This is a genomic window from Candidatus Magnetobacterium casense (assembly GCF_000714715.1).
GTDB lineage: Bacteria > Nitrospirota > Thermodesulfovibrionia > Thermodesulfovibrionales > Magnetobacteriaceae > Magnetobacterium > Magnetobacterium casense.
This window is the reverse complement of the sequence record NZ_JMFO01000014.1, coordinates 1-57,671: the sequence shown is the minus strand read 5'-3', so window position 1 is coordinate 57,671 and position 57,671 is coordinate 1. Positions and strand designations below refer to the sequence as shown.

58 protein-coding genes and 1 tRNA gene (1 of these 59 running past the window's edge) are annotated in these 57,671 nt (G+C 48.5%); 38 read left to right on the top strand and 21 right to left on the bottom strand.

The genetic code is table 11. From position 1 onward, the window contains the following. On the top strand, positions 1-459 hold the end of the coding sequence (locus tag Mcas_RS09045) for an FAD-binding oxidoreductase (RefSeq protein ID WP_040335201.1). 909 nt of this gene lie to the left of the window's left edge; 459 of the gene's 1,368 nt are visible here — the last part of the coding sequence; the start codon falls outside the window, past its left edge; it ends in the stop codon at positions 457-459. Positions 460-662: 203 nt separating this feature from the next. On the opposite strand, the gene lpxC is transcribed toward Mcas_RS09045, so the two are convergent. Next, positions 663-1,694, bottom strand: coding sequence for a UDP-3-O-acyl-N-acetylglucosamine deacetylase (lpxC, locus tag Mcas_RS09040; RefSeq protein WP_052567080.1), 1,032 nt, complete (start codon positions 1,692-1,694; stop codon positions 663-665). Positions 1,695-1,802: 108 nt separating this feature from the next. Further along, the gene (locus tag Mcas_RS09035) at positions 1,803-3,191 is read right to left on the bottom strand and encodes a TldD/PmbA family protein (RefSeq protein WP_040335200.1); all 1,389 of its coding nucleotides are present in this window, start codon (positions 3,189-3,191) and stop codon (positions 1,803-1,805) included. A gap of 220 nt (positions 3,192-3,411) precedes the next feature. On the opposite strand from Mcas_RS09035, the gene Mcas_RS16675 reads away from it, so the two are divergent. Together Mcas_RS16675 and Mcas_RS16670 are read left to right on the top strand one after the other, a co-directional pair. Next, positions 3,412-5,469, top strand: coding sequence for a PAS domain S-box protein (locus Mcas_RS16675; RefSeq protein ID WP_162176290.1), 2,058 nt, complete (start codon positions 3,412-3,414; stop codon positions 5,467-5,469). Continuing rightward, positions 5,448-7,319 (top strand): MASE3 domain-containing protein, encoded by a 1,872-nt coding sequence (locus tag Mcas_RS16670; protein WP_052567078.1) that lies wholly within the window; start codon positions 5,448-5,450, stop codon positions 7,317-7,319. The genes Mcas_RS16675 and Mcas_RS16670 overlap by 22 nt, the downstream gene beginning before the upstream one ends. Positions 7,320-7,449: 130 nt before the next feature. Here the strand turns inward: Mcas_RS16670 and Mcas_RS17640 are convergent, their stop codons facing one another. After that, positions 7,450-7,752: a DUF2335 domain-containing protein gene (locus tag Mcas_RS17640; RefSeq protein ID WP_162176289.1), complete on the bottom strand. Its 303-nt coding sequence runs from the start codon at positions 7,750-7,752 to the stop codon at positions 7,450-7,452. 46 nt (positions 7,753-7,798) lie between these two features. Beyond that, positions 7,799-7,999 (bottom strand): hypothetical protein, encoded by a 201-nt coding sequence (locus Mcas_RS09015; RefSeq protein WP_040335199.1) that lies wholly within the window; start codon positions 7,997-7,999, stop codon positions 7,799-7,801. Positions 8,000-8,180: 181 nt separating this feature from the next. Between Mcas_RS09015 and Mcas_RS09010 the strand changes: the two genes are divergently transcribed. The 8 genes from Mcas_RS09010 to Mcas_RS08975 all read left to right on the top strand — a co-directional run bounded on the left by Mcas_RS09010 (position 8,181) and on the right by Mcas_RS08975 (position 14,994). Next, the gene (locus tag Mcas_RS09010) at positions 8,181-8,618 is read left to right on the top strand and encodes a response regulator (protein ID WP_040335198.1); all 438 of its coding nucleotides are present in this window, start codon (positions 8,181-8,183) and stop codon (positions 8,616-8,618) included. A 43-nt stretch (positions 8,619-8,661) separates the two neighbouring features. Next, positions 8,662-9,543: a response regulator gene (locus Mcas_RS09005; protein WP_052567076.1), complete on the top strand. Its 882-nt coding sequence runs from the start codon at positions 8,662-8,664 to the stop codon at positions 9,541-9,543. Positions 9,544-9,576: 33 nt separating this feature from the next. Next, entirely contained in the window at positions 9,577-9,882 is a 306-nt protein-coding gene (kaiB, locus tag Mcas_RS09000) for a circadian clock protein KaiB (protein WP_353740388.1), read from the top strand. A 2-nt stretch (positions 9,883-9,884) separates the two neighbouring features. Then, on the top strand, positions 9,885-11,402 hold the full coding sequence (kaiC, locus tag Mcas_RS08995) for a circadian clock protein KaiC (RefSeq protein WP_040335196.1): 1,518 nt from the start codon (positions 9,885-9,887) through the stop codon (positions 11,400-11,402). 43 nt (positions 11,403-11,445) lie between these two features. Further along, positions 11,446-13,020: a hybrid sensor histidine kinase/response regulator gene (locus Mcas_RS16660; RefSeq protein WP_052567075.1), complete on the top strand. Its 1,575-nt coding sequence runs from the start codon at positions 11,446-11,448 to the stop codon at positions 13,018-13,020. 52 nt (positions 13,021-13,072) lie between these two features. Further along, positions 13,073-13,954 (top strand): ATP phosphoribosyltransferase, encoded by an 882-nt coding sequence (hisG, locus tag Mcas_RS08985; RefSeq protein ID WP_040335195.1) that lies wholly within the window; start codon positions 13,073-13,075, stop codon positions 13,952-13,954. A gap of 561 nt (positions 13,955-14,515) precedes the next feature. Next, positions 14,516-14,740 (top strand): hypothetical protein, encoded by a 225-nt coding sequence (locus Mcas_RS08980; RefSeq protein WP_200873670.1) that lies wholly within the window; start codon positions 14,516-14,518, stop codon positions 14,738-14,740. After that, entirely contained in the window at positions 14,737-14,994 is a 258-nt protein-coding gene (locus tag Mcas_RS08975) for a type II toxin-antitoxin system RelE family toxin (protein ID WP_040335194.1), read from the top strand. The genes Mcas_RS08980 and Mcas_RS08975 overlap by 4 nt, the downstream gene beginning before the upstream one ends. A 279-nt stretch (positions 14,995-15,273) precedes the next feature. Here Mcas_RS08975 and Mcas_RS18145 read toward each other — a convergent pair whose 3' ends face one another. Beyond that, positions 15,274-15,450 carry a hypothetical protein gene (locus tag Mcas_RS18145; RefSeq protein WP_156033287.1) on the bottom strand — a complete coding sequence of 59 codons (177 nt, stop codon included), beginning with the start codon at positions 15,448-15,450 and terminating at the stop codon, positions 15,274-15,276. Positions 15,451-15,906: 456 nt separating this feature from the next. Here Mcas_RS18145 and Mcas_RS16655 point away from each other — a divergent pair, with 456 nt between their 5' ends. From Mcas_RS16655 to Mcas_RS08960, 3 genes are all read left to right on the top strand, one after another. Then, the gene (locus tag Mcas_RS16655; protein WP_052567074.1) at positions 15,907-18,891 is read left to right on the top strand and encodes an HD domain-containing phosphohydrolase; all 2,985 of its coding nucleotides are present in this window, start codon (positions 15,907-15,909) and stop codon (positions 18,889-18,891) included. Between the two features lie 329 nt (positions 18,892-19,220). Then, entirely contained in the window at positions 19,221-20,210 is a 990-nt protein-coding gene (locus Mcas_RS08965) for an RpnC/YadD family protein (protein WP_040335193.1), read from the top strand. A 46-nt stretch (positions 20,211-20,256) separates the two neighbouring features. Next, positions 20,257-20,796: a macro domain-containing protein gene (locus Mcas_RS08960; RefSeq protein WP_040335192.1), complete on the top strand. Its 540-nt coding sequence runs from the start codon at positions 20,257-20,259 to the stop codon at positions 20,794-20,796. Positions 20,797-20,902: 106 nt separating this feature from the next. Here Mcas_RS08960 and Mcas_RS08955 read toward each other — a convergent pair whose 3' ends face one another. Together Mcas_RS08955 and Mcas_RS08950 are read right to left on the bottom strand one after the other, a co-directional pair. Further along, positions 20,903-21,598 (bottom strand): hypothetical protein, encoded by a 696-nt coding sequence (locus Mcas_RS08955; RefSeq protein WP_040335191.1) that lies wholly within the window; start codon positions 21,596-21,598, stop codon positions 20,903-20,905. A gap of 35 nt (positions 21,599-21,633) precedes the next feature. Next, a tRNA-Arg gene (locus Mcas_RS08950) sits at positions 21,634-21,707 on the bottom strand. Between the two features lie 496 nt (positions 21,708-22,203). Between Mcas_RS08950 and ispD the strand changes: the two genes are divergently transcribed. Together ispD and ispF are read left to right on the top strand one after the other, a co-directional pair. Beyond that, a complete protein-coding gene (gene ispD / locus Mcas_RS08940) occupies positions 22,204-22,905 on the top strand; it encodes a 2-C-methyl-D-erythritol 4-phosphate cytidylyltransferase (RefSeq protein ID WP_040335189.1) in 702 nt (233 codons plus the stop codon). Further along, the gene (gene ispF / locus Mcas_RS08935; RefSeq protein WP_040335230.1) at positions 22,896-23,399 is read left to right on the top strand and encodes a 2-C-methyl-D-erythritol 2,4-cyclodiphosphate synthase; all 504 of its coding nucleotides are present in this window, start codon (positions 22,896-22,898) and stop codon (positions 23,397-23,399) included. The genes ispD and ispF overlap by 10 nt, the downstream gene beginning before the upstream one ends. Here ispF and cobO read toward each other — a convergent pair. The 7 genes from cobO to Mcas_RS08900 all read right to left on the bottom strand — a co-directional run bounded on the left by cobO (position 23,371) and on the right by Mcas_RS08900 (position 31,432). After that, a complete protein-coding gene (cobO, locus tag Mcas_RS08930; protein WP_040335188.1) occupies positions 23,371-23,913 on the bottom strand; it encodes a cob(I)yrinic acid a,c-diamide adenosyltransferase in 543 nt (180 codons plus the stop codon). The two genes, ispF and cobO, sit on opposite strands and share 29 nt — an antisense overlap. A gap of 5 nt (positions 23,914-23,918) precedes the next feature. Further along, positions 23,919-24,302, bottom strand: coding sequence for a hypothetical protein (locus Mcas_RS08925; protein WP_040335187.1), 384 nt, complete (start codon positions 24,300-24,302; stop codon positions 23,919-23,921). 388 nt (positions 24,303-24,690) lie between these two features. Next, on the bottom strand, positions 24,691-25,161 hold the full coding sequence (locus Mcas_RS08920) for a cyclic nucleotide-binding domain-containing protein (RefSeq protein ID WP_052567073.1): 471 nt from the start codon (positions 25,159-25,161) through the stop codon (positions 24,691-24,693). A gap of 50 nt (positions 25,162-25,211) precedes the next feature. After that, positions 25,212-26,978, bottom strand: a complete 1,767-nt coding sequence (gene pilB, locus Mcas_RS08915) for a type IV-A pilus assembly ATPase PilB (protein WP_040335186.1) — start codon at positions 26,976-26,978, stop codon at positions 25,212-25,214. Positions 26,979-27,358: 380 nt separating this feature from the next. Beyond that, a complete protein-coding gene (locus Mcas_RS08910) occupies positions 27,359-27,643 on the bottom strand; it encodes a hypothetical protein (protein WP_040335185.1) in 285 nt (94 codons plus the stop codon). Positions 27,644-27,780: 137 nt separating this feature from the next. Next, entirely contained in the window at positions 27,781-29,697 is a 1,917-nt protein-coding gene (locus tag Mcas_RS08905) for a tetratricopeptide repeat protein (protein ID WP_162176288.1), read from the bottom strand. Next, positions 29,621-31,432, bottom strand: a complete 1,812-nt coding sequence (locus Mcas_RS08900) for a tetratricopeptide repeat protein (RefSeq protein WP_052567071.1) — start codon at positions 31,430-31,432, stop codon at positions 29,621-29,623. The genes Mcas_RS08905 and Mcas_RS08900 overlap by 77 nt, the downstream gene beginning before the upstream one ends. 455 nt (positions 31,433-31,887) lie before the next feature. Here Mcas_RS08900 and Mcas_RS08895 point away from each other — a divergent pair, with 455 nt between their 5' ends. Both Mcas_RS08895 and Mcas_RS16650 read left to right on the top strand, forming a co-directional pair. Then, entirely contained in the window at positions 31,888-33,414 is a 1,527-nt protein-coding gene (locus Mcas_RS08895) for a protein kinase domain-containing protein (protein WP_040335184.1), read from the top strand. Continuing rightward, a complete protein-coding gene (locus Mcas_RS16650) occupies positions 33,411-35,156 on the top strand; it encodes a Stp1/IreP family PP2C-type Ser/Thr phosphatase (protein ID WP_052567070.1) in 1,746 nt (581 codons plus the stop codon). The genes Mcas_RS08895 and Mcas_RS16650 overlap by 4 nt, the downstream gene beginning before the upstream one ends. 58 nt (positions 35,157-35,214) lie before the next feature. Here the strand turns inward: Mcas_RS16650 and Mcas_RS17635 are convergent, their stop codons facing one another. Both Mcas_RS17635 and Mcas_RS17630 read right to left on the bottom strand, forming a co-directional pair. Beyond that, positions 35,215-35,415, bottom strand: a complete 201-nt coding sequence (locus tag Mcas_RS17635) for a hypothetical protein (protein ID WP_081853735.1) — start codon at positions 35,413-35,415, stop codon at positions 35,215-35,217. Positions 35,416-35,423: 8 nt separating this feature from the next. Continuing rightward, on the bottom strand, positions 35,424-35,816 hold the full coding sequence (locus Mcas_RS17630) for a methyltransferase domain-containing protein (protein ID WP_081853734.1): 393 nt from the start codon (positions 35,814-35,816) through the stop codon (positions 35,424-35,426). Between the two features lie 151 nt (positions 35,817-35,967). Between Mcas_RS17630 and Mcas_RS08880 the strand changes: the two genes are divergently transcribed. The 7 genes from Mcas_RS08880 (at position 35,968) to Mcas_RS08850 (ending at position 43,549) form a co-directional block, all read left to right on the top strand. After that, complete coding sequence (locus tag Mcas_RS08880) at positions 35,968-36,858, top strand: RpnC/YadD family protein (protein WP_040335182.1); 891 nt, start codon at positions 35,968-35,970, stop codon at positions 36,856-36,858. A gap of 58 nt (positions 36,859-36,916) precedes the next feature. Continuing rightward, positions 36,917-37,780 carry an RpnC/YadD family protein gene (locus tag Mcas_RS08875; protein WP_040335181.1) on the top strand — a complete coding sequence of 288 codons (864 nt, stop codon included), beginning with the start codon at positions 36,917-36,919 and terminating at the stop codon, positions 37,778-37,780. Positions 37,781-37,879: 99 nt separating this feature from the next. Beyond that, positions 37,880-39,010, top strand: a complete 1,131-nt coding sequence (locus Mcas_RS08870) for a pyridoxal phosphate-dependent aminotransferase (RefSeq protein ID WP_200873668.1) — start codon at positions 37,880-37,882, stop codon at positions 39,008-39,010. Between the two features lie 200 nt (positions 39,011-39,210). Beyond that, a complete protein-coding gene (rpsO, locus tag Mcas_RS08865; protein WP_040335179.1) occupies positions 39,211-39,480 on the top strand; it encodes a 30S ribosomal protein S15 in 270 nt (89 codons plus the stop codon). A 9-nt stretch (positions 39,481-39,489) separates the two neighbouring features. Further along, on the top strand, positions 39,490-41,601 hold the full coding sequence (gene pnp, locus Mcas_RS08860) for a polyribonucleotide nucleotidyltransferase (protein ID WP_235203359.1): 2,112 nt from the start codon (positions 39,490-39,492) through the stop codon (positions 41,599-41,601). Positions 41,602-41,769: 168 nt separating this feature from the next. Continuing rightward, positions 41,770-43,017, top strand: coding sequence for a M16 family metallopeptidase (locus Mcas_RS08855; RefSeq protein ID WP_040335178.1), 1,248 nt, complete (start codon positions 41,770-41,772; stop codon positions 43,015-43,017). A 190-nt stretch (positions 43,018-43,207) separates the two neighbouring features. Next, on the top strand, positions 43,208-43,549 hold the full coding sequence (locus tag Mcas_RS08850; RefSeq protein WP_156033286.1) for an RpnC/YadD family protein: 342 nt from the start codon (positions 43,208-43,210) through the stop codon (positions 43,547-43,549). A gap of 86 nt (positions 43,550-43,635) precedes the next feature. Here Mcas_RS08850 and Mcas_RS08845 read toward each other — a convergent pair whose 3' ends face one another. Beyond that, positions 43,636-44,019, bottom strand: coding sequence for a type II toxin-antitoxin system VapC family toxin (locus Mcas_RS08845; RefSeq protein WP_052567069.1), 384 nt, complete (start codon positions 44,017-44,019; stop codon positions 43,636-43,638). After that, a complete protein-coding gene (locus Mcas_RS08840; RefSeq protein WP_040335176.1) occupies positions 44,000-44,227 on the bottom strand; it encodes a type II toxin-antitoxin system CcdA family antitoxin in 228 nt (75 codons plus the stop codon). Before Mcas_RS08840 ends, Mcas_RS08845 begins: the two co-directional genes overlap by 20 nt. A 720-nt stretch (positions 44,228-44,947) precedes the next feature. On the opposite strand from Mcas_RS08840, the gene Mcas_RS08830 reads away from it, so the two are divergent. Then, the gene (locus Mcas_RS08830) at positions 44,948-46,672 is read left to right on the top strand and encodes a hypothetical protein (RefSeq protein ID WP_040335174.1); all 1,725 of its coding nucleotides are present in this window, start codon (positions 44,948-44,950) and stop codon (positions 46,670-46,672) included. A gap of 87 nt (positions 46,673-46,759) precedes the next feature. Beyond that, on the top strand, positions 46,760-47,230 hold the full coding sequence (locus tag Mcas_RS08825; RefSeq protein WP_040335173.1) for a hypothetical protein: 471 nt from the start codon (positions 46,760-46,762) through the stop codon (positions 47,228-47,230). A 106-nt stretch (positions 47,231-47,336) separates the two neighbouring features. Here the strand turns inward: Mcas_RS08825 and Mcas_RS19210 are convergent, their stop codons facing one another. Together Mcas_RS19210 and Mcas_RS18140 are read right to left on the bottom strand one after the other, a co-directional pair. Then, positions 47,337-47,588 (bottom strand): type II toxin-antitoxin system RelE family toxin, encoded by a 252-nt coding sequence (locus Mcas_RS19210; RefSeq protein ID WP_040335172.1) that lies wholly within the window; start codon positions 47,586-47,588, stop codon positions 47,337-47,339. Continuing rightward, positions 47,585-47,833, bottom strand: a complete 249-nt coding sequence (locus Mcas_RS18140; RefSeq protein ID WP_156033285.1) for a hypothetical protein — start codon at positions 47,831-47,833, stop codon at positions 47,585-47,587. The genes Mcas_RS19210 and Mcas_RS18140 overlap by 4 nt, the downstream gene beginning before the upstream one ends. Before the next feature lie 288 nt (positions 47,834-48,121). Between Mcas_RS18140 and Mcas_RS08810 the strand changes: the two genes are divergently transcribed. The 11 genes from Mcas_RS08810 (at position 48,122) to Mcas_RS08765 (ending at position 57,126) form a co-directional block, all read left to right on the top strand. After that, entirely contained in the window at positions 48,122-48,322 is a 201-nt protein-coding gene (locus Mcas_RS08810; RefSeq protein ID WP_040335170.1) for a hypothetical protein, read from the top strand. 380 nt (positions 48,323-48,702) lie between these two features. Further along, positions 48,703-48,963: a co-chaperone GroES gene (locus Mcas_RS08805; protein ID WP_040335169.1), complete on the top strand. Its 261-nt coding sequence runs from the start codon at positions 48,703-48,705 to the stop codon at positions 48,961-48,963. A 36-nt stretch (positions 48,964-48,999) separates the two neighbouring features. After that, the gene (groL, locus tag Mcas_RS08800) at positions 49,000-50,643 is read left to right on the top strand and encodes a chaperonin GroEL (protein ID WP_040335168.1); all 1,644 of its coding nucleotides are present in this window, start codon (positions 49,000-49,002) and stop codon (positions 50,641-50,643) included. Between the two features lie 260 nt (positions 50,644-50,903). Then, positions 50,904-51,191, top strand: coding sequence for a hypothetical protein (locus tag Mcas_RS08795; protein WP_156033284.1), 288 nt, complete (start codon positions 50,904-50,906; stop codon positions 51,189-51,191). Continuing rightward, entirely contained in the window at positions 51,160-51,801 is a 642-nt protein-coding gene (locus Mcas_RS08790; RefSeq protein WP_156033283.1) for a hypothetical protein, read from the top strand. The genes Mcas_RS08795 and Mcas_RS08790 overlap by 32 nt, the downstream gene beginning before the upstream one ends. 21 nt (positions 51,802-51,822) lie before the next feature. Beyond that, positions 51,823-51,957 carry a hypothetical protein gene (locus Mcas_RS18975; RefSeq protein WP_268748994.1) on the top strand — a complete coding sequence of 45 codons (135 nt, stop codon included), beginning with the start codon at positions 51,823-51,825 and terminating at the stop codon, positions 51,955-51,957. A gap of 35 nt (positions 51,958-51,992) precedes the next feature. After that, positions 51,993-53,012 carry a heat-inducible transcriptional repressor HrcA gene (gene hrcA / locus Mcas_RS08785; RefSeq protein ID WP_040335165.1) on the top strand — a complete coding sequence of 340 codons (1,020 nt, stop codon included), beginning with the start codon at positions 51,993-51,995 and terminating at the stop codon, positions 53,010-53,012. A 19-nt stretch (positions 53,013-53,031) separates the two neighbouring features. Next, complete coding sequence (gene grpE / locus Mcas_RS08780; protein ID WP_052567068.1) at positions 53,032-53,607, top strand: nucleotide exchange factor GrpE; 576 nt, start codon at positions 53,032-53,034, stop codon at positions 53,605-53,607. 85 nt (positions 53,608-53,692) lie between these two features. Then, positions 53,693-55,609, top strand: coding sequence for a molecular chaperone DnaK (gene dnaK, locus Mcas_RS08775; protein ID WP_040335164.1), 1,917 nt, complete (start codon positions 53,693-53,695; stop codon positions 55,607-55,609). Between the two features lie 30 nt (positions 55,610-55,639). Further along, positions 55,640-56,743 carry a molecular chaperone DnaJ gene (dnaJ, locus tag Mcas_RS08770; protein ID WP_040335163.1) on the top strand — a complete coding sequence of 368 codons (1,104 nt, stop codon included), beginning with the start codon at positions 55,640-55,642 and terminating at the stop codon, positions 56,741-56,743. A 191-nt stretch (positions 56,744-56,934) separates the two neighbouring features. Further along, positions 56,935-57,126: a hypothetical protein gene (locus Mcas_RS08765; protein WP_040335162.1), complete on the top strand. Its 192-nt coding sequence runs from the start codon at positions 56,935-56,937 to the stop codon at positions 57,124-57,126. On the opposite strand, the gene Mcas_RS08760 is transcribed toward Mcas_RS08765, so the two are convergent. Continuing rightward, the coding region (locus Mcas_RS08760) for an ISAzo13 family transposase (protein WP_040335161.1) at positions 57,127-57,671 on the bottom strand (545 nt) is incomplete at its 5' end. It lies immediately after the preceding gene.

Sequence of the window (57,671 nt, the reverse complement as noted above, 5' to 3'; positions counted from 1 at the left end):
GCCGTTGAGAGTCAGTCGCGTGATTTTCTGTGGGATGCACGGCGCAGTGTGTCGGCAGCGTTGTATAAGATAAGTCCGACGAAGATAAACGAAGACGTGGTGGTCCCCATAAACAGGGTTCCGGCGTTGCTAATGGGAATAGAGAAGCTGTCGGAGAAACACGACCTGCCCATTGCATGTTTTGGACATGCCGGAGATGGCAACATACACGTTAATATCATGACAGACAAAAGCGAACAGGATATCTTTAACAAGGCCGAAAAGGTGGTCAGACAACTGTTTGAACTGACTCTGAGCCTTGGAGGCACCCTTTCGGGTGAGCATGGCATAGGCCTCACCAAAGCCAAGTATATCGATATGGAACTGGACATGATAAACATCGACCTGATGAAGGGAATTAAAAACCTCTTCGACCCCAAAAACATCCTCAACCCCGGAAAGATTTTTCCGCCGGAGTAATAAAGGTTCTTTCGTATCCTCTTTATATTTCATGGTATGCTGAAATGACACAGGTTTTTTCAGGCATGATAATTGAGTGTGAAATAATGGGGTCAAGGGGACTGGTCCCCTTGCAGGGGGTTCTGAAGGGGGGCGGAGCCGCCCCTTTCTTTCTTGTATACAAGCAATAGGGAACGTCATCCCTTTCTTCCTTCTTTTTATGCCTATATGTAGCTGTAACTTAAGACGGGATAACGGGAGCTTTGCACCTCTTCGGCGACTATCTCCCAGCACTCAGGGGAGGTCATGAGTTTTTTGAGAAACTTTACGTTTGTCGTGTGCCCGGACTTATCTGCCACGATGTGCCCCTCTATCGGGAAGCCAAAGAGCGAAAAATCACCGATGCTGTCCAGAATCTTGTGCCGCACACACTCGTCCTCAAACCTCAAACCCGACTCGTTGACAACGGAGTCTTCGGTGAATATCACAGCATTGTCCAGGGAACCGCCCTTTGCCAGACCATTTGCCCTGATGTATTCGACGTCCTTGAGGAAGCCAAACGTCCTTGCCGGGGCTATGTCCTCGATAAAGGTATCCGCATTGAGGTCTATCGAGAGGTACTGCTCACCCAGAAAGTGATCGTCGAAGAACAATCTGAATGTTATCTTTCTGCCATCATAGGGATAGATCGCCACGCTTGAGTGCTTATCTTCCAGCTTGATGGGACTGAGTATCTTTATAAAGGGCATTTTCTTGTGTTGTTTTTTGATACCGGCATCCAGTACCAACTCGGCAATTTCCTTGGCGCTGCCATCCAGTATTGGTATCTCCGACCCCTCCACCGCAATATCGACGTTGTCAATGGACAGAGCCGACAGCACTGCAAGCAAATGCTCCACGGTGCGCACAACCTCCCTGCCATTGCCCAGGGTTGTGGCAAATGCCGTATCCACAACTGAACTTACACGCGCAACAAGCGACATATCTCTGCCTTCGCTGTAACTACCCTCCAGGGCATTGGCATCACTCTTGTAGCCGCTCAACCTGCCCAGCCTGCTTAACTTGTCCAACCTGCTCAACCTGTCCAGCCTCTGCTTGCCGAGCCAATTGGCACTCAGGCCCAGTCTGCCAACCTTGTGAAAGACGATGCCGTTGTCTATCGGCGCCTGTCGTATATGCACCCTGCAGTGGGTACCGGTGTGCAGTCCTACGCCTTCAAAGCTCACGTCTCTTTTTATTGTCCGTTGTGATCGCATGTCTGGTTTTTAATCAAATTACATGCCAGAACGTACTCCCTTTAAACACCAGAGTTGAGTGTTACTTTATGTATAAAAAAAGTATTTGTTGTGTTTTAAACGACACAATCACACCTCCCCGCCGACCACAATGTCTGGTATCCTTACGGTGGGCATCGCATCGGAGACGGGTACGCCCTGACCGTCTTTACCACAGGTGCCGATGGCAAAGCCAAGGTCGCTGCCTATCATGTCAATGGCACTGAGCACGGCTGGACCATTTCCACAGAGAGTTGCCCCCCTTACCGGCTCGTCAATCATGCCGTTCTTGATCAGAAAGCCTTCCTGGACGTCAAAGACGAAGTCCCCCGTGACGGTGTTGACCTGACCCCCGCCCATCTTCTTCACGAACAGCCCATTTGGAGTGCCCTTTATGATGTCATCGACAGAGGAGTTACCGGAGGCCAGATATGTGTTGGTCATACGCGGTATGGGCCTGGACTGATATGACTGCCTCCTGCCGTTGCCTGTGGAACGCACACCGTCACGCATGGCGGTTAGTCTGTCGTACATGTACTGAGTGATGACGCCATCCTGTACGAGGACGTTGCGCCGGCCCGCGGTGGCCTCATCGTCAAAGACACAGGAGCCACGCTTGCCCGGCAGAGTGGCATCGTCTATCACGGTGACGAGCGGGGAGGCTACCAACTGCCCCTTCTTGCCACTGTAGACCGATAGTCCCTGTTGTGCCAGGTCTGCCTCAAGCCCATGTCCAATGGCCTCGTGGATCATCGTGCCGCCAGCCTCGGAGGAGATGACCACGGGCATCCGTCCCCCACTGACCCGCCTGGCATTGAGCATACCTACGGCACGTGAGGCCGCCTTCAACGCAACGGCACCAACGTTATTGTCGTCAAATATCTCAAACCCCATTCTGCCTCCGATGGTTTCGTAGCCGGTTTGAATGACGTTGCCCTCTTTGGCAATTACGTTGACGACAAAGAGCGTCTGCACCCGTCTGTCCTGGCAGAGGTTGCCATCGGAGTTGGCTATCAGTACGTCCTTTGTGTTGTCCATGTATGACACGGTTACCTGCACGATCTTGTCGCTGAACGTTCTGGCTGCGGAGTTGGCTTTTTGTATGAGGGCGATCTTTTTTTCCACAGGCACGGCCTCCGGTGGGTGCAGGACGACGTAATTAACCGTTGGTCGCAGTCTGGTCATGTCGGCAACCATGCCCGGGGTGTTTCCCCTGACGGCCCTGCTTACAGTCATGGCACACTCATGCAGCGACTCCGTGGCCATATCGTTGGTGTAGGCATATGCCGTCCGGTGACCAAAGATCACCCGTATGCCAACGCCACACTCCCTGCCCGTGGATATCTTTTCGATCCGCTGGTCCTCCATGAGGATGGACAGAGGCGTTTTATCCTCAAAGTATACATCGGCATACTCACCGCCACTGCTTAACGCCGTCCTGAGCAGTTGACTGCAAAGCCCTTCTTTTAACTCATCCATATGGTCTCCTTGTATTTTTTCATCAGTATATCTGTAAAACCGGCTGGTTGACACGGCATAAGAGGACTCTCTGACAATAGTTCTCTACATACCGAAAATTATAACAGTATCTCTACATTATTGCAACACGGAAGGGAAAAACATCCCCTTCTGCCGTGAGGGTCACGTAACTGACAATTGCTGACTTCTCAATGCCATGTTATGCTATACTGTTATTATCATGTATTTTAATTCTGATGGCAGACAAGACATTCTTATCGTGGACGATGTCCCTGCCAATATTGTGGCGCTTGAGACAACACTCACGGGGCTTGCGCTTAACATCTGCAGGGCACACTCAGGACGTGAGGCCCTGCAGATACTCCTGGAGTGCAACATAGCCCTGGCCATTGTCGATGTAATGATGCCGGAGATGGATGGCTACGAACTGGCCACCCTGATGAAAGGCAATAAACGAACCAGAGATATCCCCATAATCTTTATAACGGCCCTGGACACAAACCTCAGCCATACCTTCAGGGGGTATGAATCCGGTGCCGTGGATTACCTGTACAAGCCCGTAGAGCCAATAGTACTGATAAGCAAGGTCAAGGTGTTTATCGAACTGTACCGCCGCAAACAAGAACTCCAACACATGACCGACATGCTCATACGCTCGCAGGAGAAGTACAGAAAGCTCATCGAAACAACCGATGACGCCATATTGATCGCCGACGCGCAAACAGGCCTGATCACGGACGTCAACGAGGTAGCCCAAAGACTCCTGGGCCGAACCAGAGAGGAGCTTATCGGTATGCACCAGAGTGAAATCCATCCCCCGCAAGAGACTCAACGATACGAACGCTTATTCAAGGAGCGCATTGCAAGAGACAAGAGTTTCAATGAGTCCCTTGAGGTCATCACCAAATCCGGTCAGGTCATACCCGTAGATATCAGGGCCGGCATAATAGAACTTGATGGCAGAAAGGCAATAGCAGGCTTCTTCAGAGACATCACCAAATACAAGTGCGTACAAGAGGCCATCATGGAAAAGACCGTCTATCTCGACAACATACTCTGCTCCTCCTTTGACATGGCCATTGTGGCAACGGACATAGACCTGACCATCAAGTACTTCAACCCCATGGCCGAGGTGCTCCTCGACGTCAAGGCAAATGCCGTTATCGGCAAGCCCCTCACCGAAATACACTCACAGCAGAGGGTAAACGCCCTGCGTGTGGAGACCGCCCTGCAACAGGTAAACAGAGGGCAAGAGTACACATTTACCTTTAACCGTCATAGCAAGGGCGGTGTCAAGTCTATAGAGGGCAGGGTCTTTGGCATCAGGGACAAGGACAAAGCACTCACAGGCTACATATGGATGCTTCACGATATAACCGAAAGACAACACACCCGGAGTGAACTTGAAAGATACCGCAATCACCTCGAAGAGATGGTGCAGTTGCGCACCGCCGAGCTGCAGAGCGTCAACAAACAACTGGAGGAAGAGGTGGTATCCCGTAAGAAGGCCGAAGACATGCTTAAAATCCAGGCCGAAGAGCTGCTCCGTTCCAATAACGAGCTGGAGCACTTTGCCTACATGGCCTCCCACGACCTGCAGGAACCGCTGAGAAAGATCGCCAGCTTTACGGAGCTGCTGAAACAACGCTATGAGGGCCGGCTAGACCCCAAGGCAGATAAATTCATCGATTACATAGTCGATGGCACAACCAGGATGAAGAAGCTGATAAACGACATGCTGGAGTTTTCACGAGTTGGCACGCAGGGAAAGAGCTTTGAACCTGTCGATTTTGTGCAGGCGCTCCAGAGTGCCTTGTCCAATCTGCAAAGGTCTGTAGATGAAAGCAAAGCCACAGTGACAAACGATCCCCTACCCGTTATCATGGCCGATGAGACGCAGATAGTCCAACTGTTTCAAAACCTGATAGCCAATGCTATCAGATTCAGGACTGACATCCCACCGAAGATACATGTATCAGCAATACTGGCGCATGGGGGACAGGCCATTGAAACCAATGACGGCTTTGTACGTCTGTCGGAGTCGCAATGGCTGTTGTCCGTAAGCGACAACGGCATCGGGATAGACGTTGAGGACTATGACAGGATATTTATGATGTTTCACAGGCTCCATGGCCGTGGAGAGTATGAGGGTACAGGTATCGGCCTGGCAATATGCAAGAAGATCGTGGAGAGACATGGCGGACATATATGGGTTGAGTCACGTATAGGTGTAGGTTCCATGTTTTATTTTACATTATGCCCGTTATCTTCGCATTAACAATCTTTGCCGGACTGTATATAATCAGTCTTTATAACTATCTGGTGTTTCATAGTCTGATAGAGTTGTTTGGGGTTATCTTGTCTCTTTGCATCTTTGTTTTTACCTGGAAATTAAAACACCTGTTGAAGAATAATTTTTTTATCTTTCTGGGAGTTGCCTACTTCTTTATCGGGACAGTAGAGCTGATGCACATGATTGCCTACAAGGGGCTTGGTGTATTTCCCGGCCAAGGGGCCAATCTTCCGACGCAATTCTGGATCGCAGCCAGATACACGGAGGCGTTATCCATCCTGGCGGCCTTCTTTGTTATTGATAAGAGGGTTAACTGGTACTACCTGGTGGCCATCTATGTGGGTATAACGGCGTGTGTGTTGCTATCCATCTTGAGCTGGAATATCTTCCCTGTGTGCTACGTTGACGGTGCAGGATTGACGCAATTTAAAAGAGGCAGCGAGTATGTAATATCCCTGGCATTTATAATTTCGGCGCTCCTGGCAAGGGCAAAGAGTACGCTGTTTGCCCCTGAGACATACAGGCTGATTCTGACCTCCATTATGCTGGCAATTGCCGCCGAGTTAGTGTTTACGTTATACATTGGGGTCTATGACTTTTTTAATCTCACCGGCCATTATCTCAAGCTCATATCGTCCTATCTTATATTCAAGGCAATCGTGGAGGTGGGTCTGGTGGAACCCTACAAGCTAGCCTTTGCTGATCTGCTGGAGAGCCGCGAGCAATTAAACAAGCTGTCAAAGGCCGTAGAGCAAACAGCAGACCTGATCGTGATAACCGACAAGCAGGGAATCGTCCAATATGTCAATCCAGCCTTTGAGGCCGCGTCAGGTTTCAGCAGGCAGGAGGTTGTTGGCAGGAATCTGAGAATAGTAAAATCCGGCATACACGGTGTTGAATTCTACGCAAACCTCTGGGATACAATACTCAAAGGGAATGTCTTTCGGGACACCTTCGTAAACAGGAAAAAAGACGGTGCTCTGTACTATGAGGACAAGACCATCACCCCGGTGACAAGTGAGGCCGGTGTCATAACACATTTTATATCCATAGGCAGAGACATCACGGAGCGCAAGAGGGTTGAATCTGAGCTTATGGTGCGCTCTTACGAACTGGCCAGGTCAAATGCCGAGCTTGAGCAGTTTGCCAGTGTGGCCTCCCATGACATCATGGAGCCCCTGCGGATGGCCACAAATTACGCCGAACTATTATCAAACAAGTATGGCCGGCAGATGGACCCCACGGCCACAAAATACATTGACTACATCCTTCATAGCGTCCAGAGGATGCGGGTGTTGATAACCGACATCCTGACCGTATCGCGCATAGACAGCCAGGGCAGGCAATTCAGGGATGTACATCTGGGCAATCTGCTTAACACGGTTATCCTGAACCTCAAAGCCGCCATAGAAGAAACCGGAACCGTCATCACCTCGGATGACCTGGGCGTAGTCAGAGGCGATGAGACACAACTGCTCCAGTTGTTTCAACAGTTGATTGGCAACAGTATAAAGTTCAGATCAGAGAAACCACCCCGGATACACATCGGGGCAATGATCATTGACAGCACTCAGGACAAGGCCTATGACATTCTACGTACACCTGACACTGCAACGACGTTGATTTGCGTAAAGGACAACGGCATTGGCATAGACAAACAGTACCAAGAAAAGATATTCGGCATCTTTCAACGTCTCCACGGCAGAGACAAGTACGATGGCACGGGGATAGGGCTGTCGATATGCAAAAAGATCGTCCAAAGACACGGGGGCAAGATATGGGTAGAGTCCGCCGATGGCAATGGCAGCGCCTTCTACTTCACCATCAGTACTTAAACTCTATTCTTCTTTTTTCTGAGATTTGTTTTTTATACGCTCTCCATAGATAAAAGCCGAGGCAATACTACCAATAGTGGTAATAGCAACTGCGATTGCTACGTCATTGGCATGAATCCACGCCGTAATATTAATTAGTGATAAACCCTATTATAATCAGAAATAATGCTATTATTTTTCCTAATTTACGGTCTTTGACTTCATTAATCATAACGTTGTTTTGTAGTTTTAAGATATCATTATTTTGTCTTAGTTTTTCTTTATCACATTCATGTTTATGCTTCAGATTGTTTTCGGCCATAGCCAGTATTCTCTCAGCGGAACCAGGCAATATGCTCTCATATCCTTCCAAGGTTTTAGGTGCAGGAAGAGGGCCTGAGTGCCTTGATATTCGAGCTTGTGCTATTGATAGAGAGTCAGACTGAACAGACATGTCATCCATCTGTGCAGAAGGCAGAGGCGAGCTTAGATCGGTGATGCTATGTTTTTTCGACTTGCTTTGTCTCGGCATCAACTATACCCATAGCATATCTGATAGCGTTACCGGTATCTGCCCATGCCATTGCGATATCATTATCGTCATCACTATCAAGCTGTGCAAGAGGTTGAATATTTAAAGATGACGACGGAAATATGTCGATAACACTTCCAAAGCCTATTATAACGTTCTTAATGTCCATCTATTACTATAGCATATTACTGTTCGTAAACTCAACTGCTACCGCAGAGCAATCTCATTAGACATAAAGAAAAAGGTGACTCCGCTGCTTTGTTGCTTGACCTCATGAAAAATGCTATTACCCATGAACAATTTATTTTACCTTTGACATTTCTGAGTGTCCACTGTATAATAGAAGCGTTATGGCTGACAGCAGACAGATAGAAGTCCTGTTAGTGGAGGACGACCCGGCAGATATAGACCTGATGCGTGAGGGGTTGCTCGGGGCAAAGGTGTATGTCAACCTTCGTGTCGTTATGGACGGAGTGGAGGCTATGGCGTTTCTGAGAAAAGAGGGGGCCTATGGCGCCGCCTTGCAGCCCGACTTAATACTGCTTGATTTGAACCTGCCCAAAAAAGACGGCAGAGAGGTGCTCAGGGAGATAAAGAGCGATGAGGGATTAAAGAAAATCCCCGTCATTATTCTCACCACCTCCGACGCAGAAACCGATATACTGCGCTCATACAACCTCGGGGCAAACTCTTATGTAACCAAGCCCGTTGGCTTTGAAGAATTCGTAAAGGTAGTAAACACGATAGAGGATTTTTGGTTCACGGTTGTAAAGCTGCCCCCCAAGTGAACAAACTCTAAGAAAAATATACGATACAACTCACAACCCAAATATGGAACAACAGAATGAGATAAGCGGCAAAGTCAATATACCTGTAAGGGCATTAATAATAGAGGATGACCACACAGATGTCGAACTTATAGACGAGTATCTATCTCTTGAGGAGAGCGATTTCAAGCTGGAAGTTGAGACAGTCGGCAGACTTTCTGAAGGTTTGGAGCGACTATCGAAGGGTGATACAGACGTTGTTCTGCTTGACCTTACGCTGCCTGACAGCAACGGTCTGGATACATTTATAGCCGTGTATTCACGTTTTTCCGGTGTACCGATAGTGATACTCTCCGGCGTTGACAACGGCAAGTTTGCCTCGCAGGCCGTGTACATGGGCGCCCAGGACTATCTCGTAAAGGGTCGATTTGACGGTAACCTGCTCGTGCGCTCAATGCGATATGCCATAGAAAGACACCGCCTGCAGACCGAACTCGCCGCCACGCGGCAGCAACAAAACAACCAACAGGAGATGCTTTCACTCTCCCGCCTATCCGGAGCACCAACGGCATCCGTGACGGCTCAAATGCTTGGGAAACTATCGTTACGGGAAGGCGCTGGGCAGATTTTTCAACAAACGGTATCCAGGTACTGCGAGCTACTGGAATTTGCCATAGAGCACCGAATCTACAAGACGAATCACAATGTCTCCGAGGGACTGCTGGCTATAGCTGAACAGTTGGGTTATCTCAAGGCCGGTCCGCGTGACGTGGTGGAGATACATAGTGAGGCGATAAAGAAGAAAATAGAGGGTATTAACCTCTTCAAGTCTAATCTGTACATAGAAGAGGGGCGCATGATACTCCTGGAGCTAATGGGTGACCTCGCCTCTTACTACCGCAATCATTTTGTCACGTACAGGAAGTCGTCGGATGAACAAAGATAAACCAAATGCGTATGAATATAATGGAGGATTATGATGGGCAAATTTGTCTTAAAGCTGTACGTAACTGGTAAGACACCCAGGTCTGAACGTGCCATTGCTAATCTTAAAGACATCTGTGAAGGAGAATTACAAGGGCAATATGACATGTTGATAATAGACGTCTTAGAACGTCCGCAGTTGGCCGAGGATGAGAAGATACTTGCCACGCCAACCTTGATCAAGGAACTGCCAATGCCTATAAGGCGTATAATAGGCGATCTGTCGGACACCGAAAAGGTCTTGCTCGGCCTCGACCTTCAAACAAAAATGAAAACCTCAACTGCTGATGGAGGTAGATAGACGTGACAGATTTTAATACGTCAGATGTGGAAAAACTAAAGACCGGCATCCCCGGTTTTGATTGGATATCCAATGGCGGCATTCCCTTAAATCGCACAACCCTGTTATCGGGTACGGCAGGGAGTGCCAAGACAGTCTTTGCTTGTCAATTCCTTGTAGAAGGTATATTAAACGACGGCAGCAGTGGCATATTTGTCACCTTTGAGGAATCCCCCGATGACATACGACAAAACATGAAGGGCTTTGGCTGGGATATACCCTACTACGAACGCAACGGGAAGTGGTTGTTCGTGGATGCCTCCATGCACCCGGAGACGGAGGTCATAGAGGCCGGCGCCTACGATATGGGGGCACTGCTGGCACGCGTAGAGTACGCCATCAACAGGATCAAGGCTACGCGCGTCTCTTTTGACTCACTGGGGGCATTTTTCAGCCAGTTTTCAGACAGGACAACCGTGCGGCGCGAGATATTCCGGATCACATTTGCGCTGAAAAAGATGAACGTCACCAGCATAATAACGGCAGAACGCACGGAGGAACATGGCAACATCGCCAGGTTCGGTGTTGAAGAATTCGTGGCCGACAATGTCATCATACTCAGAAACATGCTGGATGAAGAAAAACGCCGCCGTACCATTGAGATACTGAAGTTTCGGGGCACTAGCCACCAAAAGGGGGAGTTCCCCTTTACCATCATCTCAGGTGAGGGCATGATCATCATCCCGCTGTCTGCCATAGAGTTAAAGCAAAAGTCCTCGGCAATACGGATTACCTCCGGTTGCCCCGAACTGGATAAGATGTGTTCGGGGGGGTTTTACCGTGACTCCATAATCCTCGTCTCAGGTGCAACTGGGACAGGAAAGACCCTGATGGTGACACACTTCATGGCAGGAGGCGCTCACCAGGACGAAAGATGCCTCATTTTTGCCTTTGAGGAGAGCCGTGAGCAGCTCTTTAGAAACGCCATAGGCTGGGGCGTGGATTACGAACAGATGGAAAAAGAGGGCAAACTCAAGGTTGTGTGCGAATATCCGGAGACCGCCTCACTTGAAGACCACCTCATCCAGATGAAAAAGATCATTGATAAATACAAGCCTAATCGTATTGCCGTAGACAGCCTCTCTGCCCTGGAGCGGGTCTCATCGCTGAGGAGTTTCAGGGAGTTTGTTATCAGTCTCACATCATTTATCAAACACCAGGAGGTGGCAGGGCTGTTTACATCAACGACACCAACACTCCTGGGTGGAACGTCCATAACGGAGACACATATCTCTACCATCACGGACCTGATCATACTGCTAAGGTACGTAGAACTCTACGGTGAGACACGTCGCGGCATAACGGTCTTAAAGATGCGTGGCTCCATGCACGACAAAGAAATCCGGGAATTCAATATTGATCACAGTGGCATGCACATAAGTAAGCCATTTCGCAATGTCGTGGGTATATTGACAGGCAATCCGATACAGATATCATCAGCCGAAATACAACGCACTGAACAACTGTTCAAGGATGACTAGCCACTACCAACAATAAAAAATATCACTCTTAGGGTTATTAAGCATGAACAACGAAGTAAAGATTATAAATGTATTGCTTGTCGAAGACGATGAGGTTGACGTTGAATACGTCAAAGAGATACTGTCAAATCAACGTAACATATCCTTTGCCGTGACCGCAGTAAGCCGTCTCTCTGAGGCACTGTCGCAGTTTCCACACGGCAGCATAGACGTCCTGCTGGTAGACCTCAACCTCTCAGACAGCAGGGGGCTTGACACGTTTCTGAGCTTGCACGCCACTGTGCCACACATCCCCATTGTGGTACTGACAGGCTCCGAAGATGAAGCCCTGGCCATAAGTGCCGTACAGAAAGGCGCCCAGGACTACCTGGTCAAGTGGGATACAAAAGACAAGCTGTTGATACGCTCCATCCAATATGCTATAGAGCGCCACAAGCTGTTCTTACAGATAAGGGCATCACATGAATTCAACTTTTATAACGTATTCAACAAAAATGCAGACGGCATCTTGGTGATAGACATGGAAGGCAGGGTAATCTTTGCCAATCCTACCGCCGAAGCCATGTTTGACAAGGGCACAGGTCAACTTGTCGGACATCTTATGGGGTTTCCGGTAGTGAAAAATGATAAGGCGGAGATCGATATCCTGCGCGGCAACGGAGAGACAATATCTGTGGACATGCGCATGGTAGAGGCCGAATGGGAATCCAGCCCTGCCTTTATCGCCTCTCTCAGAGACGTCACAGAGACCAAACAACTAATGAATGAGATATATAAACTCAACAGAACCCTCGAACAGCGCGTGACTGAAGAGGTCGAAAAGCGCCGGATACACGAACACATGCTGGTACAGAAGTCCAAGATGGCCGTCATGGGTGAAATGATCCATGCCATCGCCCACCAATGGCGTCAACCGCTCAATTCCCTCAGTCTGATCGTTCAGGACATCAGGGAGGCCTATGACCATGAGGGACTTAGCGATGAGTACCTCACCAAAACCATCGCCGATGCCATGAAGCAGATCGAGTTCATGTCTCACACCGTGGATGATTTCAGAAACTTCTTTATACCCAACAAGAGAAAGGTTGTCTTTGATGTAAATCTGATAATCTATGAGCTTGTCAACATAATAAGAGACCAATTCAGGACCCAGTCAATCAAAATTAAACATGTCTGTCAGTGTCCCCGCCATATTATGGAGATCGTTGCGTGCAGCACATACAAGAGCTGTGAGTATGATATGGTAAACGTCAACGCCTATCCCAATGAGCTGAAACAGGTCATCTTAAACCTTATGGTCAACGCCAGGGATGCTATTATGTATGCAAGGAGAAAGGATGTCCTGCACAAGGGCGAGGTCGGAAGGATAGAGTTGGATGTAGCTCGTGACGGTGATAAGGTCAAGATTCACATTAAAGACAACGGAGGCGGAATACCCGATGGCGTTTTGAGTCACTTGTTCGAGCCATTCTTTACAACAAAGGATGTTGACGGCACAGGGGTTGGCCTGTATATGTCAAAGATGATCATAGAAAAAAACATGGGCGGCAAACTCTATGCTGAAAACATAGACAATGGTGCTATGTTTACAATTGAACTAGCTGCTGTTGCAAGTTGATTGATGGCATTTTGGGCAGCTATCCAAAATAAAGACAAAGGAACTAAGAGACATGGAAAAAACCAACACGCTTAAACTTGGGCTTCCCAAGGGCAGCCTCCAGGAGTCAACCTTTAAGCTATTTCGTAAGGCGGGCTATCACGTATCGGTGTCCTCGCGCTCGTACTATCCCTCGATAGACGATCCGGAGATTGAAGGGATGCTGATCAGGGCGCAGGAGATGGCGCGCTACGTGGAGATCGGGGTGCTTGATTGCGGACTGACCGGTTACGACTGGATACTTGAAAACAACTCCAACGTGGAGATCGTCACCGAACTCAACTATGCCAAGGAGGGACTTCGTCCGGTGCGGTGGGTGGTGGCGGTACCAAACGATTCACCGATCAGGGCCGTAAAGGACCTACAGGGTAAGCGCATTGCCACGGAACTGGTAGGTTTCACCAAACGCTATCTCACCGATAACTGCATAGAGGCCGAGGTCGATTTCTCCTGGGGTGCAACGGAGGTCAAACCCCCTCAACTGGCCGATGCCATTGTGGAACTGACCGAAACAGGCTCTTCGCTGCGGGCAAACAACCTGCGCATCGTGGAGACGATCCTCGTGTCAACCACACGCTTTATCGCCAACAAGGGCGCATGGCAGAACGCCTGGAAACGGGAAAAGATTTGCAACATGGTGATGCTCCTTGAGGGTGCCCTGGCCGCAGAGGAACGCGTCGGACTGAAAATGAACATCCCCAGGGAAAACCTCGGCGACCTCAAGGCAATACTGCCAGCGTTGCACTCGCCAACCATATCGGAGCTGACCGACAAGGATTGGCTTGCCCTTGAGGTCGTCATCGAGGAACGCCTCGTGCGTCAGCTCGTACCGTCACTGAAAAAAATAGGCGCCACCGGTATCGTGGAATACCCGCTGAACAAGGTCATCCCATAAAAAGCCAAAGAACAAGGACGGGGTAACCGTTACTCCCGGTGAAGGGAGGGAAAGGGGCAGCAGGTGTATATATCATCCGCATGAAGGAGAAATTGCGGCAAGGTATATACATATATTAGGCGCATTATAAGGTAGGATTTTTCTCTGCTGCCCCCTATACCTAAAAACCTTGAACTATAAAACCTCCTGTCTCTATAATCCTCAATAAATTTCAACCACTCCAATGGTATACAGCTTATAGCCATGTCCCGTATTTGTATTGTATCAGATATTTTTTTACAAAACAAGAGAAATCTTCTTCACATTACAAAGTTTGCATGTGATATTTTTTTAACCGATTATAGCAGACTTCGATTGGATTAAATACAAAAAATGTGGCATTTTTACGGGGTCAAGGGGACTTCTTTCTGGCCGGGGTGCCTCACCCCTCCCCTTGCAGGGGGTTCTGAAGGGGGGCGGAGCCGCCCCTTTCTTTCTTTATATCGCATGCAATTGAAACGCTCTATAATTTCTGTTTATGTTATGATACAGATTAATATGATATATTAAGGAGGCAGAGGCGTGAAAAAAATCGGAGAAACAAGATCGATGCAATCGTTAAAGGTACATTTATCAACGGATGAGATAATTGAGGCCGTCAGGAAAATGAAAAAGACCGATAGGGAGGCATTCATCGAAGATTTGATCGCTGCAATCTCTCCTGAATATCTCCAGAGCATTAAAGAGGCAAGGGCAGAATATAAATCAGGCAAGGTAAAATCGCATGAAGAAATATTTGATAAATGAGCTATGTTCTTGTTTATACATCCAGAGCACAACGAGATATCAAGAAATTAGAACCAAAAATAAAAAATTCCATTGAGAAGGCTATGCTAAAATTGAAAGAGGAACCTTTTCTTTATTCATCAAAGCTAACCAACCCCAAAATTGGCAGTTACAGATTGCGTGTAGACAACTACAGGGTAATATTTGATATTGAAGGATGGGATATTGTAATTCTCAGAGTTGGCCATAGGCAGGATATTTACAGAAACATATAGGTGAGAGAAACTACAAACGTATCTTCTTTAAAAAACATGGCAAAATTAACTTCATGGCTTAAAAACATGGATTCCTGCTTTCGCAGGAATGACAGTTACAGCCGTTTTCCAAGTGTGTCATTCCTGCTGGCTTGACCAGGAATCCAGGATGCGTAAAAGCATAGTTACCATGAAATATAAAGGGGGTACCTCTATTTCTATGTTAAAAAAACATACTGAGTAAGGTAACATTTTGAGTATTGTAGCAGAGATATTTTTACAAAACAAGAGAAATCTTCTTCACATTACAAGGTCTGCACATGATTTTTTAGCAGATGGCTTGCCCGGCGCCTCAAACACTACGGCATCGCTCCCATACATACTGCACATAAGTTCATAGGTTATGAACCATCGTTCATAGGTTAATACCTCGATGTTTGCTTGAATTTGTGTGTTTACATATGAACGTTCGTTCATATCTGACCCCTCTTTGATTTATAAACAACGTAAGAGTTAATCACAGATGCTCTTATTTTAATGCCTTATTAGCCAACTGTGCTCCTGGCATGATTTTTGACACTTTAGTTCTATAAAATCATCGGGGCACATAAGAGTATGTGTTCTAACGGAGGAAGATATTCGTTGATATATACCTACCTATACTTTTGCAAATTTTTGTATACTATGCTTTCACAGTTTATCCTGTTTGCACAGGAATGACATGGATGAGCCAAAGATACCATTCTACTGTCATTCCTGCGAAATATGTCCCTGGCTTGAACAGGGAGCAGGAATGACAGTTACAGCCGTTTTTCAAGTATGTCATTCCTGGCTTGACCAGGAATCCAGGATGCGTAAAAGATGGTTACCGTGAAATATAAAGAGGATACTAAAAATTACCCTGTTTTTTAAAGGAGGATAACCTAAAAAGAGATGTTTGACCTGTTAAGATTTAGCTTGGGTGATATGATACAGTGCGGCCACCTTATACGCCAGTCCACCGTGGGGTGCGACTGCATGGAGGACGCCGCCAACGGAATAATGAAGACTCTCTACAATAACTTCAGGGATTCCAACACGGGGGAGGGCAATTTTGTCCTCGCGAGGTTTTTTAAGACACACCGCTTCGGTAAATTGCCTCAGGAGTTAAGACTGACTGCCCTGGAGAGTTTTGCTCAAGTCCCCCAGGAGGACACAAACTGTCTCACCCTCCTTGCCACCTGCGGCATAGAGGAAGCCTGGAACAAACGGCAGACCTCCCGGGGACATCAGGTCATCCCGCTGTACAGTGTGCCGTTTGTCAATTCGCTCCCGATGGTCTCTGCCCTGCTGTTGCAGTTTGGCGTGGATATCCATGACATGGTGCACAGTAACGGGCAAAGACACTTCATAGATACGGATAAGACCTATGGCGTCTTCTACGTCTACGATGCAACGAATAATCCCCTGGTACCGGCACAGGAGGAGTTTGTTATTCCCTATGGCGTCAAGTCCGTGCTTGGTTTTGGCGGGGAACTACCAAACGGAGAGATGTTTGCCGTACTGATGTTTTGCAGGGTCTGCTTATCGGACGATGTTGCCGTCATGTTCAAGCCCCTTGCCCTGAGCGTACAGTATGCCATTGCACCATTTAAGACGTCCGTGTTTTGCGATAATGGCGGACCACCCACTCAACCGGATTGTGACTCGCTGCAAGCCATGATTGCCATACAGAATAACCTCCTGCGTGTCACGGAGGAGATGGCACTGATGACAACCACCAGGCTTGATGACATCGTCAGCCAACGCACAGCGGAGCTAACGGAGAGTTATCGCACCCAGGGGGTAGTCAATACAATCCTGTCGTTGTCGCTGTCACCGATGTCTTTAGATGCACAGTTGCAGGAGATACTGGAGCTGCTGCTGTCTGTGTCGTGGTTTGCCCTGGAACCTGTTGGCAGCATAGCCATTGTTGAGGACGAAAAGGACGTCCTCGTCTTAAAGGCTTATGTAAACTTCAACGAACACCTGTTGACAAAATGTCAGCGTATACCCTTTAACAGGTGTCTGTGCGGTATAGCCGCATATGAAAGGCAGATTGTCTTTTCCAATTGCATAGACGAAAGACACGAAACAAGCTACACAGGCATGTTGGAGCATGGTCATTACTGTGTGCCTATAATATCGGCTGATGGTAACGTCCTGGGCGTGATAAACCTGTACGTCAGGTGTGGTCACAAGAGAAGTTTGCGGGAGGAGGAGTTCCTGTCCGCCATTGCCAAGACAATTGCCGGAATCATTGAGCGCAAACGCATGGAAGATATGCTCAGGCTGGTAAATGAAGAGCTTGAGGACAAGGTGATGACGCGCAATATCGACCTGGTAATGGCTAATTCAAGACTCGAGGTGGAGGTAAAAAACCACAAGGACGCCAGAAAAAAGCTAAAACACAACTACCAGGTACAGCAAACAATAAACTCTATCCTGGAGATATCCCTGCGCTCCGACTCCCTTGATGAAACCCTGCGAGAGATACTTGCCGTTGTTGTCTCCATCCCGTGGGTATCGCTGGAGTCCAAGGCCTGCGTGTTCCTTGTTGATGACAACAAGAGGGTCTTAAAGATGTACTCTTCCTACAATTTTAACGACGACCACCTGAATACCTGCAGGGAGATTTCTATCGGACAATGCCTGTGCGGGAAGGCCGCATCAGGAGGAGAGATAGTATTCTCCAGCGGACTACACACCGAGCCACACCATGACATCGTCTACAGAGACATAGAGAACCATGGCCACTACTGCGTCCCCATAATGTACAATATGCAAGTAATTGGCGTCTTTACGGTATTTACCAAGGCGGGGCACGAGAGAAAAAAGGACGATGAAGATATCCTGTTTGCCCTGACAAACACACTGGCGGGGGTCATTATGCGTTACAACACGGAGGATATCCTCAAAGAGAGAGAGGAACACCTCCGTTCGGTCATTCAGACATCCGTAAACGCAATATTTTCAATAGATACCGATGGCCGCGTTGCCTTCTGGAACGACGGGGCGGCAAGCATCTTTGGTTACAGTCCGGACGAGGTAATCGGAGGAGACCTGTCGGTGATTATACCGGAGCGATTCAGAGAGGATTACAGGGGAGGGCTTTTGTATCATTTTAGCAGTGGTCCGCCACCCCTTGCCACAGGAGAAGCCTTTGAGCTTATTGCTTTAAACAAGGCTGGCGTGGAGTTTCCAATAGAGTTGTCGCTGACTAAGTGGAGTGCGCGCTCGGGGACTTTTTTCACCGGGATTGCCAGGGATATCACCAGGCGCAAGAATGCCATCTCCGAGCTTGAGGTAAGCCTCAACAAGCTGCGCAGGATAACTGGTGCGGTAATGGAGGCGATGTCTGTAGCCGTTGAGGTGCGCGACCCCTATACCGCTGGTCATCAGCGCAGGGTGTCAGACCTGGCCCGCCGTATTGCCGTCAAAATGGGGTTATCTGCCGATCAGACAGAGGGTCTCAGGGTAGCCGCCGAAATACACGACCTGGGAAAGATATCCGTCCCCGCCGAAATCCTCAGCAAGGCAGGGAAGATCAAACCACAGGAGTTTGAGATCATCAAGGACCACTCAGAGATCGGTTATAACATCCTCAAGAGTATCGAGTTTCCATACCCCGTAGCGGACATTGTCCTGCAGCACCACGAAAGGCTCAACGGCACCGGATATCCGCGAGGGCTAAAAGGGGATGAGATACTGATAGAGGCACGGATCATCTGTGTGGCCGACGTGGTGGAGGCCATGGCCAATCACAGGCCCTACAGGCCAGCCCTTGGAATAGAAAAGGCCATGGAGGAGATCAGCGCCAATAGCGGTATCCTGTATGACCCAGATGTAGTACGGGCCTGCCTGCAGGTCTTTAAAGGGGGCTTTGTCTTTAAACCCTGACAACTATCCCTTAGTCAGGTACTTACTATGGTTTCGCACTTTCTGGATTCCTGCTTACCCCTGTTCAAGCCAGGGGCAGGCTGTGGAATGACATAGAACAGCCAAAATCGCCATTTACTGTCATTCCCGTGAAACATGTCCCTGGCTTGAACAGGGAACGGGAATCCATTTTCAAGAACTGCATAAAAGGCTGGTTTATAAAAAAGTGCGAAAGTATAGGTACTTAAAACATACCGCACACACTTTCAATAACAATCACCGGAAATCTGCCATATAACTTGCCAATGCACATGCCAATAAGGTATGATAAATCATGAGGGTAAAGGGTTATGCCAAATCAATATGACAGGATAATCAAGGAGACCATGCGGGATGTGGTTGACGTTCTGCTGTGCAGGGTGATGAAGATAGAGGCCGTGAGTATCACTGCCATAGAGAGCAAGATGCAGGTCACCGATGAGAGGGAGGCCGATTTTCTCTTAAAAGTGGTTACAGTGCAGGGTGAAACTATCATTGTTCACATAGAGTTTCAATTGACCAATGATCCAGGCATGGTCTACAGGATGCTGAGATACTGGTGTCATATGGCTCAGATACATAAGTTGCCCGTGATACAATATGTCTTCTACATTGGCAACAAGCCATTAAAGATGGCAGACCGTATAGTCGAACCAAAAGTAAACTATCAATACAACCTCATCGACATGAGGAAACTTGATTGTGAGCTGTTTTTGTATTCCACAAGGCCCCAGGAGATGATTATATCGGTGCTGTGTAATCTTGAGGGTAAGGGTGCCAAGGTGTATTTGAAGGAGCTGCTTCAACGTATCCGGGACTTTGTGAAAGAGGAGACGCTTCGTGGTAAATATATACAGCAGATAGAAATGATGTCACTGACAAGAGACTTACAGGATTATATATACAAGGAGGTAGAAAAAATGGCCTTAACATATGATTTAGAGAGAGACATCAGATTTAAACAGGGCTTGGCACAAGGGGTAGAGAAAGGATTAGCGCAGGGGTTGGAGAAAGGATTAGTGCAGGGGGTAGAGAAAGGTCTGGCGCAGGGGCTGGAGAAAGGTCTGGCGCAGGGGCTGATAAAAGGTGAAAAGAAAGGACTGAAAGAGGGGCAGAAGGAGGGACAGAAGAAAGGATTACTTGAAGGGATAGAGCTTGCCCTTGATATAAAGTTTGGAAGCGATGGTCTGGCCTTGATGTCAAAAATCAGAAAGATCGATAACCTGAGTGCCCTGAAGAAGATGAAAGAGCACATACGCAAGGCAACCGACATTGGCGAACTTGTCAGGCTAATCGGCTGAAAACCTGCCATTGTTATAATCTGAATAAATACATGAGGAGTTTGTAATGGAAATAATCAGCGAAAAGTCAATCGGCAACAAGACACTACGGTTAGTCAAGGGAGACATAACCGAGCGCGATGTGGATGCAATTGTCAATGCGGCCAACTCTCACTTGCAGCACGGTGGTGGTGTGGCAGCCGCGATAGTTAAAAAAGGTGGCAATATAATCCAGGAGCAGAGTAACAAGATAGGTTATGTCCCTGTTGGCGGTGCTGCCCTGACGCGGGCCGGCACCCTGCTGTGCAAGGCCGTTATACACGCAGTCGGACCGCGGATGGGCGAGGGGCAGGAGGACGAAAAACTCGCAAGCGCTGCTGTCAGTTCATTGCAACTGGCCTCAGAGCATGGCTTTGAGAGTATTTCTATGCCGGCAGTCAGCTCCGGTATATTTGGCTTCCCAAAGGACAAGTGTGCTGCCATACTTGTCAGACAGAGCAAGCTGTTTCTGGAACAAAACACTCAGTCAACCCTCAATACCGTTGAATTCTGCATATACGACGACAAAACACTGGCATACTTTAAGAGTGAGTTTGAACGCCTCTGAGACCATACAAAAAAACTCTGCCTCTGTGACAATGTTCGTTGCATTGTAATAGTTCACCATGTTTAAAAATCAAGGCTACACAGGATGGGATCAAGGTAGTCGTTCCTCAGACGATGCCAAAGACCTCGTCAAGGAAAACAACGAGCCTTTCAAAGCAGGTCTGCCAACTGAGGATAAATGCCTTGATTGTTTTGAGTTCGACCTCTTTGGCATCGAGGTGGTAGTTGGCCTTTACGTCAATGGCTGGGATTGCCTTTGGAAAGATGATACGACTCTGTGCCTCCGAGTCGTTGCTGTCATGTTCGTGTGCGGCAATATCGGTCACCTCAAGGGATATGGTGCAGGAGACGTCGTCAAAGTAGGATACAAACTTTAATCCGGCCTCCGTCAGTCCGGAGCCAAGATTTAACCAGGGGCCTTCCTTGATAAAAGTTTTTTTTAAAAATGCCAGGGCCATCTGTCGTGTTTCGTATACATAGTGACCGGTAAAGTTTATACCGGCGGCGGTGTAGTTGACGTGGGGCAGGACGTTCAGATATCTGGTGGCAATGGCCGGTATCTGAGAGTCGTATGGGATTGTCATCGTGTCCTCGTCTATGAACTGCAGTCGCTCACTTTCGGCTACAATGGAAAGTCCTCCGTTGTAGACCACGTGCGATACAGCCGAAGAGCACAGCACATCCTTGAGCGTCAGAGTCCCTTTGACGATGCCGGTGTGTCGCAAAAAGTCCGGATTTAAGATCGTAGGGTTGTGCCTCTTGCCAAGGATCACGACTGAGTAAGATGTCAGGTCGAGCTTCATATATCTGGTGCCTTGTTGCTACTGGGTTAATATAGCGCGCCCAGGAGGAGTCGAACCCCCAACCTTCGGATCCGTAGTCCGACACTCTATCCAATTGAGCCATGGGCGCATGTTTAATATGATACATGTTTTTAATGGCAGTTGTCAAATAAATTTTTGACGAGCAGCGATTCAGAGTGTAGAGTAAACATAGATAGGAAAGGGATTTACCAGGGTTAAAAAAACTTTTTTCGGGCAGTTTTGTATGAAACACATCAGTAAAGTAAAGTTTTTCTCTCTTTTACCGTTAAATATAATAAAGACTTATAAGGAGAGAAAAATGAAGATCAAGTGTAAAGATAAGAAGAAAAAGAGTGCGATAGTGTTTAGGCTGTATAAGGTAATTATACATTACTTTCCTGATTTGCTTGATAAACAGCGAGGGATAAAAGATTATCGTAAGAAGAGCGAGTATGAGTTAGCATTCGATATCTTGACATTTTCTTTGAATACATAGTAAAATATTTTTGTCTCTCATGGAGAAAGTATAACAATTATATAGTAAATGGGCAAGTTATTTGTGCCCAGTTCCTTAGTAGATTCTTGGGACTAAGCAGACGGACAAAATGACAATCGCAATAGTGCCATCGGCAGGTTCAGGCAGGAGATTTGGTTCCAAACGCAACAAGGTATTTTATCCCTTGCTGGGGATACCGATCCTTGCCAGGACATTGCAGCGGCTCCAGGCGTGCCAACAGATAGATGAAATCATCCCCGTCATCCAGGACTGTGACACAGAGGACACCCGTGAGCTGATAGAGAGGTTTGCGCTAACCAAGGTCAAGCGTCTGGCCCCAGGTGGAGAGCGACGGCAGGACTCCGTCTGTAACGCCCTGGGGCTTATTTGTGGGGCAACTACAGGGACTGCCAAGTTGGTGCTCATCCACGATGCCGCACGCCCCCTGATTTCGGATGCGCTCCTGAGGGACTGCATTGCTGGCCTTAGCGGGTGCGATGGCATCGTATGTGCCGTGGCTGTCAAAGATACCGTCAAGGAGGTCGCCGATGGCTACGTGGTCAAGACCCTCAGACGGGATAGCCTCATGGCCGTGCAGACCCCACAGGTGTTTCTCTGCTCCACCATACTTGAGGCATACAGCAGGGCGGCTGCCGATGGTCTGACCTTTACCGACGACACCTCGGCAGTTGAACACTACGGCGGCAGAATCAAAATCATCGATGGTGAGTACGCAAACATCAAGATAACCACGAGGGATGACCTCGCCTACGCACAATGGATACTATCCCAACAGACGACATCAGGGTAGGACTGGGGTACGACTCGCACCGTCTGGTTGAAGGCAGGAGGCTCATCCTCGGTGGGGTTGAACTGACCTTTGACAAGGGGCTTGCCGGTCACTCCGACGCCGACGTCCTGTGCCATAGCATCATTGATGCCATCATTGGGGCAGCGGGCCTTGGCGATATCGGGCGGATGTTCCCCGATACCGACGCCACATACAAAGACGCCTGTAGCCTCGACATGCTCAGACTCGTAATCGACAAGGTCAGGCAAGAGGGGTTTGTTGTCACCTGGCTCGATTGCATTGTAATTATGGAGCGTCCCAAACTGGCCCCCTACATCGAACAGATCAAACAATCACTTTCCTCAACGGGTATCGCCTCCAACCTCATCAACGTAAAGGCCAAAACCAATGAAGGCATGGGCTTTATCGGGCGTGGCGAAGGCGTTGCCTCACTGGCCACCTGTACGCTAAGGAGAGTGCGGAGGCTTAATACTCTATTCCCTGCCGTGCGGTAACGCCCTTGGTGAAATAGTGCTTTATCTCCCTGAATTCCGTCACCAGATCGGCCAGCTCAATGACCCTCTGAGGTGCTCCCCTGCCGGTCAGTACGAGTTCAACGCCTTGAGGACGACCTTGTATCAACTCCACAACCTCATCAAGCCCTAATAGCCCCAGGGTCATCGCAACGTTTATCTCATCGAGGATAACTACCTGGTAGTTGGCAGAAAGCACTGCCTCCTGACACTGGCTGAGACCTCTTATGGCTGCCTCTATGTCCTCCGCCCCCGGGGCACCCCTGACAAAGCCCATCCCATATTGCCGGACTTCTATGAGGTCATCCACACTTTGCAGAGTCGGGAGCGTCCCGGAGCGGGAGATGAAATGAAACTCGCCACTGCCGGTACTTTTTATGAACTGGGCAAAAAACACCCTCAACCCACTCCCTGCCGCCCTGACTGCCAACCCTACTGCCGCCGTGGTCTTGCCCTTACCGTTGCCCGTGTACACCTGTACGTAACCTTTAAACAATTAACTCAACCCAATAACGGTATAATCGTAAATGTCAAAAATAACAGATAAAGAACTCCTAGCACCATAGCTGCCCTCCGTCTGCCGGTCTTTGAATGTTCATCCCTGTCGATAAATGGCACCATCAGTAGCGCAGCCACAAAGACCAGAGGCAAAACCACCGTCCCTATAAACGCAGTCCTGCCAGGAAAGTACTTCAACAGCTCAAAGAGCCACAGGAAGTACCATTCCGGCTTTGGCTGAAACGGCGTTGACAGCACAATGCGTCTGCCCATCTCCTGCGGCATTGCCAGAGCGGTAACCGTCAGCACTGCCATCAGGCATACCACAACACATAGTATCTCAAACAGGTAATCAGGATAAAACCTCTTATCGTCATCGCCGTTCATTCGTATCCTCTTTATATTTCATGGTACTATACTTTAAGGCAAAAAAGAAAGGGGCGGTTTGTGGCAGGGGCGGGTGCGACCCGCTGCGGGAAAATCGTGCCCCACCCCCCCCGCAAGGGGAGGGGTAAGCCACCCCGGGCACGAAGAAGTCCCCTTGACCCCATTATTCTTAACCTTAATGTTCTAAACATTTATGCTCCGCTATTTAACACCCTACGGAGTGTCTTCTTCAAAAAGCATGGTAAAATTAACTTCATGGCTTAAAGGCATGGATTCCTGCTTTCGCAGGAATGACAGTTATAGCCGTTTTCCAAGTGTGTCATTCCTGGCTTGACCAGGAATCCAAGATGCATAACAGTATAGTTACCATGAAATATAAAGAGGATACCTACGGAGTGTCTTCAAGTGGCCATCTCTTTGCGAGTTCCAGGGCCTCCAGTATATAATCCATGCGGGTATTGACTTGTCGCAACCTCCGTGACATAAATATGCCAATCCCCTTGTAAAAGCGCCTGCCAAAATCAGGCTCGTCATACATTTTGTTATCAAGGGCTTCCCTTGAGATGTTAAGCAGCACAACATTTTCCAGGGCAATGACAGTGGCTGCCGTAGGTTTGTCCTCCAGATAAGACATCTCTCCCAGTATCTCGCCGGCACCTACCGTGTTTAATAACCTGGGGTTGGTGACGGATATATATACGCCCAGGGTACCTTCCAAGACCATGTAAATTGAACCTATGTACTCTCCTTCGCTTATAACCACAGTGCCAGGCTCTACACGCTCCTCAACCCCTGCCGCCAACAACCACTGTATGTCATCGTCAGAGAGTTCTTCAAGCAATGTTGTAAGTTTAGTCATAACTCATCTCCTTAGTATCAGGCGTAGAAATTTTATTTTTTTCAATCATTTTAATCTCCAAACGTGCTTCTGAATACTTCATCAATGGTGGTCAGTCCCTGTTTGACCCTGTATAAGCCACTCTGCCTGAGTGTGCGCATACCCAATCTGACGGCCTCTCGCTTTATAGACTCGGCAGTGCCACCGCTGAGGATAACCTCTTTCAGATCAGTGCGCATTGGCATTACCTCATGCAGGGCCAATCTGCCCTTGTAGCCGGTATTGTTACAGGCATCGCACCCTTTACCTACGTAGCACTTGAAATCAGCAATCTCCTCGGGGGCAACTCCCGCCTTTAAAAGTACCTGTTCCGATACTTTTTGTTCTATTTTCTCACAGCTCTTGCATATCCGCCTTGCCAACCTCTGGGCTATTACCAGGATGACCGATGAGGATACCAGAAACGGTTCGATCCCTATGTTTAAGAGCCTCGTAATCGTAGCGGGGGCATCGTTGGTGTGCAGGGTGCTCAGGACAAGGTGACCCGTTAAGGCGGCCTTTACACCTATTTCGGCGGTTTCCTGGTCTCTGATCTCACCAACCAGGATGATATCGGGGTCCTGTCGCAAGAACGACCTCAACGCCGCGGCAAACGTCAGCCCCACATCAGGCTTGACCTGCACCTGATTGATCCCTGCCAGGTTATATTCCACGGGGTCCTCTGCCGTCATGATATTAACCCCCGGTTTATTCAGGTGTGAAAGCCCCGAATACAGGGTCGTCGTCTTGCCACTACCCGTGGGACCGGTAACCAACACCATTCCGTAGGGTTTCTCTATGGCCTCGACGAAGTCATTGAGCTGCGTATCGTCAAATCCCAGGACGCTTAAATCCAGATTCAGGTTGGATTTGTCAAGGATTCGCATAACCACCTTTTCACCAAATTGTAGTGGCAGGGTCGAAACTCGAAAGTCTATCTCACTGTTTTCGCCAAACTTGATCTTGATCCTGCCATCCTGGGGTATACGCCGCTCGGATATATCCAGGCGAGACATTATCTTGATGCGTGACACGAGGGGATTCTTTATATGCTCAGGGAAAGGCGGAAACGCCTGCTTTAACACACCGTCTATCCGATACCTTACGTGAATCTCTTTCTCCCGTGGCTCTATGTGAATATCGCTGGCTCTGTCATTTATAGCATTCATCAGGATTGCATTTACCAGTTGGATTATAGGGGCTGCCCCGGCATCCGCCAATGATATCTTTTCTTCTTTTTGTTCAACAACGGCGATATTGGAAGTCGTTTTCTTGATAAGTTTGTCAATCTCCGACATATCCAGCGATGTCTTCTCCGTTGACTTTGCCGGTGCAGCGGCAGCGGCTGCCTTCAGTTGTTCCGTCTTGGGATAGTGTTCCTCTATTGCCTTCATGATGGCAGATTCCGTGGCCACATGCACTGCCACCTTCATCCTCGTTATAAACTTGACGTCCTCTATGGCGGGATTGTTGGTGGGATCGGCAATGGCAATCCGCAAGGCGTCTCCTTCCATTGTAATGGGGATCAGGATGTTTCGCTTTGCACGCTCAAATGGTATCTTTTTTACCAGTTCGGTGTCTATCTGGTATTGAGACATGTCGATCAAGGGGATTTTATACTGCTTGCTGAAAAAGCCTGCAAGGGCGTCTTCCTTGACAAATCCCATCTTTACAAGCACGGAGCCTAACCTCTTACCCTCTTTCTTGGATATCTCAAAGGCCTCCTTTACTTGTTTCTCTTCTACCAGTCCGCTTCGTACCAACAATTCACCAAGGACTGATACAGAACCTGTTGCCATACTCTCTCCTTTTCGTTACAAATGTTGTTAACCCATAAATAATCTCTAAGCCGCCACCGACGCCTTACGGTCTGACTCTCCAAGATGACCGATGTAGTATATTTCGATTGGATTAAATACAAAATACGTGGCATTTTTATGGGGTCAAGGGGTCAGCGCCCCCCGGCATAGAAGGGGGGACTGCTCCCATTGTGGGGTTGGTCTGAGGGAGGGCAAAGCCCTCTTTTCTGTTCTTTTAGTGCATGAAAGACAAACGCTCTATATAAATAAGCTACTTTGCTAGTATTAGCATAATGTAGGCTTATAGTAGCAATTCTTGTCATCACCTCTTTATGCTAACATATATTTTTTTTCTTGTCAAGACAAAACCGCACTTCCCACTAATGGACGTAATGCTTTTTGCATTCCCTGATATAGTCCTCAAATAAAAGCTGTGCTTTAGCGCCGCTAAGTGGTGTCATATATTCCGGTACACTGAAGGCGGTAATTCCAAAAGTGCTAAATTGCGATGCAATCGTAAGCTGTTTTAAGATACGGCTAATAGGTGCCAGTTCTGCAGTAAACGGATTTTCTTGAAGCATAGTCATTATTTCAACGATGACGCTAAGGCGCACGTTGTGTTTCTCTGCCGCCTTTTTTATTGCATCAAGATAAATTGGAAGCACTCCAGTCCGGCGTGGTCACATCGCCCAAGCACAGTAATAATGCCATATTGCTAAAACAGAAAAGTGGCTTAAATCAATGTCACAGCAAAATAGAAATGTCCGGTTATCGTGGAAAACTCGAGAATGTACATATCTTGTTATAATGTTGACCGAAGCAGAGCCGCCCCCTTCTTTCTTTTTCCTCTCTCCGCCTCAGCGAAGGACTCGACAGCCTCTCTGTGCCGCCCCAGCCTCTTCAGGGCAAGCCCCTTGTTGTAGTGCAACTGCCAGTTGTTGGGATCGATCCGGATGCCTTGCGAAAAGTAAACCAACGCCTCTTCGTACTTGCCCTCTGACACAAGGGACAGACCAATATACTGCAAGGCGTCAACATCACGGGGATTACTTACCATGGCCTTTTGGGCATACTTGATGGCCTCAGCGTAGTTTTTCTGGCGCATAAAGGACAGGGCTAGCATCTTGTAAAAGTATGGATTACCACCCTTGGTCAAAAACGGGGTCGCCTTGAGAAAATACTTTGCGGCCTCCTCGTACCTGCCCTGCGACAGAAGGGTACTCCACATATTGAAGTTCAAAAGCGGGTAATCTGGGACAATCTTCAGGCCCATCGAAAACTGTTCAATGGCCTCATCGATCCTGCCGGTTTTTAAGAGATGCGTACCGTAATTGTTGTGTGCAACGTAGTTGTTTGTTGTCACCTCCAGGGCATGTTTAAACAACGCCCCCGAGTCGTGCCAGTGCTGTACCTGCCTGTGGGTCAGAACCGGCAACGAGCCGATGACAATCACGCCGGCCAGGACTGCCCCGACGCTGCACGGCAATGACCACGACGAGACGTCATCTGCCAGTGCGGCAATGATTACAAAGATGCCAATTGTGGGTACGTATGCGTATCTGTCGGCTATCGGGGCAATGCTGACCTGGACTATCTGGATCACCGGCAACAACGTCACAAGATACCACAACCATCCAATCAGGAGATACGGCCTCCTGTGCCTGAGCATCACTACCACAACGCTCACACCAACAAAGAGCACCAATCGCACCACAAGCTCCCATGACAACGATAACTCCACGTAGGGATAAAAGGCCGCCAGTTTCACGGGCCACAACGTCTTTTCAACGTAGGAGGCATACGACTGTAACGCACTCAACAGGCGAAACCACAACGACGTCACCGACAACGGGACAATTGTCTCGCTCTTGCTCTGTGCAATGATCGTGACAGCGGAGCTAATCAGAGACAGTGCAAACAACGGCGCCTTCTCCAGCGACAACCGCCACAGACGACGCCCAAAATGCTCCCCGACAAATCGCCGCAACGGCCAGTAGTCTGTCAGCAACAACACGGCAGGCAGCGTCACAAGCATTGGCTTGGACATCAGCCCCAGGATAAGAAAGAACTGCACCACCACATAACGCTTCCACGAAGGACTTTCAACGTAGCGAAAGTAGACGAGCATCGTTAGCAGCCAAAACAGCGTAGACAGTACACTTTTGCGCTCCGATGCCCAGGCCACAGACTCCACGTTTAACGGATGCACGGCAAACAGGACTGCTACCACGCCTGCCACAATGACGGGATGTGTCACTGCGCCACGGAGGATATACATGAACAGGTAAAACAACACAATAGCGTTTATCACGTGCAGCATCAGATTAGTCATGTGTATGCCCTGGGGATTGACCCCGCCGTAGAGTTCGGTGTCTAGCATGTAGGACAGCCATGTCAGCGGATGCCAGTTGGAGAGATAGAAAGTTGTAAGTGCCCACGTCATCCCTTCGGTTGTCAGGCCGCTTTTGACGTAGACGCTTTCGGTTAGGTATTTTTCGTCGTCGTAGCTTACGAGTCCGTTGTCACTCAGCGGCCAGTAGGCGCACATGGTAAGGGTTATCAGGCAGAGGACGATTAGCAGGTTCAGATAACGGGTCTTGATTTCTCCAGTGGCCGGCACCGTCTGTGGTTTCCCCCCGGAACTACTCACCGCCAAGGCGCTGTGCCTGGAGCATGTGTGCCTGTGCCTCCTCGTCCCTGCCAGCCTTTCTGAGTGCATAGGCCAAGTTCTTGTGCATGGAGGCGCTCTGAGGAGCGATGTCAACGGCACGGGTAAAGGCATCAACGGCCTCTTTCACCCTGTCAAGCCCCATCAGGGCAATGCCGAGGTTGTTTAACACCTCCGTATCCCTGGGATGAATATCCAGCGACTTGTTGAGGTATATAACGGCATCCTTGTAGTTTTTTCGTTTCAGGTAGATCAACCCAAATCGCTTGCGTAATAGCGCCTCACCGTCAAAGAACATCAGGGGCTGACTACGCACATAGTGTATCATGGCCTCTTCAAACTTGCCCTGCCTGGTGAGGGCATCTCCCATGCTGCCACGCAGTTCGGCGCTATCGGGTTTTAGCTCAATCCCCCTGGCAAAGTATCCGATGGACTCGCCTAATCTGTCATTGTCGATCAGGGCGTTGCCGTAGTTGTTGTAGGCCTGGTAGTTGTTTTCTACGGCATCGATGGCGTGCTTAAAGAGCGTCAGGGAGTTCTTCCAGTGACCGGTGTATGCCCACGTCAGGCTGCCGTAGAACACGATCAGCACGGCGGCTATTATTGTCAGGACGGGTTTTTTAAACCGGCTGTTTTGCAGAAGTTCGGCGCTGCCCCATGCCATAATTATATATATCCCGATAAGCGGGACGTAGGTGTATCTGTCTGCGATGGCCTCACGTCCGGTCTGAACCAGCTTTATAACCGGCACCATCGTGCCCACGTACCACAGCCAGCCAATGATGAGATATGGCCTCCTGGGGCCTGACACCAGTGCGTAGATGGTGATTACCAGCAGGAGTGCAAAGGCCGCACACGGCTTCCACAGCGGCATGTTGTAGGGATAAGGGTAGAATATGGCCAGTTTGGTGGGGTTTATCATCATGTAAAGATACTGCACGTAGTTGACCGTAGCCGTAAAGACACGGTTTGCCAATGGCAGCATACTCAACGGTTGTACGGCGTGTGCCTCCCTCTGCACCACGTAGGTTATCATACTGGATATCCCGGAGAGGACAAACAACGGTATCTTCTCTGCGATCCTCGGATATGTGAACCGCTTTAACGGCCACACGTCCATCAGGATCAGAACGAATGGCAGAGTTACTGCCATCGGCTTGGCCATAAGCGCCAGTGCAAACAACAACAGGACAAGCATGTATATTCGTATCTTTATCCCCCTCCCTTTATGAGAGGGTGTATCAGTATCATCCTGGCGCACATAGTTGTGGTAGGCAATCATCGTCAGCAGCCAGAACATCGTGCACAGGACATTCTTACGTTCCGACACCCACGCCACCGATTCAACGGTCAGCGGGTGGACTGCAAACATGGCAGCGACAAAGGCGCTCCGCCACCTCTCTGCCGTCATCCGCAACAGCACGTAGAACACAAGGACGGTATTTATCATGTGTATGATGAGGTTTGTGAGGTGGTGCCCGCCGGGGTTGAGTCTGAAGACCGATACATCAAGCATGTGCGAAAGCCACGTCAACGGATGCCAATTGACAAAGAACGTAGTTTTAAACGCCCACAGCATCCCATCCACGCTAAGGCCGGTGTTTACCATATGGTTATCCGTGACATACTGCGGGTCGTCGCAGTTGATAAAGTCGTTAAACCCCACCCTGTAGTACACAACAAGGGTCAGTAGCAGCAGCACCAGCACTATCGATTTCGTGTCGTCTTTAGTGAGAATGCCCCCTTGCTTGTCCTGTGGCGGCTCAACCTTTTCTCTTATATTCATGTCTTCTCATATCGCTGGTAGAACTATTGTAAGCTAAAGGAGACTGCTTATGCAAGGCTTGTATTTACTATACTTTCGCACTTTTTTTTAAACCAGTATTTTACGCTGTTCTTAGAAATGGATTCTCGCTTTCGCGAGAATGACACCAAGTGGCGCTTTTGGCTGTTCCATGTCATTTCTGCGTAAGCAGGAATCCAGAAAGTGCAAAACTATAGTTACGGCAAGAAACATTTCAGAAAAAACTCCAGATACTATTGACATGTCTGAATAAGGTCTGCTAAATTAGAGAATTGTGATATGCTAATGTTCATGAATAGTATAATAAACTCATGTGTTGTGTGAGGTGTTTTCATTCATACCTGGGATGAATTGACTACCAGCGTCAGACCGGTTTGTGCGCAGGATTGCCACAGTGCTGGGTGCGTTTGCACCGGAGTCAGAGCAAGAGGTATCTGTTGCCGGCTAAAGTAATACTCAAGGTCACTGAGGGTAAACTCAAGGGCAAGGAGTATGTCTTTAACGAGCGTACGATCTGCATAGTCGGGCGAGGGGTGGACTGTTACCCGCGACTGCCTGACGATGAGGACCACCGTACTATATCACGTCATCACTGCCTGTTTGATATCAACCCCCCCGGCATAAGGGTCAGGGACTTTGGCAGCCTCAATGGCACCTACGTCAACGGTGTCAAAATAGGCCAGCGTGACAGGGCCAAGGTCATTGACAAGTCGGAGCACTTTTTCCCCGAGTACGACCTCAAGGAAGGTGACGAGATCAGACTTGGCAGCACTATATTTAAGCTGGAGCTGGGCACGGTAGAGTTCTGCTCTGTCTGCTCAAAGGAAATACTCGAGGATAAGCTCCAACAAAACAGACTAAACTCCAACCAGTACATCTGTGATGACTGCGCAAAAAACAAACCGCCCGTAAAAAAGACACCCCCAAAACCCCCTGTGTCTAAACCCGTAGTTAACTGCGTCAAATGCGGCAAGGAAATACCCGGCAATGTGGCTGCGGCCAAGGGTGACCCTCCCGTGTGTGACAACTGTAGCAAAGAGGCAGAAGAACTGTCTAAGCCAATGACGTCCCAGGATGTTCAGGAGCGTCTGCTGGAAATCAAGGGCTATACCATCATAAAAGAGCTTGGAAAGGGCGGCATGGGTGTCGTCTACCTGGCAACGAACAACAGCACGGGCGAAAAGGTAGCCCTCAAGGTAATGCTTGCCGAGGTGGCCGTCAATGAACAGTCGCGTGAGAGGTTTCTGCGTGAGGTCGAATACACCAGACACCTCAAGCACAAAAACGTGGTACAGATGCTCGACTACGGCAGTTGGAAGGGAATTTTTTACTTTACACTTGAATTCTGTGATGGCGGCAGCATTGACAGGTGGATGCTCAAGATGGGTGGAAGGTTTTCGGTAGACGAGGCCATGACTATTATCCTTCAGACCCTCGATGGTCTGGACTATGCCCACAACCTGGAGATACCAAATGTTAAACTCACAGATGGCCGCATTATGACGCTCAAGGGTCTTGTGCACAGGGACTTAAAACCGTCGAACTTCTTTTTCTATGGAACCGGCCCAAGCCGGATATCAAAAATAGCTGACTTTGGTCTGAGCAAGGCTTTTGATGCGGCGGGTTTGAGCGGTTATACGCGCACCGGCTCTGCTGCGGGTACACCGGTGTTTATGTCACGGCAACAGGTGATAAACTTCAAGTATTCCAAGCCTGAGGCCGATGTGTGGTCTATGGCGGCCTCACTGTACTACCTCCTGACGGGGAAGTTTCCGAGGGATTTTCCAAAGGGCAAGGACCCCTGGTACATAGTACTTCAGAGTCGTCCGGTGCCTATACTCAACAGAGACCCCAAGATACCAAAGAGATTGGCTGAGGTCATTGACGAGGCATTGATAGATCAGCCTGAGATAAAGTTTAAAACTGCAATAGGATTAAAGCGGGCATTGGAGGGTGCTCTATGACAAATACAATAAGCTATGCCGGTCTGACGGATAAGGGGCGTATCCGAAAGAGAAATGAGGACAACTGGTCGGTTGATCCTGAAAAGGGGGTCTACATAGTATCCGATGGCATGGGAGGCCATGCAGCGGGCGATTTGGCCTCAAGACTGGTTGTTGAGATGTTACCGATCTTACTCAATAAACGGATGAAGGATGTCACGACACTTAACTCCGCAAAGGCTACCGAACAGTTAAACGTGGCACTGACGGAGCTTAACGAACAAGTGCGCTCAGTAAGTAAGAGCAAGCCTGGGTTATCGGGTATGGGTGCGACGGTGGTGTTGTTGCTTGTGCGTGATATGACAGCCCTCCTTGCCCACATGGGAGACAGTCGGGCCTACCTCTTGCGCAACGGTAAGTTTAAGCAACTGACCATGGACCACTCGGTCATACAGGTACTCATCAACTCCGGTGAGATCACACCCGAGGAGGCATCCACACACCCGGCACGGGGTAAGATAACCCGGTGCATTGGTATGGCCGGGGATGCCTTGCCTGAGACCATGCTGCTTGAACTCAAACCGGGAGACAGGATTCTGTTATGCTCCGATGGTCTGACCGGTATGCTTGCCGACAATACGATCATGGACATCATCGGTGAGTACCGCGATAACAAAGCGGCATGTCAGACGCTTATAGACAGTGCCAACAACGCCGGCGGCCTGGACAATATCACCGTAGTGCTGGTTGATTGTCAGGGCGATCAGCTCCAAGCAGACGACATCATTGCCATATCCGAAACCGAAGACCTGGTATCAGGCAAGGGCGATATCAGAGAAATGGCCATCCCCCTGGGGTTCGTCATAAATCTTGACAAACAACCCTCCGACTTCTTTCTGCCGGTGAGTTATCCTTCGTTTTCTATAGGGCGTGGTAGTGGTAACCACCTCGCATTAAAAAATGACAGAACCGTCTCGCGCAGTCACTGCATAATATCGGTGGATGGCGACAACTTAAAGATACAAGACCTCGGCAGTCGTAATGGCACCTACTTAAACGGTCGCAGGATCAAGGGTATTGTTGATCTTCCGATACCCTCGTGGTTATCGATGGGGCGAACGCGGATTGGTGTGATACCTGCCGGAGCTGATTTTCAACATGAGGCCCTAATTGACGAGGCCTACACCACGGAAGGCAGTATCCTTATCCCCCCAAGTGAGTTCTTTGAGGAGAGAACGGAGGCGCTCCTGGTTGTGGACATAGTAGGCTCTACGCGCCTTGTAAAAGGTGGAGAGACGCAACTGGTAAAGGTAGTCTCTGCACTGGGACAGATGCTTGACAGGTCACTGCAGAATGAAAAGCATCCGTTCTTGAAATGCACAGGTGATGGCTTTTTTGCAACCTTTGGTGCTGCTGAAGATGCCCTGAAGTCGGGTTCAAAGCTCTCCGCCGGAATTGCCAGATACATCAAGTTCCCCGTCCAGATATGCGTAGCGCTACACTGGGGCTCAGTCCGTCTGACCCAGGAGGGAGAACGCACCGGCAGAAACGCACATGCCGTATTTTCACTGGAAGACCTCCGCCACAAGGAAAAAGACGTCACCGCACTTTTAACCACAAACAATAAAAAGGAAATAATCCTGATGACAGAGGCCTTCTGGAACATGCTTGAGCAGCGCACACGTGCCAAGGCCGTTGCCATTGGAAAGTTCAACCTCAAGGGGCTCGATAAAGAGGAAAAGATTTTCCACTGGCCCATGTAAGAGAGAACAAACGTCAGATTGAGAAGAAAAAAAGTGGTGTGGCTAGGTTTATGCGCTGTTACCGTTTGTGTATAAACAGGAAAAAATCATACGGCAGTCTGTCATGTCGTAGTGTGATGTAGGGTGAAAGCTCTGACATGGCAAAGTTGACAAGGGTTTCAGGGTAGACGTAGGACAGCTCGTAGCTCTTTACCGGATTGTGTGCCGACAGGGCGTTGAATACGAGGGTCTTGCGACAGTGCTTAAAGAGGCGCCTCAAGACGTTTTTTATTGTCTGCTCAATCCCCTCAACCTTGAGATTAAAGACACCGCACAGGAAGATGTAGTCGAAGTCCTCTGTGAGTTCGGTCTCCTCTGTATCAAAGACCATGAATCTGGCTTCGGGGTGATTTTTTTTGCCTTTGTTATCAACCGCGGGTTTATGTCCATGCCCGTGTACTGGATGTGGTAGCCCTTTTGCCGCAGGAACTGATAGAGGTCGCCCTTGCCGCAACCATAGTCGAGCACACTGCCTGCTATGATGTCATCCGTGGCAACGAGTCCTTCGTAGTGGAGCATCTGTCCCTGTGACGTCCACCTCAGGGCCTCAGGTCTGTCTCCATGTAGTCTGAGGGTGTTGTCATAGAACGACACCACGTACTCCTTTGCTAATGTATCCATACTTCAGTAATTATATCATAATTGTCAGGGGGCAATAAATAAAATAAAGAAGCAAAGGTAGGGCACTTGCATTTGAGAATTTTTATACGTCGATTCAAATCTGCTATAATTAATGATAGGCTGATATGTTCAGACACGGGAGGAACAGTTTATGACACAAGAGTATGATATTACGTTAAAGTCTATCCTGAAGGATGTCCCAAAGCGTTTCTTCAATATGCTCACGGGTTTTGAGGATGCGAAGTTCCTTGACGTACAGTTTCCTTCGGTCAGGTACAGGCAGCCTGATTTGTTAATGGACCTTCCCGATAATTCCTTATGGCACTTTGAGATACAGTCATCCAATGACAGCAATATGGATTGGAGGATGCTCGATTACTTCAGCATGATCTCTCAACATTGCAAAAGGCCCCCTGAACAGATGCTACTCTATGTTGGTGATGAAAGGTTGAAGATGGGTAAGGGACTCAAGTTTAAGAGGTTAAAGTTTGGGTACCGTGTAAGAGACATCAGGGATATTAAAAGTTCCGAACTCTTGGCAAGTGACAACCTGAGCGATGTAAAGTTGTCCATACTGTGCAATACGGAAGATGTCGTTGGTACAACGAGGGAGGTATTGTCAAGGTCATCCCATTTGGAGGCAGGTGACAGGAGCACGTATATATTGGAGTTGCTCAACCTGTCGAGACTTAGAGGGTTATCCGATATAGTAAAAAAGGAGGTAAACAGTATGCCGGTAACAATTGATTTAAGCAAAGATGCACTTTATTTGGAAGGTACTCGCAAGGGGGTGGTCGAGGGAAAACGTAAGGGCTTGGTTGAGGGAAGGCAGCAGGGCTTGGTTGAGGGAAGGCAGAAGGGCTTGGTTGAGGGAATAGAAGGGATGCTGGATATAAAATATGGTGCTGTTGGGTTGGAGATCATGCCTTCTGTGAAAAAAATTACGTCCATCGAAAAGATGGAGGCGTTTAAGAGGTTGATAAAGAACTCACGGACGGTTGATGAGTTGAAGGAGTTCCTGGAGGATAGTGCAGGGTCATAAATGGCATTGATGTAAAGCTACATACGGCTGATATGTTCAGACACGGGAGGAACAGTTTATGGCACAAGAGTATGATATTACGTTAAAGTCTATCCTGAAGGAGGTTCCCGAGCGTTTTTTCAGGATGCTCACAGGTTCCGGGGATGCGAAGTTCCTTGACGTACAGTTTCCTTCGGTCAGGTACAGGCAGCCTGATCTGTTAATGGACCTTCCCGATAATTCCTTATGGCACTTTGAGATACAGTCATCCAATGACGGCAATATGGATTGGAGGATGCTCGATTACTTCAGCATGATCTCCCAACATTGCAAAAGGCCCCCTGAACAGATGCTGCTCTATGTTGGTGATGAAAGGTTGAAGATGGGTAAGGGACTCAAGTTTAAGAGGTTAAAGTTTGGGTACCGTGTAAGAGACATCAGGGATATTAAAAGTTCCGAACTCTTGGCAAGTGACAACCTGAGCGATGTAAAGTTGTCCATACTGTGCAATACGGAAGATGTCGTTGGTACAACGAGGGAGGTATTGTCAAGGTCATCCCATTTGGAGGCAGGTGACAGGAGCACGTATATATTGGAGTTGCTCAACCTGTCGAGACTTAGAGGGTTATCCGATATAGTAAAAAAGGAGGTAAACAGTATGCCGGTAACAATTGATTTAAGCAAAGATGCACTTTATTTGGAAGGTACCCGCAAGGGGGTGGTCGAGGGAAAACGTAAGGGTTTGGTTGAGGGAAGGCAGAAGGGCTTGGTTGAGGGAATAGAAGGGATGCTGGATATAAAATATGGCGCTGTTGGGTTGGAGATCATGCCTTCTGTGAAAAAAATTACGTCCATCGAAAAGATGGAGGCGTTTAAGAGGTTGATAAAGAACTCACGGACGGTTGATGAGTTGAAGGAGTTCCTGGAGGATAGTGCAGAGTAGGATTGCCGGTCTTCTTCTTTCTTCCTTGCAAGAATTTGCAGCAATACATTATCATAATATCCTGATATGCTAAATAGGCTGGATGATATAGCTCCATTTATGGCGATGGACATAGCACGGCAGGCACGACAGTTCCCTGACACGGTGCATATGGAGCTGGGAGAACCTGACCTGCCCCCTCCGCCGGCAGTCTTGGAGGGCGTACAGAGGGCCATGACAGACAACCGTTACGCCTACACACCGGCACTGGGCCTCAAAGAACTCCGTGAGAAGATCGCTCAACACTACAACAACAAATACGGCGTGGACGTCTCCCCCGACAGGGTAATCGTTACACCGGGGACATCGGGGGCTTTTCTGGTAGCGCTGGGCATTGCCCTCAACGCCGGGGATGTCCTTTGCCTGCCTGACCCCTCATACCCGTGCTACAAGAACTTTGCACACTACCTCGATATAACACCAACATTCATACCGGTAAACAAGGACACCTCGTTTGAGCTTACACCGGATGCCCTGCGACAGACAAGTGACATCAGGGCACTGCTCATCTCCTCCCCGGCTAATCCCACGGGCAGACTCTACGACACGGACAACCTCAAGGCCCTCATCCAACACTGCAACGACATAGGCGTCACCTTCATCTCCGACGAAATATACCACGGCCTGGTCTACGGGGCCACCGAACACACCGCCCTGGAGTTCTCCGACAACGTCATCGTGATCAACGGCTTTTCAAAGTCGTTCTGTATGCCCGGCTTTCGGATCGGGTGGATGATCGTGCCGGAGGATTGGGTACGGAGGGCGGAGATCGTCATCAGCAGCATCTTTATAGCCGCCAATACCATTGCACAGTATGCTGCCTGTGAGGCATTTGACTATGCCTGGCTGGCAAACATCAACAAGACTTTTGCACACAGAAGGGACTTCCTCTACGATGGCCTCCGGGGGCTGTTTGATCTTCCGGTGCTCCCCGATGGGGCGTTCTACGTTTGGGCCGACATCTCAAGGTACGTCACGGGCAATGGAAACTCACCTGGCGCCGGGATGTACGCTGATAGCGTTGCCTTTGCACAGGCGCTTCTGCAGAGAGGGCACGTGGCCATTACGCCGGGCGTCGATTTTGGCAAAAACACTACACTCCACCACGTCCGCCTGACCTACACCTCACCCATCGATGTGTTGCAGAGCGGTATCGACAGAATAAAAAACTTCATAGCCAAAAGAAGATAAAGAAAAAAATGGGGGACTCTGTCCCCCCTCAGCCCCCCTTGCAAGGGGTCACGGCCCCCTTGACCCCGTAATTATGTACTTGTACCCATGAAATTTTTATGAACTCTTTACTTTTTACTCTTTACACTTTTATATTTTATATGTTAATGTTAGACGGGTGGTAGTTTACACCTAAATAAAAGAAAGGAAGGGGTGATATAGTGTCTCAAACGAAAGAGACTAAAAATAAATTGATTGTGGATTATAGGATTCATGAGAGAGATACGGGTTCTCCAGAGGTGCAGATTGCGCTTTTGAGTGATAGGATAGGTTATTTGTCGGATCATTTCAAGGTTCATAAGAAAGACCACCACTCTCGGAGAGGTCTTTTGAAGGTCGTTGCAAGAAGGAGAAAGCTTCTTGAATACCTAAAGATCACAGACAATGGACGTTACAAGCTGGTGATTGAGCGGTTGGGCATCAGAAAGTAGAGGTTTAGATTGATTTCAACAGAGGTAACAAGAGTAGAGCTTACGGTTAACGATAAACAACTGATTCTGGAAACGGGCCTCATGGCGAAGCAGTCCGATGGGGCCATCGTTGCCAAATATGGCGATACGGTCGTGTTGGCAACGGCGGTGTCCGATAAACGGGTGATGGAAGGGAAGGACTTCTTCCCCCTGACCGTCGATTACCAGGAAAAGGCATATGCCGCCGGTAAAATTCCCGGCGGATTCCTCAAGAGAGAGGGCAGGCCGTCCGAAAAAGAGATCCTCACCTCCCGTCTGATAGACAGACCTATCAGACCGTTGTTTCCGGATGGGTTTCATTCGGAGACTCAGGGGGTTGTATCGGTGCTCTCCTACGGTGAAGAGAACATATCCGACGTGATGGGTATCACGGCCATGTCGGCGGCCCTAACGATATCTGACATCCCCTTTGACGGGCCGGTGGCTGCTGTGAGAATCGGCAGGATAGACGGCGAACTGGTCATAAACCCCGACCTTGAACAGATGGATGACCCCAAACTGGACATGGTTCTGGTTGTGGCGGGTACGGACGATGCGGTCATCATGGTTGAGGGCGGGGCCATAGAGGTCTCCGAGGAAGTGATGTTGGCGGCCATAGACCGTGCTCATCAGGAGATCAAACGGATCGTTGAAACACAGAACGAACTCAGAAAGCTCGTTGGCAAGCCAAAACGTGAGGTAGCCCCGATTCAAACCGACGAGGCACTCGCTGAATCCGTAAGGCAGTTCGTCATCGAACGTATGAAAGAGGCCGTCAGCATCCCCGGCAAGCTCAAGAGGCAAAAGGTACTTGATGCCATCCTGGATGACGCAATCAAGGCCTTGTCCGATGATGACGACAAGAAGGTCAAGGCAATTTCAAAATACTTTGAGGAGCTGGAGAAAGAGCTTATCAGAAACCTGATCCTCAATGAAAACGTCCGTGCGGATGGCCGTCGTCCTGATGAGATCAGGGATATCCATTGTATCGTAGGGATATTGCCGCGTACGCATGGTTCTGCCTTGTTCATACGAGGTGAGACGCAGGCGTTGGTGGCGGTGACGCTCGGTACGTCGTCGGATGAACAGAAGATAGACTCCCTGGAGGGCGACAGATACAAGACCTTTATGCTGCACTACAACTTCCCACCATTTAGCGTTGGAGAGGTCAAGCCGCTAAAATCCCCCGGCAGGCGGGAGATAGGTCACGGCGCCCTGGCCGAGCGTTCGATCAAACCCGTGGTACCGTCCCCGGATGACTTTCCGTACACAATCAGGGTAGTGTCGGACATCCTTGAGTCCAACGGCTCGTCATCGATGGCATCGGTGTGTGGAGCAACGCTGGCGCTGATGGATGGCGGGGTACCGATAAGGAAGCCTGTTGCCGGCATTGCGATGGGCCTTATCAAGGAAGGCGACAGGATTGTGGTGTTGACAGACATCCTGGGCCTGGAAGACCACCTCGGAGACATGGACTTCAAGGTATCGGGTACTGCTACGGGGATAACGGCATTTCAGATGGACGTCAAGATCAGGGGGGTCAGCACGAGTGTCCTGGTTGACGCCCTGCAGAGGGCCAAAGAGGGCAGGCTGCATATCCTGGGTAAGATTACCCAAACGATAGAGACCCCACGTGCTGCCCTGTCTCCAAATGCACCGAGAATATTCCAGATGAAGATCAAGGCGGAGAAGATCAAGGACGTCATCGGTACCGGCGGCAAGATCATCAAGGGCATCATCGAGGAAACCGGCGTTAAGATAGACATTAACGACGAAGGTCTGGTGACAATTGCCTCAAATGACGGGCCATCGCTCAACCGGGCAAAGGGGATAATCGAGGGCATTGTGGCCGAGCCGGAGATCGATCGCATATACACGGGTAAGGTGAAGAAGATCATGGACTTTGGTGCCTTTGTCGAAATACTTCCGGGTACGGATGGCCTGCTGCATATATCGCAGATATCCGACAAGCGCGTCAACAAGGTCACTGATGAGTTAAGCGAGGGCGACGAGGTCATGGTCAAGGTCATAGACATAGACAGGAGCGGAAAGATCAAGTTAAGCAGAAAAGAGGCCCTAAAGGACACTCAAAAGACCAGTTAAGCACAAAAACGTCAGGCGGTGGTTGGACGGCATTGAACGCTGCGCTCCGGCGCTGTACGGATAATAACAAGGGGATAAGCAAATTATCCCTTTTTGTTTGGCCTCATAGACAGACTATTAATTGCGGACTATAATATAGAGATAGCGTATAATTTAAAAGGAGTGGCAATGTACAGGAAGGAGTATCTTCAAAACGGCATTCCGTTGGTTATGGAGCAGATAGCGGGAGTTAGGTCGGTGGCTGCCGGCATATGGGTCAAGGTTGGTGGACGGTATGAGTCGCCTGACAACAGCGGGATATCACACTTTATCGAGCACATGTTTTTCAAGGGCACCAAGAGTCGCACCCAAAAGGACATCGCCATAGAGATCGACTCGCTGGGCGGGGACATCAACGCCTTTACCTCACGAGAGAGCACCACGTTTTACGTCAAACTCCTCCGGGACAACATCACAGAAGGCGTGGAGATACTATCGGACATATTTCTGAATTCCCTGTTAAACGACAATGACATAGCCAAGGAGCGTGAGATCATCACCGAAGAGATAAACATGCTCGAAGACACCCCAGAGGACTACATCCACGACCTCTTTTACGAGGACATCTGGGGAATGAATACGCTTGGCCTGCCAATCCTGGGCAGCGTGGATAACGTCACGTCCTTTAAGCGCGACGATCTGCTCAGGTACATCGGCGACCACTACGGCACGGGCAATATAATCATCTCCTGCAGCGGCAACATAGACTTTGCTCAGATGTACGACCTGTTTAATGCCACCCTCGGTCAGCTCCGGTCTAAGGGGCAAGCCTCCGATGAGCCGTTGCAGAGACCGTCGTTTACGCACGGCCTCAACGTCTACGAAAAAGACCACACGGAGGTGCATATATGCATCGGCACCGAGGGCATCAAGCAGGACTCCGTGCAACGCTATCCATTTCTTTTGCTGAACACGATATTTGGCTCCGGCATCAGTTCTCGGCTGTTTCAGGAGATCAGGGAGAACAGGGGGTTGGTCTACAGCATATATTCGTATCTGTCTTCCTACCACGACACGGGTGTCTTTGGTGTATCCGCTGCATCGAGCAGGAAGAAGTACGTCGAGGTCATAGAGGTTGTGTTGAAGGAGATGGCTGCTCTGCGGGACACCATCACCGAGGCAGAGCTTGCACGGGCTAAGAATCAGCTCAAGGGCAATACCCTGTTGCATCTGGAGTCTTCTTCGGCGCGGATGCACAACATTGCGCGTCAGGAGATATACTATCAAAAATACTACAGTCCAGATGAAATCATTCGAGGCATAGAGGCCATCACGCTCAAGGACGTCCGGGAGATAGTTGATGCCTTTGTCGGCTCTGGCAAGAAGGCCATTACCGTCCTCGGTCCGGCTAGCAAGAAAGCCCTGGCCGGATTATAGCGCGTTTCGAAAGAGAAGAAAGGGGCGGCTCCGTTTCTTTTTCGCTCCAGGACGCTCCTGGCCCCTTTAGAACCCCCTGCAAGAGGGCCAGCCCCCTTGAACCCATATAAGTGATATGGGGCTTGTATTTATCAAATCGAAATCTGCTATAATTACGGAAGCAATAAATTGTATATGGAGGCTTGGACTTATGAAATTGAAACAGCCTGATATGAAATTAAAGCAGCCTGATCTGTTGGCGGAGATATCGAATGGCCGGCTTTTTCAGATAGAGTTTCAACTGGTCAACGACAAGGACATGGCTTTAAGGATGTTGAGGAATTATGCGTGGCTATCCTTGCATTACGGCAGGGGGCTGGAGCAGGTGGTGTTGTATGTGGGCAATCCGGTGTTAAAGATGCCCAATAGTGTAAAAAGCAAGCAGCTTGCCTTTAAGTATACCTTGCGGGACATGCGGGAGATTAAAAGTCGTCAGTTACTTGAAAGTACCAACCCCGGAGATATGGTGCTTTCGATATTGGGCAAGATGTAAGCCATCGGTGGCAGACAGATGGGTACCCCTCTATATTGACAATAGCGGTAGTAGAGGGGAGCTATGCAGTAGATAGCTATTGGCAATTATTTATCTACCGGTATGATAATGTCGCCATCTGGATAATGTTTTGTATTTCTTGTTGCTATCTTGTAACCCCGTACAATAGCGGTAGCATAGATTAAACAGTCTGTAGTTGTAAGCGTTACCCCCTTAGTTCTATAATGTCGATACAGTTCTCCAGCCCTTACAGCTATCTCTGCTGTAACTATGTTTGTACTGCACGCGCTAATGAAACTCTCCGTTGCAATTTTTTCGTTCTCTTTCATCCCTGCAAGTAGTTCATAAATCGATATTACGCTCAAAAATGCCGAATCATTTAACCATAAATATTCAACAAACTTCTTTGCATAGGGTAAACCTCTCAGGTAATCAATTGCAATGTCTGTATCAATCAAAACTGCTTCCATAATCCCTGTCTTTACGTAATTCGTTTACGATATCTACGCTTTCACGCTCTCTGTCTGTCCATTTGCCGAAGCTCTGCATGGCCAGCTCTATTTTCTTTCTCCTTATGTGTTGTCTTAGTGCAATGGCTACAAAGCTACTGAAATTGTCAGAGTATTGCCTTACCTCCTCTATTAGCTCCTCTGGTAGAGTTACCGAAGTTCTGATCATAATGTATCACCTCATTACATATATCGTTTATTTATAGTGTAACATAATATGACAATATCTTGGCGCTACCTTGCAGTGGGTGTTGTGCAGTATTCTTAAGTTTTTTTCAGGTTCCGGTATTGAAAAATAACTACTATATGTGTCGATATCAATACAGCCTGCAGGCTTCATGGATTCAGTTTTCTTATAGTTTTTGAGATTAAACCACATGGCCTGTATCTTGCATTAATGGCAATGTGATGTCTTGTACACAGAAGCTAAAATTAAGGAGGTATGTTGATAGTATACGGTGAAGTAACAACAGCCGAGCAAATGGTTTTGGGCAGTTTTTTTGTAGAAATGAGATATCCTGAAAATTATGCTTGACAGAATATTTAGTGTTTTGTTATAACAGATAGACGTTTGGTTTATGCTTATAAAAAAAGACTTGACAAAGGATTATTTTAGTGGTTATAATCAGGTTGAGAATTACTGGAAGATGTTAGGCCAGGGATTATATGGCCAGAGACTGGATGGCCAGAGACAAGATGGCCAGCAACAAGATGGGTTAAATTCCACTAAAAATAACAGGATGGAGAAGACTCCATACTTATATTCAAAGGGGGTGATAGTAGTATATTAGTTGAGGTAACAGGTAGCTTGACAAGTTATGTTGACTTATCGATTAGAACAAAATGTGCAGTTTATCTGTACAAAAGCAATAAGGAGGTATTGAGTTAAATGAAAAGTAAGTTTTTAGTGTTGTTGTTGCTTTTAGTAGTAGTGTTTGCTGGATTCAGCCTTGCTCAAGCAGCAACGTCTCAGTTAGACAACATGCCTGGTGGCGCCGGTTATGCATACTGGCAGACAAATACCAGTTGGCGGACATTGGTCAACATCCAAAATACAAATAATGCGGCTGCCTACTGGGTAGATCTTATTCTGTTTGATGAGAACAGCGTTCACTTGGCAGACTGGCAGATGCCCTTAACACCAAACGATAACACCGGTGTTATAATCTCAAGCACCGCAGCCGGATCAGTTAACATAATGCCGTACAGCGTACCTGCTACGTTTCTGGGTGCAGCACCTGCAATCGGTATTCCTTTGACCGGCCTTACAATAAGTGGAGTTCCGGTTGGATCAGATGGTTTCATGAAGGGATATCTCTCAGTAGTATTAAGGTACACGGGCGTTCCTGTTAGCTCGAGCCAACCAACGCTTGAGTTCCCTGACGTTCTGCATATCAGGACGGCCTACCTCAACGGAACAACCAGCGCATTTGCTTTAAACGGCGCAATGTTGCAGGGATACGTAAACATCGGAATCGATAACGCCGCTTCCGGAGTGGTCGCTGAAGCCAACCGTGAGCAGTGGCTTAATACGGTTCCTCGTCCAAACCAGCGCACAGTATGTGATGCAAACATGGACGGTGCGATAGGCGCAACGTTTGGCAGGCAAGATGCCTCACGCGCAACCATAGGCTTCTGGGAGTTAATGTTAACGGAGAACATCTTTATACCGTTTGGAACTCCTGCCGGCAACGCCGGAAGATGGAGAGTTATTTGTGACCTGAGCCAAAAGACATATCCTGCAATGGGTTCGGCTTTCGGACGCTATTGGGCACGTTATAACGTAACCACCGGAATCACTTCCAGCCTCGTGCTCGTAGCACCGGCTTCAAGCTCCGGCCTGGATACCACACCGAGAGTAGGACAGCAAGTTGCATTCCCTGCATACTACAGACATATCGATGCCAACGCATACGATGACGCTGAGAATCCCCTCTCAACGATTATTGATTTCCCTGAGGTTGCAAGGATTCCTTTTGGAAACAATGCAGGTACCGATATAGTTATTAACTCAACGGCAGGTGAGGCACGCTTGATTGTTTCAGCTCCTGTGTTTGGCTTCTCCTATACAGAAGGCGCCGGCGGATTTGCAGATATCTATCCTCTGATCTCTGAGTCCAAGAACATATCTGTTACAAACATCACCTACGGCTTCTCGCTTGGTACAGCAATCAACGCAAGCGCAAATCCAGTGCTGCAAACGGTAACAGACTTTGGTAACTACTACGATACTCCTGCTACCAACTGGGGTCCATGGTCAGGCTTAGGTACGCCTGTGTATTGGAGCGACCCTGCTAATACCTACATGACTCAGTATACCTACACGACAGGCAGTGTTGTGCCTACAGCTGTTTCACAGTTTGGTGTTGCAGCAGAGCACGCAAATAATTCTGTTCTGAGCTCGGACAACTACACACCAGTGTCTCCTGAAATCGGAGTCCTTGGTAATAAGTACTCTACTGATATTGCCGGTTACAAGTCACCTACCACGGCATATTGTGGATGGGCTCCTCCGACATCTGGTCAGGTTTGTGCAGCAAGCAATACAGTGACAATAGTCGCAGGTGGTACCACATATTACAACTCTTGCTACGGAATTTGCAAAATCCAGTAAACACTGTTTCAGGGTATTTGTATAAGGGGCCGAAAGGCCCCTTATGTTTTTTTATAACCATATCCATTTTAAGCACAGGGGTGTCGTATGCGTAAACTTAGGTTAAAAGGTTCGTTGCTGGTTTTGTTCGCACTTTATCTTCTGTTGTCTGTTACTTCATGTTCCCATAACGTTAAGATAGAACCAGGTGGTGACTTATCAGAAACGATAAAACACTTTTATGACCTTAAAAAACAAGGAAAATTCGTGGAGACGTGGAACTTTGAACGCATGTCAACGTATGAAGACGAAAAACTACGCGAATCTGCAAAGAACAACTATTTTAGCAATCAAGGCGGTAAAATGCCGGTTAAGGAATACGAAATCCTGGAGATAGGCCAGGAGGGAAGCGCCATTGAGGGTCTCACCCCGGTGAAGATGAAGATCACCTCCACGTGGCCGCAGATGACGGGATTTAAGTTCCCAGAAGGCGAAAATGTCTTTGAGATGGAAGACCTGTGGCAGAAGATCAACGGCAAGTGGTACCACGTTGTCAGGGGAATGGAAAGAACCTGGTAGGGGCAGCAGGGGTGTTTTGTCTGAGTGGGGTTGGTTGTGCTGTGCTCTAAATAGATCACCCCCCTCCCTAAAATGGATTTCACTATGCTTTTTTAGCGTAGACCTTTTATCGATATACATCCTTTCGATGTTCTACCTTGAGAATATACGTTATATCCGCTTTATGGTCTATCGACAGAATAATACGCCAATTGCCGACACGGACTTTGTACCTTAACGGTTTACTCTTCAATTGCTGCGATTTTATTTGCTTTGAGGTTTTTTCTATTTGATCTATAGTTTCTGCTATCCGTTTTCTTATTACAGGGGCAAGCTTTGATATGTCTTTTTGTGCCGATGGGGTAATAATTGCCTTCATAGACCTATTTCTGCTTTAAATTCCTCCCACGTCTTAACATCACAAGATTCAATCTCCCGTTCTGCCTCTTCAACTGCCTCTAAAAATTCCTCTCTCAACTCAGATTCATCAAGCAGCTCTAAGACAAGCGGACTCTTATTGCTGTGCTCGGTTATCAGAAAGGTGATAAATCTCTCTGCGATCTCTGTATCCGGCTCTGATAGCTCTTCCACTAACTCATGCAACAATGCCCTGCTGTTACTCATTTCTTCCTCCCGATTCTTTTTACCGCTTGCTTTATTATAGCACATTTCGATTGGATTAAATGCAAAACGCGTGGCATTTTTACGGTGCGTCAAGGGGACTTCGTTGTGGCCGGAGTGCCTCACCCCTCCCATTGTGGGGAGCTGAAGGGCCAAGAGCACATTGAGCCGGGGGGCGCTGCCCCTCCTGGAGCGTTTTGCCTGAGCGTGGTTGATAGTGCTATAATAAGATCAAAAAAAGGAGGATTAACAGTATGGGTACAAGAATCTTTACACAGGAGGAGGTGTTAAATGGTAACGTTAAAAGAGATCGAAAAAGCAATAACGGACTTATCTGAGGACGATTTTGCCAGACTAAGGGATTGGATTGAAGAACTCGACGCTGAGATTTGGGACAGACAATTCGAGCAAGACGTAAGGTCTGGCAGACTGAAAGATATCTCCGAGGTAGCCGTCAGTGATTTTAAAAGAGGAAACTATAGAGAGATATGAAGCATTGTGCCAGTGGTTCTTATTGGAAATGCTATGAGAACCTGCCAAGTCATCGGTAATCCTTAAGGGGTACAGAGGCGTTTTGTCTGAGGGGAGTTGGTTGTGCTATATACCATTTAGTTTAGTGTAATAGAACAAGGATGAGTATAGGCACGAAGGGGCAGATGCGCCCATTTTTTTGTCCATTGTGACTTAATATAAGTAATTGAGTAATAATACGACATCAATAGATAAAAGCTGAATATTTTAGTTCACGCCAGACAACCACCGTTATCCGGCCAAAATGGACGTTGCAGAAAGTATGGTGGATGTGTCAAATTATTATCAGCACTCGTTGATGGTGAGTGCTAACAACAGTAAATCGAAAGGAGATAATGTATATGAAATTCAAACCTCTGAAAGAGCGGGTGTTTGTCAGCTACAAGGAAGAAATGGCCATGACTGCCGGCGGACTCTACGTCCCCGATACGGCCAAGGAAAAACCACAAAGGGGAAAGGTCGAGGCCGTTGGCTCTGAAGTCAAGGAACTCAAGGTCGGCGATGAAGTACTGTTTGACAAGTACTCAGGCTCAAAGGTTAATATCGACGGTACAGATTATCTGATCGTCAAAGAAGAAGACATTCTGGGAATTATTGAATAAGGTGCGAGCCGCACTGGCAATAAAAGGAGGATATAAATGGCTGCAAAACAACTGGCCTTTGATGAGGCCGCACGTAGGGAAATATTAGAGGGGATATCGATTCTAAACAACGCCGTCAAGGCAACCCTTGGCCCTAAGGGCAGAAATGTTATCATCGACAAAAAATTCGGCTCCCCCACCATCACCAAAGACGGCGTAACGGTGGCAAAAGAGATCGAACTAAAAGACCCCTATCAGAACATGGGCGCACAACTCCTTAAGGAAGTCGCCTCCAAGACATCTGATACCGCCGGAGACGGCACCACAACCGCCACGGTACTGGGACACGCCATCTACAGAGAGGGTATCAAAAACGTCGTAGCAGGCGCCAACGCCATGGATCTCAAGCGTGGCGTCGAAAAGGCCGTCGAAGCCGTCGTCGCCAAACTCAAGAGCCTGAGCAAGCCTGTCGTCGATAAGAAAGAGATCGAACAGGTTGGCACAATTTCGGCCAACAACGACCCCTCCGTGGGCAACCTCATCGCCGAGGCCATGGACAAGGTCGGCAAGGACGGCGTCATCACCGTTGAAGAGGCCAAGAGCATGGTCACCTCCCTGGAGGTCGTCGAAGGAATGCAGTTTGACAGGGGATACATCTCTCCCTACTTCGTAACCGATTCCGAGCGTATGGAGTGTGTCCAGGATGACGTGCATATACTGCTGCACGACAAGAAAATTTCCAGCATGAAAGACCTCCTCCCACTCTTGGAGCAGATCGCAAAGATGGGCAAACCGCTGCTGATAATCGCCGAGGACATCGAGGGCGAGGCCCTTGCAACCCTCGTGGTCAACAAGCTGCGCGGAACTCTGCACGTCAGCGCCGTAAAGGCCCCGGGATTTGGCGAAAGAAGAAAGGCCATGCTTGAGGACATAGCAGTACTGACCGGTGGTACCGTAATATCTGACGACCTGGGCATGAAGCTCGAAAACGTCAAGATGGCAGACCTCGGAAGGGCAAAGAAGGTCACCGTTGACAAGGACAACACGACCATCGTCGATGGCGGAGGCGATACCGCAAAGATTCAGGGCAGGGTCAAGCAGATAAAGACACAGATAGAGGAGACCACCTCCGATTACGATAGAGAGAAGCTCCAGGAGAGGCTTGCCAAACTGGTTGGCGGCGTGGCGGTCATAAACGTCGGTGCTGCAACAGAGACCGAAATGAAGGAAAAGAAGGCCAGGGTGGAAGACGCCCTCCATGCCACAAGGGCAGCCGTTGAGGAAGGTATCGTCCCAGGTGGCGGCGTGACGCTCCTGCGCTGCATCTCGGCCATAGACGAACTCAACCTCGAAGGCGACCTCAAGATCGGCGCCAACATCGTCAAGAAGGCCCTCGAAGAGCCTATTAGACAGATCGTATACAACACGGGTCTGGAAAGCGCCACCGTCATAGAGAAGGTAAAGGCATCAACCGATGTCAACTACGGCTTTGACGCACAGAACGAGGTCTTTGTCGATATGATTCAGGCCGGCATAATCGACCCCACAAAGGTCACCAGGTGCGCCCTACAGAACGCCGCATCGGTATCGGCACTAATGCTCACAACCTCGGTGATGATCACAGAGCTGCCGGATAAAGAAGAAAAGATGCCACACGGTGGAGGACACCCAGGCATGGGCGGCATGGGAGATATGTACTAAGAATAGAAGGGGGAGCTCTGCTCCCCCTCAGACCCCTACGCAAGGGGACCAGTCCCCTTGACCCCATCTTTCGTAGGCTTGTGGTTAAGTTTTGGTGTGGATTTATTAATGAGCGGAGGAAATGAAGAAAGGAGGGGTACCACTGCTGACATAGGGCAAACTTGACAAGAATAGAACAAATGTAGTATCCTTTAGAATATGGAAGTATGGTATTAATTTGGCTGTTTTAAACAGTTATTACGAGGATATTTAAGATGACTATGGAAGACAACGAATATAAGGAGCAGCTTGGAAAAGTAATCGGAGCGAGTGTAGACTCTCTATACTTTAATGGATTTGAGACATTTATGACTGTCGGAGATGTTGGTATTATTCTTAAACTGCAAGGGAAGGATATATTGACCTTAAATACAACCTTTACAGTTGCAAAGACCTTAGCAGAAAACTTAACGAAAATAATACAGCATTTAGAAAGTAAGACAGAAACAAATATCTTGACAATGGAGGATATTGGCAATGCCGTGTTCAAACAGACAGTTGAGGGATGAATATAATAAGCGTCTTGTATTAAGTTATGCAAATGTAACGCAAGATAAGATATTATCATTCAAAGACTTAAAGGAAGGTTGGCATTATGAAGAAGGATCGCCTATTGACGAAGGGATTATAGAGAGGGCCATTTCTTTAAATAACAAAGCCGGAAACTTGGGGTTTCATGATACTGATGCCTTCCCGGGATTAAATGGTGGTATCGCTCTTACTCTTTACCATGATAAATATTATTTAGAATTTACAATAGAACCCGATAACTCTATAACATATCTTAGAGAAGACGATAACACAGAGGTATGTTATTTGGAAGGATTGTCATGGGATAGTGCAATAGACATGTTAAATAAATTTAGAGGCTATTTATGGGGAATTATATCAGAGTCATACAAAGAATCTTTTTTGATAATAAAAAAGGGCGGTTTCATCGGAATGCATTCAAGAACACAAGCGGAGGCGGAGGTATATCAGTTATCAGTGAAGAGTGCATCCTGGAATCAAGGAATTCCATTTGCTCCCATGTTGTTAAGTACTACAAAGCCGTTTCAGGTGAGCCTCCCGTGTTCTGGAAGTTCTCTGAGCAAATATTACCAACAATCTGTAATTTAGAACAGAAAGACAGCAGTACAGGTGACAAGTGCCATTAATATAATTGGCTTGCCAGATAAAAATGCAAAAGATATCTTCAAGAATGTTCCACCTGAAGATATTAAAACATGCGCTGAAAATAATATAGAAAAACAGTTTAGCATAAAAGATTTGTAGTTTATTTAAGGATTACCTCAAACGTCTTTAATCAAATGGATGAGAGAACAAAAAAGATACTGATAGCCGTCATACAGAGCTATATACAGTCGGCGGCTCCGGTTGGCTCGAGGTACATAAGCAAAAAGTACGGCTTGGGTATATCCCCTGCCACGATCAGAAACACCATGTCCGATCTGGAAGAGATGGGGTACCTCAGTCAGCCGCACGCCTCCTCCGGAAGAATGCCAACCGATAAGGGCTACAGACTGTTCGTGGAGGAACTCCGCGGCAGCAGCGTCAGTGCCAACGACGACCTGCTTGCACTGCTTGCCACACAAAACCTCTACTCTATGGGAGACCTCAACGACCTGCTCGACTCCGTCACCCGGATGCTTTCCGAGTACTCGCGCTACCTGGTTGTGACCCTGTCTTCGACCATGGAAAAGTGCATCCTGAAAAAAATAGACTTCTCCGTTGTCAGGGACAACGTTGTCGTTGTCTTGCTGCTGACCGAAGAAGGGGTCGTCAAGCACAAGACGGTTGAAAGCAGGGACGGCCTGACGCAGGGCGACCTCATACAGATGGCCGCATATCTGAACTCACAGTTCAAGGGCTGCACGCTTGGCGATATCCGCAATGCCCTCCTTGACATCGTCTACCAGGAGATGGCCATGAGGGACGACCTCATTGCGGTGGCACTGAATCTGTGCAAGAACGCGATATATCCCTGCAATCTGGACGTCTTTATATCGGGCATAAGCGCTCTTATGGATTTGCCGGATTTCTGCGATATACAGAAGATAAAAGAACTTTCAAAGGCGGTTGACGATAAACAAAAAATCATAAAACTGCTCGATAAGATGATGGAAAGTGAGGGCGTGCAGGTCTACATAGGCACCGAATCCTTTCTCGATACCGAGGAGTTAAGCCTGGTGGCGTCAACTTTTTGTGACAAGGGCAGGCCCTTTGGTGTGCTTGGCCTCATAGGCCCGCAGAGAATGGACTATGCAAACGCCATCTCGATTGTTGATACATCTGCCAGGTTTCTTTCCAATCACTTGCAGGGCAGATGACAGGAGCGTAGATACAAACATGGACGAACACAACATCAATGAACAACAGGGAGATAAAGTACAAGGAGATAACGCAGTTACACCACCAGAGGTCGCTGATACCGTGGTGGTCGAGCAGGGGCAGCCAGAGGGACAACCCGATAAGGCTGAACTGGAAAAGATAAAGGAACAGATGGCCGAAACAAAAGACAAGTATATGAGACTTTACGCGGAGTTTGATAATTATAAAAAGCGTGTGCAAAGAGAAAAAGAGGACATCCTCAAGTATGGCATGGAGCCTCTGGTGGGTGACCTCTTGCCGGTTATAGACAACCTCGAGGCGGCATTGAGTCACGCCTCAAACTCCACGGCTGCATCGTTGTCCACAGGAGTGGAGCTGACCCTCAAGGAGTTCAAAAAGGCCCTCAGCCGATACGGCGTGGTTGAGATCGAGGCAAAGGGCAGACCATTTGACCCGGCATTTCACGAGGCAATGGCAGAGACCGAGGCCAACGACGTCGATGACAGGACGGTGCTGGAGGAGTTCAGAAAAGGATATATGTTCAAGGAGAGGGTGTTGAGGGCTTCGCTGGTGAAGGTCTCCAAAAAAACCTGAGAAATACGCAAATGAAGGTTTTTTATAATGATAACCCAAAAGATAATCAAGTTGATAAACACAGAGATAAAGAAGGAGGAAGAAAATGGGTAAGGCAATAGGCATTGACCTTGGAACGACTAATTCTTGTGTGGCTGTTGTGCAGGGGGGGGAACCCGTTGTTATACCCAATCAGGAAGGCAGCAGGACTACACCATCGGTTGTTGCCTTTACGGATAAGGGTGAGAGACTCGTTGGACAGATAGCCAAGAGACAGGCAATAACAAACCCTGAAAATACGGTCTTTTCCGTCAAAAGACTGATGGGCAGGAAGTTTGACTCCAAAGAGGTACAGGATGCCAAAAAGAGATTACCTTATAAGATAGCAGAGGCCGCTAACAGTGATGCCCACGTTGAGTGCCGTGGCAAACGCTATTCCCCACCGGAGATTTCGGCCATGATCCTGCAAAAACTCAAGCAGGCCGCAGAAGACTTCCTCGGAGAGCCTGTCACCGAGGCCGTGATCACGGTACCGGCCTACTTCGATGACAGCCAAAGACAGGCCACAAAAGACGCCGGAAAAATAGCCGGCCTCAACGTACTGAGGATAATTAACGAGCCAACGGCAGCATCGCTGGCCTACGGCATTGATAAAAAGAAGGAAGAAAAAGTCGCCGTCTATGACCTCGGAGGCGGTACCTTTGACATCTCCATCCTTGAGATTGGCGAGGGCGTCATCGAAGTCAAGTCTACCAATGGGGATACCTACCTCGGAGGGGATGACTTTGACATAAGGATAATGGACTGGCTGGTGGAGGAGTTCAGGAAGGAGCAGGGTATAGACCTCAAAAAGGACAAGATGGCTCTGCAAAGATTGAAGGAGGCCGCAGAGAGGGCAAAGATAGAACTCTCAAGTGCCGCCGAAACGGAGATCAACCTGCCCTTTGTCACGGCAGATGCCGCAGGTCCAAAACACTTGCTCGTCAAGCTCTCCAGGGCAAAGTTTGAGCAGCTCACCGATGACCTCATAAGGAACAGCATCGACCCTTGCAAGCTGGCCCTAAGGGATGCAGGACTGTCAACCTCTGACATCCACGAGGTGTTGCTGGTGGGTGGTTCTACGAGGTCGCCAAAGGTACATCAGACCGTCCAGAGTTTCTTTAACAAGGAGCCTAATAAGACTGTAAACCCTGACGAGGTCGTGGCTGTTGGTGCCGCCATACAGGCAGCCGTCCTCAAGGGGGATGTCAAAGAGGTGCTGCTGCTGGATGTAACGCCTCTGTCGCTGGGCATTGAGACCCTCGGTGGTATATTTACCAAGCTGATAGAGCGAAACACTACAATCCCTACAAAGAAATCGCAGGTATTTTCAACGGCCACGGACAGCCAACCGGCCGTCACGATAAAGGTCTTTCAGGGTGAGCGTGAAATGGCCTCAGACAACAAACTCCTGGGCAACTTTGAGTTGCTTGGTATTCCTCCGGCACCGCGTGGGATACCGCAGATAGAGGTGACCTTTGATATTGATGCAAACGGGATTCTGCATGTCTCTGCCAAGGACCTTGGCACCGGCAAGGAGCAGTCTATCAGGATAACGGCCTCAAGCGGATTGACAGAGGCCGAGATCAAAAAGATGATCCGGGAGGCCGAGTCGCACGGCGAGGAAGACAAGAGAAAGAAGGAACTGGCAGAGGCCAAGAACGAAGCCGATACGCTGGTCTATTCGGTGGAGAAGTCCCTGAAGGAATACGGCAGCAAGCTCTCCGATTCCGAAAAGAGCGAAGTGGAAAGCGCCCTTAGCAGGTGCAAGGATCTCAAGGACAAGACCTCCGATCCGCAAGAATTGAAGGCTGCCATAGAGGCGCTGACAACGGCCTCCCATAAGTTTGCCGAACACATATACAAGGACGCCTCAGCCAAGGGGGCGGATGGCGCTGATAGTGATCTCAAGCAAGAAGCCAAACCTGATGAAGACGTTGTTGAGGCCGAATTTGAAGACGTTGATAAAAAGAAGGATAAGTGAAGTGGCCTCAGAGGTAAGAAGCGTTAGGTTATGAAAGATTATTACGATGTATTGGGGGTGGACAGAAATGCTACCCCCGATGAACTAAAAAAGGCGTTCAGGCAACTGGCCCTCAAGTACCATCCCGACAGAAACTCTGGAGACAAGGCCTCGGAGGAGAAGTTTAAGGAGATCAACGAGGCTTACTCGTGTCTGAGTGACCCCAACAAGCGAGCCAACTACGACAGGTTTGGTACGGCTGATGGCAGCGGCATGGATTTTGGTGGATTTTCTGCTGCCGGTGGTTTTACGGATATCTTTGATGATTTTTTTGGTGGTATCTTCGGTAGTGCAGCGGGGGGGGGGCAGCGCAGGCAACGTGCCACGCGTGGGTCTGACCTGCGCTACGACATGGAGTTGTCGCTGAAGGAGGCCGCCTTTGGCACGGACAAGACGATAAACATCCCACGACACGAGTCATGTCAGGCGTGTTCGGGTACTGGCAGTGCCGACGGCAAGAAGCCTGTTACATGTACGGTGTGTAACGGGGCGGGGCAGATGCGTTTCCAGCAGGGATTTTTCACCATAAGTAAGACGTGCAGTCGGTGTAACGGTGCAGGTACGATCATTGTTGACCCGTGCAATCAGTGTCGTGGGGTTGGCAAGGTCAAGAGGACTCGTTCGGTGTCGGTCAAGATACCGGCGGGGGTGGATAACAACACAAAGCTGAAGATGTCCGCAGAGGGGGAGCTTGGCAGCCTTGGCGGCCCTCCAGGGGACCTCTATATATTTATCAATGTGCAGGAGGACCCGTTCTTCAAGAGAGAGGGGATGCATATCATCTGTGACGTCCCGATCAGTTATACGATAGCTGCCCTTGGGGGCGAGGTCGAGGTTCCCACGCTTAAGGGCAGCGAGCGCATCAAGATACATTCGGGCACGCAATCCGGTGAATTGTTCAGGCTCAGGGGCGAGGGCCTTTCCCGCATTGGCGGCCACGACAGGGGAGACCAGATCGTTAGGATCGCCATAGATGTCCCCAAGAAGCTCACACAGAGGCAGCGTGAACTACTGGAGGAGCTTGCAAGTATCAACGGAGAGGAAGTGCAGAAGCGCTTTTCCGATAAAGTAAAGGGGTTCTTCACCGGCGAGTAGTCGCAAGACAAAAGAGAAGAAAAGAAGGAGGGCGGCTCCGCCCCCTCCTCAGACCTCCCCCGCAAGGGGACCAGTCCCCTTGACCCCATAATATCTTGTTCCAGTGCAATATTTCTATTGTATACCTGAACTATTACGAAAAAATTACCCATATGAAACACGAAAGAACCAAAAAAAAGAGGTGTAGCTGTATGATTACCAATGAGAAAGATATAATGATTTCCTTTCCTTTGAATATTTTTGAGATGGCGAATACGAAAGAGGTGCTTGAGGATTGGCTTTTATCGCAAAACCAGGAAATCATTGACAGGCTGCTTAAGGCCCGTCAGGACGATATTCAAGGAAAAGGGATGAATTGGAAAGACCTTAGTAACTGTCCATAATTAACTTGAACAATTAGGTGCTATAGTATAATTCCATTCACCATGAAATGAAGCCTTAGTTAAATTAACTTTGTCAAATTCTTCATCAGACACCTTAATTCCCTTTGAGTAAGCAGTTGTATCCAGTTCTGCCTTGATCTTTAAACCCTTATTTGTTGTGGTGCTACCTATTAGATTTACGATTATCTCATGGCTTGTCAAAGGCTTACCACGCCAGTTCATGCTTATATGGCAGAACATTCTATGTTCTATTTTATTCCATTTGCTGGTTCCCGGTGGAAAGTGACAAACCGATATGTTTAAACCTGTTTCGTTTGCAAAACGTTGGAGTGCAACCTTCCACAAACGGACACGATAGCCATTACTGCCCCCGCAATCAGCAGTAATGAGAAGTGTTTTAGCATTGGGATAATGTTCACACCCCATTTTACGCCACCAGCGGCGGATACTTTCCACTGCAAACTCCGAAGTATCGTTATCTGTACCAACACTTACCCAGCCTATATTTGCGCCTTGATCGTATACCCCATAGGGATTGACCTTAC

What these genes read in the sequence shown, in the direction of transcription:
- grpE (WP_052567068.1), top strand. Translation starts at nt 53,032, where the DNA reads ATGGACGAACACAACATCAATGAACAACAGGGAGATAAAGTACAAGGA.
- Mcas_RS08960 (WP_040335192.1), top strand. Translation starts at nt 20,257, where the DNA reads ATGGAAATAATCAGCGAAAAGTCAATCGGCAACAAGACACTACGGTTA.
- Mcas_RS18145 (WP_156033287.1), bottom strand. Translation starts at nt 15,450, where the DNA reads ATGAACGAACGTTCATATGTAAACACACAAATTCAAGCAAACATCGAG.
- Mcas_RS16660 (WP_052567075.1), top strand. Translation starts at nt 11,446, where the DNA reads ATGAACAACGAAGTAAAGATTATAAATGTATTGCTTGTCGAAGACGAT.
- Mcas_RS16650 (WP_052567070.1), top strand. Translation starts at nt 33,411, where the DNA reads ATGACAAATACAATAAGCTATGCCGGTCTGACGGATAAGGGGCGTATC.
- kaiB (WP_353740388.1), top strand. Translation starts at nt 9,577, where the DNA reads ATGGGCAAATTTGTCTTAAAGCTGTACGTAACTGGTAAGACACCCAGG.
- Mcas_RS08875 (WP_040335181.1), top strand. Translation starts at nt 36,917, where the DNA reads ATGGCACAAGAGTATGATATTACGTTAAAGTCTATCCTGAAGGAGGTT.
- Mcas_RS19210 (WP_040335172.1), bottom strand. Translation starts at nt 47,588, where the DNA reads ATGAAGGCAATTATTACCCCATCGGCACAAAAAGACATATCAAAGCTT.
- Mcas_RS08870 (WP_200873668.1), top strand. Translation starts at nt 37,880, where the DNA reads ATGGCGATGGACATAGCACGGCAGGCACGACAGTTCCCTGACACGGTG.
- dnaK (WP_040335164.1), top strand. Translation starts at nt 53,693, where the DNA reads ATGGGTAAGGCAATAGGCATTGACCTTGGAACGACTAATTCTTGTGTG.
- Mcas_RS08965 (WP_040335193.1), top strand. Translation starts at nt 19,221, where the DNA reads ATGCCAAATCAATATGACAGGATAATCAAGGAGACCATGCGGGATGTG.
- Mcas_RS08900 (WP_052567071.1), bottom strand. Translation starts at nt 31,432, where the DNA reads ATGAATATAAGAGAAAAGGTTGAGCCGCCACAGGACAAGCAAGGGGGC.
- Mcas_RS16675 (WP_162176290.1), top strand. Translation starts at nt 3,412, where the DNA reads ATGTATTTTAATTCTGATGGCAGACAAGACATTCTTATCGTGGACGAT.
- Mcas_RS17640 (WP_162176289.1), bottom strand. Translation starts at nt 7,752, where the DNA reads ATGTCTGTTCAGTCTGACTCTCTATCAATAGCACAAGCTCGAATATCA.
- Mcas_RS08790 (WP_156033283.1), top strand. Translation starts at nt 51,160, where the DNA reads ATGCCGTGTTCAAACAGACAGTTGAGGGATGAATATAATAAGCGTCTT.
- Mcas_RS08855 (WP_040335178.1), top strand. Translation starts at nt 41,770, where the DNA reads ATGTACAGGAAGGAGTATCTTCAAAACGGCATTCCGTTGGTTATGGAG.
- Mcas_RS16670 (WP_052567078.1), top strand. Translation starts at nt 5,448, where the DNA reads ATGCCCGTTATCTTCGCATTAACAATCTTTGCCGGACTGTATATAATC.
- Mcas_RS09005 (WP_052567076.1), top strand. Translation starts at nt 8,662, where the DNA reads ATGGAACAACAGAATGAGATAAGCGGCAAAGTCAATATACCTGTAAGG.
- Mcas_RS08840 (WP_040335176.1), bottom strand. Translation starts at nt 44,227, where the DNA reads ATGATCAGAACTTCGGTAACTCTACCAGAGGAGCTAATAGAGGAGGTA.
- ispD (WP_040335189.1), top strand. Translation starts at nt 22,204, where the DNA reads ATGACAATCGCAATAGTGCCATCGGCAGGTTCAGGCAGGAGATTTGGT.
- dnaJ (WP_040335163.1), top strand. Translation starts at nt 55,640, where the DNA reads ATGAAAGATTATTACGATGTATTGGGGGTGGACAGAAATGCTACCCCC.
- Mcas_RS08805 (WP_040335169.1), top strand. Translation starts at nt 48,703, where the DNA reads ATGAAATTCAAACCTCTGAAAGAGCGGGTGTTTGTCAGCTACAAGGAA.
- Mcas_RS08880 (WP_040335182.1), top strand. Translation starts at nt 35,968, where the DNA reads ATGACACAAGAGTATGATATTACGTTAAAGTCTATCCTGAAGGATGTC.
- Mcas_RS08825 (WP_040335173.1), top strand. Translation starts at nt 46,760, where the DNA reads ATGCGTAAACTTAGGTTAAAAGGTTCGTTGCTGGTTTTGTTCGCACTT.
- Mcas_RS08925 (WP_040335187.1), bottom strand. Translation starts at nt 24,302, where the DNA reads ATGAACGGCGATGACGATAAGAGGTTTTATCCTGATTACCTGTTTGAG.
- lpxC (WP_052567080.1), bottom strand. Translation starts at nt 1,694, where the DNA reads ATGCGATCACAACGGACAATAAAAAGAGACGTGAGCTTTGAAGGCGTA.
- Mcas_RS09015 (WP_040335199.1), bottom strand. Translation starts at nt 7,999, where the DNA reads ATGGACATTAAGAACGTTATAATAGGCTTTGGAAGTGTTATCGACATA.
- Mcas_RS08765 (WP_040335162.1), top strand. Translation starts at nt 56,935, where the DNA reads ATGATTACCAATGAGAAAGATATAATGATTTCCTTTCCTTTGAATATT.
- hisG (WP_040335195.1), top strand. Translation starts at nt 13,073, where the DNA reads ATGGAAAAAACCAACACGCTTAAACTTGGGCTTCCCAAGGGCAGCCTC.
- Mcas_RS08975 (WP_040335194.1), top strand. Translation starts at nt 14,737, where the DNA reads ATGAGCTATGTTCTTGTTTATACATCCAGAGCACAACGAGATATCAAG.
- hrcA (WP_040335165.1), top strand. Translation starts at nt 51,993, where the DNA reads ATGGATGAGAGAACAAAAAAGATACTGATAGCCGTCATACAGAGCTAT.
- Mcas_RS09035 (WP_040335200.1), bottom strand. Translation starts at nt 3,191, where the DNA reads ATGGATGAGTTAAAAGAAGGGCTTTGCAGTCAACTGCTCAGGACGGCG.
- Mcas_RS08845 (WP_052567069.1), bottom strand. Translation starts at nt 44,019, where the DNA reads ATGGAAGCAGTTTTGATTGATACAGACATTGCAATTGATTACCTGAGA.
- Mcas_RS08830 (WP_040335174.1), top strand. Translation starts at nt 44,948, where the DNA reads ATGAAAAGTAAGTTTTTAGTGTTGTTGTTGCTTTTAGTAGTAGTGTTT.
- Mcas_RS17630 (WP_081853734.1), bottom strand. Translation starts at nt 35,816, where the DNA reads ATGGATACATTAGCAAAGGAGTACGTGGTGTCGTTCTATGACAACACC.
- Mcas_RS08920 (WP_052567073.1), bottom strand. Translation starts at nt 25,161, where the DNA reads ATGACTAAACTTACAACATTGCTTGAAGAACTCTCTGACGATGACATA.
- Mcas_RS08955 (WP_040335191.1), bottom strand. Translation starts at nt 21,598, where the DNA reads ATGAAGCTCGACCTGACATCTTACTCAGTCGTGATCCTTGGCAAGAGG.
- Mcas_RS08850 (WP_156033286.1), top strand. Translation starts at nt 43,208, where the DNA reads ATGAAATTGAAACAGCCTGATATGAAATTAAAGCAGCCTGATCTGTTG.
- groL (WP_040335168.1), top strand. Translation starts at nt 49,000, where the DNA reads ATGGCTGCAAAACAACTGGCCTTTGATGAGGCCGCACGTAGGGAAATA.
- Mcas_RS08810 (WP_040335170.1), top strand. Translation starts at nt 48,122, where the DNA reads ATGGTAACGTTAAAAGAGATCGAAAAAGCAATAACGGACTTATCTGAG.
- Mcas_RS08905 (WP_162176288.1), bottom strand. Translation starts at nt 29,697, where the DNA reads ATGCACTCAGAAAGGCTGGCAGGGACGAGGAGGCACAGGCACACATGC.
- Mcas_RS08795 (WP_156033284.1), top strand. Translation starts at nt 50,904, where the DNA reads ATGGAAGACAACGAATATAAGGAGCAGCTTGGAAAAGTAATCGGAGCG.
- pilB (WP_040335186.1), bottom strand. Translation starts at nt 26,978, where the DNA reads ATGGCAACAGGTTCTGTATCAGTCCTTGGTGAATTGTTGGTACGAAGC.
- Mcas_RS16655 (WP_052567074.1), top strand. Translation starts at nt 15,907, where the DNA reads ATGTTTGACCTGTTAAGATTTAGCTTGGGTGATATGATACAGTGCGGC.
- Mcas_RS09010 (WP_040335198.1), top strand. Translation starts at nt 8,181, where the DNA reads ATGGCTGACAGCAGACAGATAGAAGTCCTGTTAGTGGAGGACGACCCG.
- Mcas_RS18140 (WP_156033285.1), bottom strand. Translation starts at nt 47,833, where the DNA reads ATGAGTAACAGCAGGGCATTGTTGCATGAGTTAGTGGAAGAGCTATCA.